This window comes from Aestuariibaculum sp. M13 (assembly GCF_024723255.1).
GTDB classification, from domain to species: Bacteria; Bacteroidota; Bacteroidia; order Flavobacteriales; family Flavobacteriaceae; genus Aestuariibaculum; species Aestuariibaculum lutulentum.
Genome location: NZ_JANIAC010000002.1, coordinates 749,730 through 807,400 on the forward strand (window position 1 = coordinate 749,730; position 57,671 = coordinate 807,400).

Consider the following 57,671-nt stretch of genomic DNA (forward strand, 5'->3'; position numbering starts at 1 on the left):
TAAACAGTCAAAATAGCCATACGCTCTTCTTTGGTTTGATACCGGTTAGCATTGGCATAGATTGGAGATTGACGTCTTAAGGTATTCGTCTTGGGATCTCGATATGAAAAATAGACATACCAACGCTGCTTTAAATTACCACTGGCTGTGTAGATTTTGGGCTTGGAAAATTGTTTTTGCACAGATAAATCGTATTCGTTTCCGTATTCACTTTCGTATTCACCTTGCAATATATCAGAAATATTGGACATAAAAAAAACGGTTTGGTGACACCAAACCGTTGATTTTACTAGCATTCTGCTTTGTAGCGAGAGCGGGGCACGATCCCGCGACCTCCGGGTTATGAATCCGACGCTCTAACCAACTGAGCTACCTCGCCGTTTTGTGGGTGCAAATATAGAAACATTATTCATACACGCAAACACAAAATGAAAAAAAATATTATTAAAATTTATTGTCACAGGTCTTAATTAATGTATATATTGGGCTAAATAATTTTTTAATAGTACTTTATGGACGATAAAATTAAATTTGAAATAGAATTCTCAATACACGCTTCTCCTCAATTATTATATCAATACATCTCAACCCCGTCTGGTTTGTCTGAATGGTTCTCCGATAATGTTAATTCTCGTGGCGAATTATTTACCTTTATCTGGGACGATAGTGAAGAAAAAGCGAAGCTGCTAAGCAAAAAAAGTGGCGAACGCGTAAAGTTTAGATGGTTAAATGATGAGGAAGACAATACTTCATATTTCGAAATTAAAATTCAGGTTGATGAAATTACAAAAGACGTTTCTTTAATTATCACCGATTTTGCTGAAGAAGATGAAGTAGATGAAGCAAAGATGCTTTGGGATAATCAAATTTCTAGTTTAAAGCAGGTATTAGGTTCTGCATAATTACTAAATAATATATTTCAATTATATTTGTGCCCTGTTCTCCAAAAAGAGGACAGGACATTTTTTTTATGACAAATTACAACGGAAATATTTTAGCAGAAACCAATATTCTTTCAATTCAAAATAGAGGTTACGCATACGGCGATGCCCTTTTTGAAACCATTAAAGCTTCACACGGAAAATTACTGTTTTGGGAAGATCATTATTTCAGATTAATGGCATCTATGCGTATTATGCGTATGGAAATTCCAATGAATTTTACCATGGAATTTCTTGAAGAGCAAATTCAAAACACGTTAAAGGCAAATAGTTTAACAGAAGCTTCAGCTCGTGTAAAATTAACGGTACATAGAAATGAAGGTGGATTATACCTGCCTCAAACAAATGCAGTAGGATTTAATATTTCTGTAAAACCATTAGAAGATGACTTTTATGTGCTAAATGATGGAACTTACGAGGTGGATTTGTTTAAAGATTATTATGTTTCTCCAAGTTTACTTTCTACATTAAAAACCAACAATAAAGCCCTACATGTAGTGGGAAGCATTTATGCCAAGGAAAATAATTTAAACAACTGCTTAATTTTAAACACCAATAAACAAGTTGTAGAAGCTCTTAATGGTAATGTGTTTTTAGCAAAAGGAAATATCATTAAAACACCACCACTAACCGACGGATGTTTAAAAGGTGTGATGCGTAAACAAATTATTGATGTTTTAAAAACTTTGGAAGGCTATCAATTGATTGAAGAGTCTATTTCTCCGTTCGAACTTCAGAAATCTGATGAAATTTTTATTACTAACGTAATTTCTGGAATTACACCAGTATCTAAATACCGTAAAAAGTCATTTAACAGTGAAGTAGCTAAAACAATACTACAGAAATTAAACGTAAAAATTAGGTTAAGTTAATTGTAGTTGGGGTTTTCTGGAGCGTTAGACCAAATGCTGTATTCATCACCGAACTCCAGCATTTTCTCTTTCCAGAACGATTCGTAATCCTTACCTATAATTTCATTTTTGTAGATATTTTCGGTAACTACCCAGGAATTCGATTTTAATTCATCGTCTAACTGTTGGGCAGCCCAACCAGAATAGCCTAAAAAGAATCTTATTTCATCTTCTTTAATGCTGTTTGTTGAAATTAATTCGGCTACTTTGGAAAAATCACCTCCCCAATAAATACCAAGTGAAATTTCAACACTATCTGGTATTAAATCAGGTATTCTATGAATAAAATACAGGTTATCCTGTTCTACAGGTCCGCCATTGTAGACTCTAAAGTTAGCTTCTACTTCAGGCACCAGGTCATTGATATTGTAGTCTAAAGGTTTATTTAAGATAAAACCTACAGACCCTTCATGAGAGTGTTCTGCTAATAACACAATAGATCGATTGAAGGAAACATCGCCAATTATAGCAGGTTCAGCGATTAACAGACTTCCTTTTTTTGGTTGGATTGTAATCATACTATCGATGAATTAGTAATCTAAATCTAACATTTATTTATTAAAAAAGCAACACTTTAAAAGCATATATAAAAAAAGCCTTCAAAATTTGAAGGCTTTTTCAATATTAATGTTGTAATCTTATTAGTTTACTGCGTTTGATAAATCTGCACCAGCTTTAAACTTTACAATGTTTTTAGCTTTGATTTTAATAGTATCTCCAGTTTGTGGGTTTCTACCTTCTCTAGCTGCTCTTTTCGAAACTGACCAAGAACCGAATCCTACTAAAGAAACTCTGTTACCTTTTTGTAAAGCTCCTTCAATCTCAATTAGTGCACATTCTAAAGCCTTTTTAGCTGCAGCTTTAGTAATTCCAGCGTGTTCTGCCATCGCATCGATTAAATCTGTTTTGTTCATAATGTAAAATTTAATTATTAATAAATTGGTTAAACGTTTGTGTTAAATCCTACTACAAATTTATACGGATATCTCAATAATGCAAGTAATAGCAAGGGAAATGCCAAGTTTTGTTGATAACTTCCGGCTTTTGTTAATAACGAAAGTGCTTTTCGTCGATGTTTTAAAAATATCAGTAATAATAGGGCTTTACAGCATTTTTGCATTTACATTAAACTCGTATCCGTTTAAAAGCGACTTAATGTCCATAGCGCGTTTTCCCGGAAGTTTAATTTCCTGTATATTAATGTAACCATTTAATACAGCAACTTTTAGCTCTTTTTTAGAAGCTATAACAGATCCAATGGTGTAATCATGTTCGGCAGGTTCTTTACTTGAAGCGTAAATTTTCACATCTAAATGTTCTTCTCCATTAACTAAAGTACACCAGGCTCCTGGATAAGGACTCAATCCGCGAATTAAATTATAAATATCGTTTATTGGGGCTTCCCAGTTAATTTTACAGTTATCTCGATTTAATTTGTAAGCTGTTTTAATATCAGCTGTATCTTGTTGAGGAGTAGTTGTTTCACTATCACTTTCAATTTGCTTTACTGTTTTTAAAACCAAAGCACTACCAATAGTCATTAACTTATCATGAAGACTTCCTACATTTTCTTCAGGGTCTATAGCTATAGACTCCTGCAGAATCATATCTCCGGTATCAATATCTTCATTAATAAAGAAGGTAGAAACTCCTGTTGTTGCTTCACCATTAATAATAGCCCAGTTTATTGGTGCAGCTCCACGATAGTTAGGAAGTAAAGATGCGTGCAAGTTGAAAGTACCATATTCCGGCATTTGCCAAACCACTTTAGGTAACATTCTAAAAGCAACCACAATTTGTAAATTGGCTTCTAAAGCTTTTAATTCATTTAAAAAATCTTCACTTTTTAAGTTAGTTGGTTGTAATACATTCAGGTTTTGTGAAACTGCGTATTGTTTTACCGCACTTTCATGAAGTTTTCTGCCACGACCAGCAGGTTTATCTGGTGCTGTAATAACGCCTACTACATTATAATTGTTCTCAACTAAAGTTTTTAAGGTATCTACCGCAAAATCTGGTGTACCCATAAATACAATTCTTAAATCTTTCATTGTATACTATTTATTATTTTAAGTCATAAAAATAGAATCGTTGCTATTATAGGTGACTCAATTTATATGTGTTTGTTTTTGTAATATTTATAATTTGGTGCTCTAATAATAAGAGGAGCACGTCTTTTAAATCGGTTTCGTTACAGTTTAAATGAGACATTAATTCACGTGACGATTGTTCATTTTCCTGTAAAAGCTCGATAACCTTATTTTTTAACGAACCGATATTTTCAGATTTTTGAGGCTTCTTTTTGTTTGTAATACAAACCGAACAGATACCACAAGGTTCAATCTCATTTTCTCCAAAATAGGAAAGTAACTGCATGCTTTTACAAACAGAATCGTTATTAATATAATCAAGCATGGCATTAACCTGATCTTCTTTTAGTGTGTTTTGTTGCTTTATAATCGAAGCCACTCGATTAATAGTTTTATCGTCTTCACGGGGTTCAATAAAAGTTACCTGCGCATCGGTTCTTGCTAAGTTTAACGTAATAACTTCATCGGCTTCAAGCTGTAGTAATACTTCCGTGATTTGTTTTTCTGAAACGGAAGCTTTTTCAGCTATCTTCCCTAGATTTATCTTTGTATCATGATCAAAAATACCTCCGTACATACGTAAAATAGACTTTACAATAATGTCGTAATTCTTCCGTGTTTCTAAATATTTAAAAAGTGCCGGACTCGAAATAATGAACTGAGCAGAAACCTTATTTTTAAACTGTTTTGAAAGTGCAATTATACTATTTCTATCTAACAACAACAGGGCATTATAGGCTAAAATAGCGTTAAAATTATAAGTTTTACAGAAGGTATTGTAATCGAAGTCGAATGTCATGTATTCTCCTTCTCCATAAGACACTTGAAAATAATTGCACAACTTTCGGTATACTTGTTTTACAAAATCTACAGTTGGTAATATTTTTAAAAACTGATTTTTAACCAGTTCTTCGTCGCTTTTGTTTTTTAAAATAACAGCAAAGGCCTTTTCACCATTTCTACCTGCCCGACCAGCTTCTTGAAAGTAACTTTCAATACTTTCTGGTAAATTTAAATGAACCACTGTTTTAACATTGGGTTTATCGATTCCCATACCAAAAGCATTGGTGGCCACCATAACCTGTTTCTGGTCACTTAACCACAAGTTCATGTGTTTGTCTTTATCATCGGTAGGCAAACCTCCATGGTAGTAGGTAGCCGAAATGTTTTTAGACTCTAAAAACGAACTGACTTCCAGTGTCATTTTTCGATTGCGCACATAAATAATTGAAGGCTCTTTATATTTTTTTAAAATGGTTTGAAGTCGGTAGTATTTATCTTCTTCATGAAAAACCATATAGCCCAAATTATCTCTAAAAAACGATTGTTTAAAGATTTTAGGACTTATGAAATCTAATTCCTTAACAATATCGTCAATCACTTCTGGTTTAGCTGATGCTGTTAATGCAATAACATTAACCGTTGGATGCAACTGACGTAAAATAGCAATGTTTTTGTACGCCGGCCTGAAATCGCTTCCCCATTGAGAAATACAGTGCGCTTCATCAACAGCAATTAAATTCACATGCATTTGGCGAATACGCTCCTGAACCAACTCCTGTTGTAGGCGTTCTGGCGACAGATATAGAAATTTATAATTTCCGTAGATACAATTATCAAGCATGGTATCCAATTGCGTGTAACTTATTCCACTGGTTACAGCCATTGCTTTAATGCCTTTGTCGTTTAACTGCTTAACCTGATCTTTCATTAAAGCAATCAAAGGGGAAACCACAATGCAAATACCTTTTTTAACTAATGCCGGAATTTGAAAGCACATCGATTTACCGCCTCCAGTTGGCAGTAAAGCAAAGGTGTCTTCACCTTCTAAAACCGCATTAATAATATCTTCTTGCTGCGGTCTAAAAGATGTATAATTCCAGTAACGTTCTAGTATGTTTACGGGATGTTCCATTTACATTTGTAGTGCCTTTAAAATATAGTCTGCACGGTTTTCAATTGTATCAAAAGGAATATCAATTAGATTATAATTATAACGGCTATAAGTATTTAGTAAATGGTCATGTATTTGAAGGGCTTGCTCAAAACTTTCATAGCGCTCATTATCTGAAGTGTAAATGGCTTCCCAAGGTTTTAAAATAAATACTGAATCGTAAACCAAATTTTCACAAGCATCAATAAAATGTTGTGGGTAAGTGTCACCAATAAAATCCATATAAGCAATTACGTCGTGAACCCCTCTGTCGAAAAAAATAGTTTCTGCGGTATGAATGTTTGCATCTTCAAACTGTTGTTGCCTTCCTTTTAAAAGAAGCTCACTAAATAACAACGGGTTTGATAAAAACAGTTGATCGATTCCCTCTTTTTGAGCATCAAGTATAACCTGACGGGATATTTCCTCAAGACAAGTATGCCCGCGTTTTACTAATTCATTTATTAATGAAGATTTTCCGGTTCCGGGACCACCTGTAATCACAATTTTTTTAGAATTCAAACCTGTTCTATTTTAGCTGTAAAATTCGGAATTTAACTGTTATAAAAAAAATGCGCAAGCCAGAGTTTACTTAAGCTTTACTTTTGTTCCTTAAAAAAAGGCTATAAATTTTTATAAGCTTATATTTGCAGTATATAAAAAAGATTATGAGCACACCTTCAAATTCAGAAGAATTCTATAAAAAATTAAAAGAACAATTATTAGAAACCACTAACTGGCCATCGGAATATTTGTATAAATTTATTGTATTAACAGAAGCCAGTAAAATTTCAGATTTAGAAAATATTTTTGATAATATGGGCGCTGTAATTAATACAACGGCTTCAAAAAATGGTAAGTATACCAGTGTTTCCATTAACCTATGCATGTCCGATCCAGATGCGGTAATTGCCAAGTATAAAGAAGTTGCAGAAAAAATAGAGGGCGTTATTAGTCTTTAGTTTTTTTTTGTATTTTGCACTAGCAGAATTACTACCTGCTAAAATTTTTAACTTCACATATTTTATTTTGACAATAGATAATTTAGAATACAATACCGAGCGTGAGTACTTAATTATTCCGGAATATGGTCGCCATATTCAAAAAATGATTAGTTATGCCAAGACTCGAGAAACAAAGGAAGAACGCAACAAAGTAGCTAAAGCTATTATTGCGGTAATGGGAAACATGCAACCACATTTACGTGATGTTCCCGACTTTCAGCATAAACTTTGGGATCAGTTATTTATGATGTCTAATTTTGAATTAGACGCAGATTCACCTTACGAAAAACCTACAAAAGAACTTTTTGAAAGTCGCCCGGAGCCTTTAAAATATCCGCAAAATTTTCCTAAATACCGCTTTTACGGAAACAATATAAAAACCATGATTGATGTGGCTAACACTTGGGAAAGTGGTGACCTAAAAGAAGCACTGACTTACACCATCGCCAATCACATGAAAAAATGTTTTTTAAACTGGAATAAAGATACCGTTGAAGATGATGTAATTTATGGTCACTTATATGAGCTTTCAGGAGGAAAAATAAATTTAAAAAATTCGGAAGAAGATCTTTCTGATGCCACAAGCTTAATGCGCAACAAGACCAAGTTTACCAACAAAAAAGGTGGACATCACAAGAAAAATTCATCAAACCGTCAAAGAAAACGCTTCTAAATATTTATGGGAACATTTAAAATTGAAGGAGGTCACCAGTTAAAAGGAAGCATACAGCCTCAAGGAGCCAAAAACGAAGCCTTACAGATTTTATGTGCTGTTTTATTAACCCCTGAAGTTGTTACAATTAATAACATTCCGGATATCGTTGATGTCAACAAGCTTATAAAACTATTAGGGAACCTTGGTGTAAAAATTGAAAAAATAGGGAAAGGCTCGTACACCTTTCAAGCCGACGAAGTTGATTTAGAATACCTTGAATCTGATGCGTTTAAAGTTGACGGCCGTGGTTTACGAGGATCGATTATGATTGTCGGGCCACTATTAGCGCGTTTTGGTAAAGGTTATATCCCAAAGCCAGGTGGTGATAAAATTGGTCGTCGTCGTTTAGATACACATTTCGAAGGACTTATTAATTTAGGCGCTAAATTCCGTTACAGCAAAGAAGAACAGTTTTACGGTGTTGAAGCCGACAGACTTCAAGGAACGTACATGCTCCTTGAAGAAGCTTCGGTAACGGGTACTGCTAATATTGTTATGGCTGCTGTTTTAGCGGAAGGCCAAACCACTATTTACAACGCTGCCTGTGAGCCTTACTTACAACAATTATGTAAGATGCTTAACCGCATGGGTGCCAAAATTAGTGGTGTTGGTTCTAACATGTTAATTATTGACGGTGTTGAAAGCCTTGGCGGAACCGATCACACCATGTTACCAGATATGATTGAAATTGGTAGCTGGATTGGTTTAGCTGCCATGACTAAAAGTGAACTAACTATTAAAAATGTATCTTGGAACGATTTAGGAATCATTCCGAGTGTTTTTAGAAAGTTAGGAATCACAGTTGAAAAACAAGGTGATGACATTCATATACCAGCGCATACCAATGGTTACGAAATACAAAGTTTTATTGACGGATCGATTTTAACCATTTCTGATGCGCCCTGGCCAGGATTCACACCAGATTTATTAAGTATTGTTTTAGTTGTTGCGACACAAGCAAGAGGAAGCGTTCTCATTCATCAAAAAATGTTTGAAAGCCGTTTATTCTTTGTCGATAAATTAATCGATATGGGGGCTAAAATCATTCTTTGTGATCCACATAGAGCAACCGTTATCGGTCATGATTTTAAATCGACTTTAAAAGCAATGACTATGACCTCCCCAGATATTCGTGCTGGTGTATCTCTTTTAATTGCTGCACTTTCAGCAAAAGGAACTTCAACCATTCAGAATATTGAACAAATTGACAGAGGTTACGAAAATATAGATGAACGTTTACGTGCCATCGGTGCTAAAATTGAACGTATAGAATAGTTTTCAAAATATAAAAACATAAAAAAGGAGCTAAATAGCTCCTTTTTTATGTTTTTATATGGGGCTACGCTTCTTAATTCTCATTAATCTCCCGCATCACCTCAGCAAACTTTTCAACCGAATATAATCGATCGTTAATATCGTAAACATTCGTAGAAATGATTAATTCATCTGCTTGAGTGTGTTGCAAAAAGGCTTTTACTTTTTCTTTCACAGTTTGTTTACTTCCAACAAAACTGTATTTTATCATATTCTGAATTTGTGGATGCTGAATAATCTCCTTTAAATCTGAAGTCATATCGGTTGGCGGATTTAAATAATCACGCTTTCCGGTAAACATACCAATAATCATTCGCAAAGACGAGGTAAATAAACGTTCGGCTTCGGCATCGGTGTCAGCAATAATGACATTAACCCCAGCAATTACATAAGGAGATTCTAAATCTACTGACGGCTTAAATTGGCTTCTGTAAATCGACAGAGCTTCCTCTAAATACGAGGTCGCAAAATGACTCGCAAAAGCATAAGGCAAACCTTTTTTTGAAGCCAGATGAGCACTATCTGTACTTGAGCCCAAAATATAAACTGGTACCTCTACCCCTTCTGCAACAACCGCCCTGACTTTAGCCGTATCGTTTTGTTTAGAAAACAACAGTTGAATTTGCTCGACATCATTTGGAAACGAATGTGAAGCCTGTAAAAAATCAGATTTTATAGCTAATGCGGTATCTCTGTCGGTTCCGGGAGCTCGTCCCAAGCCTAAATCAATTCTATTTGGGTATAAATTCCCTAAAGTTCCAAATTGCTCGGCCACTACTAAAGGCGAATGATTAGGCAACATAACACCTCCTGATCCTACACGAATCGTGGATGTTTTTTCTGCAATATGACCTATTAAAATGGTTGGCGCATTACTTCCTACCGCCAGCATATTATGATGTTCGGCAAACCAAATGCGTGTATAACCTTCAAATTCGGCTTTCTGAGCTAAAGAAACAGCATTTGCATAAGTTTGTTGAACGGATTGGCCTTTAGAAATGAGAGCCAATTCTAATATTGAATAAGCTGTTTGTTTAGATTTCATATAATGTATTGTGTTCTATTTATTCGGATGATTATCCGAGGCAAAGTTCCTAAAAAATTAAACCAATTAAGGCATAAAGCTCAGGTTTAACGGGTTACTTTTGTGTAACCAACTCGTATTCTTTGCGAGACACTTTAATATCATTAATATGATTTTCAGACCAGCTTACTAGACTATGAATATGTGGTAATAACGTTTGTGCACGCACTGTTAATTCGTATTCAACTTTTGGTGGAACCTGTGGGTAAATGGTACGTTTCACTAGCCCATCTGCTTCCAGACTCTTTAACGTAACACTCAACATTTTTTGGGATATCGTTACTATATAATTGTGTAATTCGTTAAAACGTAACACCTTTTCTTCTTCCAAAACCAACAAAACCAACAAGGTCCATTTATTCCCAATACGATCTAATACATTTCTCACCGGACAAGCTTCAACGTTACTATATTTTTTTAAAATTTCTTGATTCATAAATCCTTGATTATTATTAAAACTAACCTAAAAGTAAGTATCACACACAAACGTAACCTATTGCATATTAATATTTTACTTTTTAACTTTGACTAACTAAAAGTAAGTTAATTACTCATATTAATCAAATATACAACAGAATTTTAAATACACAAAAATTATGAAAATAGGAATAACAGGAGCTACTGGTCAACTTGGAACACTGGTAGTTGAACAATTAAAAAAACTAGGGTATAACGATAATCTTGTAGCCTTAGTACGCTCGACAGATAAAGCTAAATCTTTAGGCATTGAAGCCCGAGAATTCGATTACGATAACCCTGAAATTTTAGAAAAAGCACTTAACGGAATTGATCGATTGGTTTTTATTTCGGCTAACGAAATAGGTCAACGCGCCAGACAACATAAAAATGTTATTGATGCAGCAAAAAAACTAAATGTGAAGTGGATAATTTACACCAGCCTTTTAAGAGCTGATACTTCAACATTAAACTTAGCTGGCGAACATTTAAATACTGAACAGGAACTAAAAAATTCCGGATTAAATTTCACCATTTTACGCCATGGTTGGTATACCGAAAATTATACAGCTTCAATACCAAGTGCTATTCAAAACGGTGGATTCATAGGTAGTGCTGGCTCTGGAAAAATTTCATCTGCAGCCCGATTAGATTATGCCGAAGCTTTAGCAATAGTAATTACAAACGAAGAACATAAAGGAAAAGTTTTTGAACTTGCAGGTGATGAAAGTTATACGTTAACCGATTTGGCAATCGAACTATCAAAACAAACCGGAAAAACCATTCCGTATAACAATCTTCCTGAAGAGGCTTACGCTGGTATTTTATTGCAAGTTGGACTACCAGAAGGTTTAGCAAAAGGACTGGCGAGCTGGGATGTTTCGGCATCAAAAGGTGATTTATTCGATAATAATCATCAGCTTTCTAAATTGTTAGGAAGACCTACAACCCCTTTAGCTAAATCTATAAGAGAGGTTCTATAAACAATAACCAAACGTTAAAACAAAAATGGGATTCCTAAAAAGAATCCTTTTTTTGTATATTTCTGTATCAGAAAACAAACAAATACTTTTATGAATCAACTGTTTCAAATCTTTAAGGTAGATGCTTTAGAAGCCGCTAAAATTGCTGCACAACCTGACGAACCTCATAACCATGATTTTGAAGAATTACTTATTGGTGTCGAGGGCGAATTAGAGCATTTCATAGATTTCGATTCGGTGACCATTAAAGCTCCATTTATTACGTTTATTACCAAAGGAAAAATGCATCGCGTCATCCCTAAACCTGTAAATGGCATTTGCGACATTTGGGCCATTCGATTTAAAAGCGAATTTATTCCCGAGACCACGTTTCAGCTATATTCATTATATCATAATCAGGCTAACCTAAAACTTGAAGACAATTACTGCTTTAAACGCTTGATTACCTTGAGCAATATGATTTTTGATGAAACACAACAGAAAAATCCTAATTACGGTATTATCAGGCAATTGTTAAGCGTTATTTTTACGATGATTGAAGTAGAACGCAAAAAAGAAACATCGGAAAACAACACGCTTAATAAAACTGAAAACACCACGTTTAAAAATTTCCTGAGCATACTTGAAGAAAACTATCATCGTCCGTTGGGTGTTGAATTTTATGCCGAAAAGCTTTTTATGTCCTCGAGAAACCTGAATATTATTTGCCAGAATATTATGGAGCAAAGTGTTTCGGAAATTATTGAAACCCGAAAACTTATTGAGGCGAAGAATTTACTATTATCAACAAACAAAACCGTTTCTGAAATAGCTTTCGAATTAGGCTATAACGAAGGATCGTATTTTTCAAAAGTATTCAAGAAAAAATCTGGCCAATCACCTGGAGACTTCCGTGAAGAGATTCAAAACGCACTCATTTCCTAAAATTACCCAAGCACTTCCGAATAGTATAAAAAATGAAGCTTTCATAGATTTTAAATTTGTAGGACAATCATTAACCATTTAAAAACAAATATTATGTCTACAACAAAATGGGTTATCGACCCATCACACAGCGAAATAGGTTTTAAAGTAAAACATTTAATGATCTCTAATGTAAAAGGCGCTTTTACAAACTATGAAGCAACCATAGAAGGCAAAGATATTTTTTCTTCTCCTGTCACTGTAAAAATTGAAACTGCTTCCATTTCAACAAATAATGCAGACAGAGATACACACTTAAAAAGTGCCGATTTTTTCGATGTTGAAAACCATGAGTCTATGACTTTTAAAAGTAAATCGTTAGCTAAAGTTGACGACGATGAATATAAATTAACAGGTATTTTGACTATCAAAGGCATTAGTAAAGACGTGGTTTTAGATGTTGAATATGGTGGAACAAATACAGATCCATGGGGCAACGAAAAGTTAGCGCTTGAAATTACAGGGAAAATTAATCGTAAAGACTGGGGGTTAAACTGGAATGCCGCTTTAGAAACGGGAGGTGTATTAGTTGCCGACGAAGTAAAAATCGCTGCTGAAGTACAGTTTACAAAACAAGTTTCATAAAGTTTATTCTTATGAAATGGATAGAAAAAAGTTTTTAAAATCATTGGCATTACTGCCATTAATAGGTTCGAGTATGACTTTGAAAGATTTAGATAAAATGACCTCTACCATGAATAATACAGGCAAAATGCCTGTATTATTCCTTGGTCATGGTAGCCCTATGAATGCTATTGAAGAAAATGAGTTTGTTAGGACTTTTAGAAAACTTGGGCAAGAACTTACAAGACCAAATGCCATTTTATGTATTTCTGCGCATTGGGAAACGCGAGGAACTTATGTAACTGCCATGCAAAACCCACCAACTATACACGATTTTGGTGGTTTTTCGCAAGCCTTGTTTGATGTGCAGTACCCGGCTCCCGGCAGTCCTGAATTAGCAAAGGAAACCCAAAAGCTAATTTCACAAACAGACGTTGGTTTAGATGAAAAATGGGGACTTGACCACGGTGCATGGAGTGTTATAAAACACCTCTACCCTAATGCTGATATTCCAGTGATACAAATGAGCATTGATTATACCCAGCCGCCAAAATACCATTACGAACTTGCCAAACAAATCAATAAATTACGACATAAAGGCGTATTAATTGTTGGAAGCGGAAATATGGTGCACAATTTGCGTATGGTGGCATGGAATAAACTCAACGAAGAATATGCCTACGATTGGGCAACAGAAGCTAACGAAAAAATGAAAAGCTTTATTTTAAATAACGACCATAACAGTTTAATTAATTTTAGGTCGCAAGGTAAAGCCTTTGATTTGGCCATTCCTACGCCCGAACATTACCTTCCTCTACTCTATGCATTGGCTCTAAAAGAAGAGGATGAAAAAGTGACCTTGTTTAACGATAAACCTGTAGCCGGGTCATTAACCATGACCTCATTAAAGATTGATGCACTATAAACAATAGAACTTCTTAATTTTAAGTTTCATAAATTGGTGTTATGAAACCGACTAAAAGTATACTCCCCGTAATTGTTTTTTGCCAGTTCTTCTGCACATCCCTTTGGTTTGCCGGTAATGCCGTATTAAATGATTTGATTGAAAGTTATGATTTAAAAACTTCAGTTATCGGAGATTTAACTTCGGCTGTTCAATTCGGGTTTATAATTGGAACGCTTGCATTTGCCATCCTTACTATTTCCGATAGGTTTTCTCCTTCTAAAGTTTTTTTGGTCTGTGCCATTTTAGGAGCCAGTTTTAATTTAGGAATAACAATAGAACATAATCAGTTATGGAGCATTTTAACATTTAGATTTTTAACAGGGTTTTGTCTGGCTGGTATTTACCCCGTTGGTATGAAAATAGCAGCCGATTATTACGAAAAAGGACTTGGCAAATCCCTGGGATATTTAGTAGGAGCTTTAGTCTTAGGAACAGCACTGCCTCACTTACTAAAAGACCTAAGTTCTGTTTACCTCTGGAAGTCGGTTATAATTTCAACATCGGTATTAGCATCTATTGGAGGTATATTAATGTTTTCTCTAGTTCCTGACGGTCCTTTTAGAAAAGCAAGTCAGCACTTAAATTTATCAGCCTTTTTTAGTGTGTTTAAAAATCAATCCTTCCGCTCAGCGGCTTTTGGTTATTTTGGACATATGTGGGAACTTTATGCGTTTTGGACATTTGTTCCCTTTATTTTAAAAACCTACAATGATATTCACACACATTTCAATACTAACATTCCGCTGGTTTCATTTTTCATAATTGCTGCCGGAGGCCTGTCCTGTATTTTAGGAGGTTATATATCAAAAAAAATAGGATCTAAAAAAGTAGCTTTCCTTTCGCTTTTGTTATCCTGTATATGCTGTCTTTTATCTCCCTTTTTGTTTAGTTTAAATCATCATCTATTTCTTCTTGTTATTTTATTCTGGGGTATGGTTGTTGTCTCTGATTCACCCCAATTTTCAACGTTGGTAGCTACGAATGTAGCAACAGAAATAAAAGGAACAGCCTTAACAATTGTGAACTGTATTGGTTTTGCTATTACCATCTTCAGCATTCAATTAATTACTAATCTACAAAACGAAATAAACCCCAAACATTTGTATATAGTCCTTTCTATTGGTCCTATTTTAGGCTTAATAGCTTTAACAAGGAATAAAGAAAAATAACCTAATTGAATTTATTTCATAAACCGCATGTAATCGTGAAACAAAAAAGCGGCTTGAAATTCAAGCCGCCTTTTTATCTATATATATCTTTAAGAATATTACTTCATAAGCTATTACTATCACTCTGCCATAATACTAATAGCATAGCCTCCACCTTCCACACTCTTTAATGATAATTTAGATGTATTAGTTACTTTCATCTTTTTAATAGTGTATGCCTGTGGATTTGTTTTATAATTCGCATCCTTTGCATCGGCGTAAATGGTTGCGATATATTTTTTCCCTTTATCTAAGAAGTCTAAAGAGATATTCGACTCGCGACTCACTTTTCCATTGACATTACCTACGAACCAGTTGTTTGTGCCCTTAGCCTTTCTTGCAATCGTAATATAGTTGCCAGGCTCGGCTTCTAAATACACACTTTTATCCCAGTCTACAGCTACATCTTTTATAAATTGAAAGGCGTCTAAAAACTTATTGTAATTTTCGGGTAAATCGGCTGCCATTTGCAACGGACTATACATGGTTACATAAAGTGCCAGCTGATTAGCTATGGTACTATTAACATGTGAATTATTATTCGGATTTAATTTACTAATATCCATTTCAAAAATACCAGGCGTATAATCCATAGGGCCTCCTATTAAGCGCGTAAATGGCAATACCGTAACATGATTAGGTTTCGAACCACCAAATGCCTGATATTCGGTACCACGCGCCGATTCGTTTCCTATTAAATTAGGATAGGTTCTGGCAATTCCGGTTGGTCTAACAGCTTCATGAGCATTTACCATAATCTCATAATCGGCAGCTTTTTCGATTGCATATTGGTAATGATTAATCATCCACTGGCTGTAATGATTTTCACCTCTCGGTAAAATATCACCCACATAACCACTTTTAACGGCATTATAGCCATGGTCTTTCATAAATTGATAAGCTTTATCCAAATGTCTTTCATAATTTCTTACTGAAGATGACGTTTCGTGATGCATAATCATTTCAACTCCTTTAGCATTCGCATATTCTTGAATCTCATCAACATCAAAATCTGGGTATGGAGTTACAAAGTCGAACACATAATCTTTAGAATGCCCGTACCAATCTTCCCAACCTACATTCCAGCCTTCAACTAAAACACCATCAAAACCATGCAATGCGGCAAAATCGATAAGTTCCTTTACACGCTTATTATTAGCTGCATGCGTTCCATTAGGTGCTGCTTTACTATAATCGGTAACTCCTAATTTTACGGCTTTAAAATCGTTCGTATATGCCCAGGAACTTTTTCCGGTAATCATTTCCCACCACACGCCAACATATTTCACCGGTTTAATCCACGACGTATCTTCAAGAGCACAAGGTTCATTTAAATTATAAGTCATTCGTGATGCTAAAATATCTCGGGCATCATCACTAATCATAACGGTACGCCAAGGAGTATTTGCAGGCGCAATCATATAAGGTTTCGTACCTTGTGCATCAGGGGTTAACCAGGCATTAAACACCATAGTTTCGTCATCTAATTCGAGGTGTAATACTGAAAAGTCAATTAATGCGGCTTCGTGAATATTGATATACAGACCTTCATCGGTTTTCATCATTAATGACGTCTGAACTCCTGTTGAAGAAAATGATTTTTGAGACAAGTTTTCGGTAATTGATTTATCCATCAATCCGCGAATTTCAGACAAGCGAGATTCGGTATAATCGTATTCCTGGGTATCATAATCTCCGGGAATCCAGAATGCCGTATGATCTCCCATCATGGCAAACTGTGTTTTTTCATCTTCAACAATAAAATGCCCTAAATTAGGTTGCTCGGGAAACTCATAACGAAAGCCAATACCTTCATTAAACGCTCGAAATCGAATATTCATTAACCGCTGCGTTGATTCCTGTTTTAATCTTACTAAAAGTTCATTATAATGGTTTCTTCTTACACTTTCCTCTCCCCAAACCGGTTTCCACGTTTCATCAAATGTTGATGCTTGTGTATCTAAAACTGAAAATCCACTATCCATACTTTCAGTTTCCTTAAGTGTAAATCCAAGTTTACTTGATTTTACAGCTGCTTTATTTTTGAAAGCTATTTGATAAACCGGTGCTCCATCTGAGTTTAAGGAAAACTCCATGACAACATCTCCATCTGGCGATGAAAGTTGTTGTGCTGTTACTCCGAAACAGGTTAATAGAGTAAACAGCAGTATATACATATTCTGCCTCTTCATGCTTATTTTATTTAGTTAGTTTATTCTGCTATTTGCTAATTAGAATTTTGTATTCCCAAGGTTCTAATCTTAACTTGTCGTCTTGACTAAATTCTATAGGCGTATTGGTTTTAAAGTTGATAAAATGCCCTGAGACAGGTAAATTCACCTCTTGTTCAACTTTTGAAAAATTACCAATAAAAACAAGTTTGTTTTTTTCTTTATATCGCTGCAAAATCAAAACATCTGGATTTTCAACATCTAAAACCTTTAATTCTGCTGAAGTTTTCCCGCCATTTAAAGCTGGATTGGTATTTTTCAGTTGACCTAATTCCTCTAATAGATTCCATGTTGCACCTTTTATTTTTGGGATAGAATCTTTTTCAAAAAACTTCAATCGGTAATCTAAACCATATTCCTGTCCTGAGTAGATTAATGGCATGCCCGGCATCACATAAGTCAGAGCTGTCATTAAATTAGAAGCTTCACCTAAACGCTCTTTTACGGTACCATTCCATGAATTTTCATCGTGATTGGTTACGAAATTCATTAAAATATCATCCGATTCGTATTCCGTTTTGCTTTTCTCAATATAAGTTTTTATATCGTTTACATTCATTTTTTCCTGAGCAACTTCATTTAATATATGATGGAATTCCCAACCATAGCCCATATCAAATAAATTCGCTTTCATCAACTCCGGCTGACCAGCTTCGGCCAACATAAAAATATCCTTTTGCGCTCTTAACTGAGGAATGGCCTGCGCCCAGAAATCGGTTGGAACATTGCTTGCTACATCACATCGAAACCCATCAACACCTTCTTCGGTAATCCAGTAACTCATGTCGGCAATCATTTCTTTACGCATTTCAGGATTGTCATAGTTTAAATCGGCTACGTCTCCCCAACCCCACGATTCTCCGGTATCGGGATTAATTGGATCTATAATCTCTCCTTTATCGTTTTGGGTGTAATAATCTGGGTGATTTTTTATCCATTCGTGATCCCAACCTGTGTGATTTGGCACCCAATCTAAGATGACATAAATGCCATTATCATGAGCTGTTTTAACAAGATTTCTGAAATCTTCAATAGTTCCAAATTCCGGATTTATTTTAGTATAATCGGAAACTGCGTAATAGCTTCCTAACATTTTAGCACGCTCGGTTTCATCTTCAATTTTATAGGCAAAATCACCTCCAGTAGCTTTTCTATTGGTTTCTGAAATTGGAAACACCGGCATCAACCAAATAATTTTCAACCCTAATTGTTTTAACTGCGGAATATCTTGCGTAAAGGCCTTAAACGAACCTTCGTTAGAATACTGACGAATATTGGCTTCGTAAATAACTGCAGATTCTAAAACAGCATTATTAATAGGCTCAATTACTTTTATTTCCTGAGATATTTCAGATTCCTGCACAACCTGTTTCTTTTCGTTTTTACACGAAATGAAGATGATTAAAGCAGGTATTAATAACATTAGTTTTTTCATTATTATGTCTTATTTTTTAGTTTTAATTTTTAGTTGAAAATAAAGTGACTCCATTAGGTTTGATTGTAATAGAATCTTCCCAAACACTTATATCACCACTAATTATATTTTTAATGTTCTTTCCTTTTAAACCAAGCTCTTCAAACCTTGAGGTTGACAAACTTGTTTCAGATGTTTTATTCAAAATAACAATAACAACCTCATCATTTAAAACGCGAAACAAGACATACATACCATTTTCCGGAGCAAAATGAATGGTCTTCCCCTCATGAATGGCCTTACTTCCCTTTCGGTAGTTCACTATTTTTTTAACGAACTGCTGCATGTCTAATTGTTTTTTTGACAATCCTTTTCCGGTAAACGCGTTGACTGCATCACCTTCCCAACCACCAGGAAAATCAGTTCGAATTAATCCGTGGTCGCCAGGTTTAGCCGTGTCGTTCATTAAAATCTCAGTCCCGTAATACAACTGAGGGATTCTTGGCAAAAGAAACATATAACCTAAAGCCATTTTTACCTTTTCGACATCATCATAGACTTGTGTACTAATACGACTCATATCGTGGTTATCGCCAAAAATGAGAATATCCTTTGGTGAAGCGTAGTGAAAATCGTTGGCTAGTCCCTCATACATTTTAATAAGTCCGGTATCCCAACCTTCCTCTTCATTCAAAGCATTTACAATCTGGCGTTGCATGGCAAAATCCATAGGTGATTTTAAATTGGAATCGTAACCATCTCTATTATTCGCACCTTCCTGCCAATAACCAATTATTAAAGGGTTAATACTCCACTCCTCTCCAACAATGGAAAAATTAGAATATTCATTCATAATAGCTCCCGCCCAACGACTCATAAACTCTTTATCGGAATACGGATAAGTGTCCTGACGAATACCACCTAATCCTGCAGTTTCTATCCACCAAATACTATTCTGAATAATGTACTTGGCCATAAACGGATTTTTCTGATTCAAGTCCGGCATAGAAGGTACAAACCAGCCATCACTCATGTCCTGCTTATCTTTCGCAGATGCATAAGGATCCTGATTACTTGTACGTCTGTGATTGGAATTTGTTAGATGCTCTTTATTTTCAAAGGTTTTCTGCTGATTTACCCAATTTGAAAACGGCAAATCTTTCATCCACCAATGCTCCGATCCACAATGATTCGCCACCTGATCCATGATAAGTTTGATTCCTTTTTCTCGTGCTTTTTCGGATAATTCCAGATAATCCTCTAAAGTTCCAAAACGTGGGTCGATTTCATAAAAATCGGTCATAGCATAGCCATGATATGAACTTTCAGGCATATCGTTAGTAAGTAACGGACAAGGCCAAATCGCGGTAAATCCTAAATCTTCAATATAATCCAAGTGATTGGTAATTCCTTTTATATCACCACCATGACGCGCATAATCATTAGTTCTGTCAATCGTTTTTTCTAACAGATTTTCATTAATATCGTTAGAAGGGTTTCCATTTGAAAAGCGATCGGGTGTTATCAAATAAATCGCATCCGAACTATTAAAACCAACATAATTGTCCGCCGACTTGATTCTTGGTTTTAATTCATAAGTTTGTGTTTTTACCTCGCCATTTTCAAACCTAAATTCAATATTAAATTTCCCCGGTTTCGTTTGATTATCAATAAGCAAATCGATAAACAAATAATTTGGACTTTCGCCTTTATTTACAGATGTAATGGTTACTCCCGAGTAATTAATTTCCGGTTGCGCCTTGGAAATACCAGGACTTTTAACCAACAATTGTAACTCCTGATTTTTAAATCCTACCCACCAATTTAAAGGTTCTATGCGTTCCAAATCCTTGTATTCTGAAATTTTAACATCGGCATAAGATACTACTTCTTTTGCCTCTGTATCATTTTTACAGGCACTATTTAAGGCTATTGTAAAAAGAACAAAACCTAATTTTAAAATGCCATGTATTTTTAGATTAGCCAGAGACATTTTCATAATTATTAGGAGTAATTACCTGTAATTCGTTATTTAACAAAATCTTCAATTCCTTTTCACTTTCAAGTTCAAATATCGTTTCCTGCTGAGTAACATGAACCTTCAATATTTGATTTCTGAAATTGATTTTAAAGGAATACCCGCTCCATTGTTTTGGTATTTTAGGTGTAAACGACAACATATTATCTTTTACTCGCATCCCTCCGAAACCTTCAACAATACTCATCCAGGTACCTGCCATTGAAGTGATATGTAAACCTTCATGAACTTCTTTATTATAATCGTCTAAATCTAAACGAGACGTTCGTAAATAGAAGGTATACGCCTGCTCCATACGGTCTAATTTAGCTGCCTGAATGCTATGTACACAAGGAGATAAAGAACTTTCGTGAACTGTAAACGGTTCGTAAAAATCGAAATGACGCTCTAAATCGTCCTGACTAAACTGGTCTTCAAAAAAGTAAAATCCTTGTAAAACATCGGCTTGTTTAATGTATGGAGAACGTAAAATACGATCCCAGCTCCACTTCTGATTTATTGGACGCTGCGATTTATCTAAATCTGCAACTGTTACCAAATCTTTATCCAAAAATCCGTCTTGCTGTAAATACACCTGATGTTTTTCAGAATATGGGAAATACATATGTTCTGCAACTTGCTGCCACTCGTCTATTTCAGATGTAGACAGTTTTGTTTTATTCATAATTCGGATATAATCTGAATTATATTCCGTCTCAACTTTCTTTATATTTTCAATAGCATAACGAATACACCATTGCGCTAAATAGTTTGTGTACCAGTTGTTATTCACATTATTTTCGTACTCGTTTGGTCCGGTGACACCAAGAATAACATACTTGTTTTTGTCGGTTGAAAAAGTGGCGCGTTGCTGCCAAAAGCGAGCGATTCCAATTAAAACTTCCAAGCCTTTTTCAGGAATGTAGCTGTAATCGTTGGTGTAACGATAGTAGTTATAAATAGCAAAGGCTATAGCTCCGTTACGGTGAATTTCTTCAAAGGTAATTTCCCATTCGTTATGGCATTCTTCTCCGTTCATAGTCACCATTGGGTATAATGCAGCACCATTTGTAAACCCAAGTTTTCCTGCGTTTTCAATAGCACGCTCTAAATGATTGTAACGGTATTCCAACAGACTTCGCGCAACACTTTGGTTTTTGGTCGCCATGTAAAACGGAATGCAATAGGCTTCGGTATCCCAATACGTGCTTCCGCCATATTTCTCACCAGTAAATCCTTTCGGACCAATATTTAGTCTTGAATCTTTCCCAAGATAAGTTTGATTTAACTGGAAGATATTGAAACGAATACCTTGCTGTGCTTTAACATCGCCTTCAATGGTAATATCGGCCATATCCCAGATGTTCGCCCAGGCCTGCATTTGCCTTTCCAACAAACCTAAAAAGCCTAAATCTTTTGCTTTAGCCAATACATTTTGAGAAGCAGATATTAATGCAGATTTTTCATGATTACTATCAACCGTATAACCTCCGAATTTTTCAATTTTAAAGGTTTCACCTGCTCTAATGTCTTTTGAATAGCTGAATGAAATACTATTTGAAGTAGTCTCAATTTGTGGATTTAAGTCAACGAAAACATCATTTACAAACACCTGCGATTCCATAAATGTACAGGTGTGGAATTCGGTTTTCATGGTTTTCGCTTCAATAAACCCCTGAGAACCTTCATGAGTGACCTTTAAAACATCCCAGAATTTATCATCCCAATTGGTGTCTTCGTTGGTAATTCCGGCGTCTAAATACGAGGAAAATGTAATTGAAGCATCGGTATTTAACGGGGTAATTTCGTATCGAATAGCTCCAAGTTCATCTAAATCTAAACTTAAAAAACGTTTGGTTTTAACAGCAACCTGAACATTATTTTGAAGTGTTGCCTTAAAACTTCTGGATAACCAGCCTTCCTTCATGTTCAATTCTCGAGAAAAATCTTCAACACTTTTGCATTTGTAAAGGTCTAAAGATTCACCATTCACCTTAACGTTAATACCAATCCAATTTGGCGCATTTAACACTTTCGCAAAATATTCAGGGTAACCATTTTTCCACCAGCCCACACGGGTTTTGTCTGGATAATATACGCCGGCAATATAGCTCCCTTGAAATGTAGCTCCTGAATACTGTTCTTCAAAATTGGCCCGTTGCCCCATAGCACCATTACCTATACTGAACAGACTTTCCGAGGATTTTACACGACTCGCATCAAAGCCTTCTTCTATGATAGACCATTGATCTGCTTTTATATAATCTTGATTCATTTGTATTTTGTACTGTATTTAATTGATTTTTTTCAGCTAAAGACAGTTTATTTTTTAGGGTTAATTAGTTTGTCTAAGAAGTCTAAAGACATCTCTGTAAAATCTTTGAACACATAATCTGCCTCATGTAAAACATCGACATCTCCAATACCAATACTTACCATGTTTGCAGCATTTGCTGCCTGTATTCCGGCCACAGCATCTTCAAAAACAATACAATCTTCTGGTTGCACAAGCATTTGTTTTGCTGCATTTAAAAACACCTCCGGATCTGGCTTGGCATGAGTTACCTGATTACCGTCTACAATAGCATCAAAAAACTGAGTTAAATTGACTTTTTCTAGAATGCCAACTGCATTTTTACTGGCTGAGCCTAATGCTATTTTTTGATTTTTTGAAGATAAATAGTTCAAAACCTTTGAAACATCTGGCAAGATTTCATCTTCCTGCATCGTTTCAATAAAGCTCAAATAGTGATCATTTTTTTCAGTCATTAAAGCTGTAAATTCATCATCAGAAATAGTTTTTTGTCCCCAATGAAGGATCTTTTTTAAAGACTCTACTCTACTCACTCCTTTAAGTTGTTCGTTTTTCTCCAACGAAAACTCTATTCCAATTTTGTTAGCTAATTGCTTCCAAGCCTGGTAATGATACTTTGCAGTATCTACAATGACCCCATCGAGGTCAAAAATAAAACCGTTCATTACGATGATTTTTTAAGATTGGATAACGTCGTCGACGTCTTTTACTTTAAATACTAGCGTAGCAGCAATTAAGAAACTAAACCCACTAACCATTAAAGCGATAATCGCTTGGTCCCCATAAACATACTTCACTAACGGACCACCAATTAAGGCATTGATAATTTGCGGAATAACGATGAAAAAGTTAAAGATCCCCATATACACACCCATTTTTTTAGGTGAAATAGACCCCGCCAAAATAGCATAAGGCATGGCCAGAATACTGGCCCAGGCAATACCAACACCAATCATAGAAAGAATAAGCCAGTCTTTATCAGGCATGATGTAAACCGAAAGCAGTCCTATACCTCCAATAATTAAGGACAAGGCATGCGTACGTTTTCTACCTAATTTCTTTGCGATTAACGGTAAGGCAAATGCATATAAAGCTGAAATAAGATTGTAAACGCCGAAAAGAATACCTACCCAGTCACCAGCATCTTGATAAGTTGCACTGCTACTATCGTTTACAGGCAAACCATAAATGTGCTGTGCTATGGCAGGAACAGCAAATACCCACATACCAAATAACCCAAACCATGAGAAAAACTGAACCCAGCTTAACTGACGCATGGTAGTTGGCATGTTTTTAAAATCTTCGAAAATGGTTTTTAAGCCTGCTTTTTCTGAAGTGTCTTCATCTTCTGAATTTGAAGCTTGATCATCCTGAAATTGTGCTAATTCCTCTGGTGAATACTCTTTAGTTGTGAATACGGTAACCAGAATAGAAAGCACCAAAATAATGGCTCCAATAATAAAAGATAAAATTAAGTTTAACGGAACTTCACCTGCAACCGTAGCGTTCGATACGCCAAACCAATTGGTTAACGTGTACGGCAACCAGGAGCCAATAACTGCGCCAAAACCAATTAAAGCGGTTTGCACACTGAATCCTAAGGTACGCTGATCTGTTCTTAAATTATCACCTACTAAAGCTCTAAACGGCTCCATAGCAATATTAAAAGAGGCATCCATAACCATCAGGAATCCTGCACCTACCCAAATAGCAGGTAAAAAGGCTGTAAAAATATCGGCTTGTGGCATTAACACCAATCCTATAGAAGCTAAAATAGCTCCAACTAAGAAGAACGGTTTTCTTCTACCAAATCTACCCCAGGTATTATCGCTATAATACCCAACTATTGGTTGAACAATTAAGCCCATTAAAGGTGCAATAATCCAAAACCAGGACAGCTGATGTACATCGGCTCCAAAAATTTGAAGTATTCTGCTTGCATTGGCATTTTGCAGGGCGAAACCCATTTGAATTCCCATAAATCCGAAACTCATATTCCAGATTTGAAGAAAACTTAACTTACGCTTTTCCATCGAAATAGTATTTTAATTGATACTATTGATAAGCATAAAACTTATCAAAACTTACATGTGAGAAGTGAATATATAAGTCTTGATTCTGCGTCAAAGATATAGAAAAGAATTTTAAAATTCCTAAAAAAAATTATTTAGTCGATTCTCTTTCAATAATTTCGGTCTCTATCACATAGGTTTCAAATGCCTGTTCTCTAGTGTTTTCGTTAACATTTGTATCGTTATCCTCGTCCTCCATTTCTAAACGATCGATTAATAAATCGGCTGCTTTCTCTCCTATTTTTTGTCCGTGTTGACTTACAATAGTTAGACTTGGCGAAGCGTGTTTAGATAAAACACCATCGGTAAATCCGATGACTTGTAAATCATCAGGAATAGCCAATCCTAATTTCTTAGCCACTTTCATGGCCGTTACAGCATATAACTCATTCACAGCAAACACACCATCAATTTTCGGATTCTTTTTAAATAACTGTTCTATTTCATTTTCAAGAATATCGAGATTTTCTTCTAACGACACCATATCGTCCAATTTTAGAATTAAATCAGGCTCAGCATATACCTGACTTTCTTCTAATGCTCGCAAGTAACCTTGAGTTCGCAGTCTACCTACACTTACGTAATCCATGGTGGTGATTAAACCAATATGTTTACAACCATTAGCTACCAGTTTTTTTACAGCCTTAACAGATCCTTTAAAATCATCAACAATTACTTTATCACATTCTACCTCATTAACCACTCGGTCGAACATGACTATGGGGATGCCCTGACTTATGGTTTCATTAAAGTGATGATAATCCTGTTTAAGTAAAGTTTCTTTTGAAATAGATAAGACAAAACCGTCTATACTTCCATTAGCCAGCATTTCCATATTTAACACCTCCTTGCTAAACGATTCGTTAGACAACCCCACAATAACATTATAACCACGCTCGTTAGCGACAATTTCAATACCACGAATAACCGTTGAAAAAAAATGATGCACAATTTCAGGTATTAAAACGCCTATGGTTTTCGTTTTTTTATTTTTTAAGCTGAGTGCAATATTATTGGGTTTATAATTCAGAAATTTAGCAAATGCCTGAATACGACGTCTGGTATTCTCCCCAATTTCCTTACTGTCTGCCAAGGCTCGGGAAACCGTTGAAACTGATACATCGAGTTCTCTTGCTATTTGCTTTAATGTAACTTTTTTCTTCATTATTTGTTTTAAATATAGCTAAATTTAGGACGTGTTACTAAAAAACACGACTAACCCAGTAATGCTAATTTAGTTTGTTTCATCTAAAAATCCTAAGCTTCAAAAAAATATCGTTACGGAAACGTTTGCGTTAAAAATTTCGTAAAACTTATTAACACGGAAACGTTTGCGTTACGAATTTGATAATTCACCAATAGGCTTAATTATTACATTAGCAATAATTCATGGTGAGAAGTGAAGATATAATAAACTAAACAAAGACATTAACAAAAGAACTGTATGAAGACAATTATTAATGGCGTACTGTTTTTTCTCTTGTTTGTTCCCGCAACCATTTTGGCACAAACAAGTATAAAAGGAACAGTAACTGAACAATCTACATCTTTACCACTTCCCGGAGTAAATATTCTCGTTAAGGGTACTACCAATGGTACTGCCTCTGATTTTGACGGCGAATACCAACTTCAGGTGAATCAAGGAGATGTAATCACGTTTACATTTATCGGATATCAGACTCAGGAAATCACCTATACCGGGCAAACGGTTTTAAATGTGATTTTAGTTGAGGACACAGCAAGTTTAGACGAAGTTGTTGTTATTGGATACGGTAGTGTAAAAAAAGAAGACTTAACCGGATCTGTTGAAGTGATTTCTTCAGATGACTTTAACCAGGGCGCTGTGGTATCTCCCGACCAATTACTTCAAGGTAAAGCTGCTGGTGTTAGAATTACCAGTGCCGGCGGACAGCCCGATGCAGCCCCGAACATTAGAATCCGAGGTGGTTCATCCCTTTCTGGAAATAATGCTCCCTTAATAGTAATTGATGGCGTACCATTAGATAACGGTGGCGTTGCTGGTGTAGGCAACCCTTTAAGTTTAATAAACCCAAATGACATTGAAAGCTTTAGTGTGCTTAAAGATGCTTCTGCAACAGCAATCTATGGGTCGAGAGCTTCTAACGGGGTTATCATTATTACGACAAAAAAGGGAACCTCTGGAGATGCTAAATTTAATTTTTCAGCAAGAACATCCATTAGCAACATTTCTAAAAATCAGCAAATTAATATCATGGATGGAAATACTTTTGTAAAGTTTGTACAAATGTACTACCCGGATGATCTTGGAATTTTAGGTGTACCTGTAGGATCGGTTTCTACATCACAGCCAGTATCTCAAGTTATTAGCACCCCGGAAGGTGATCGCGCCATTTACAATTCCGATTGGCAAGATGCTATCTATAGAACTGCCGTTACTAAAGATTATAATTTTGGAGTTCGTGCCAACTTATTTCAAGCCGTACCATTTAGAGCATCTATCGGATATAACAATACAGAAGGTGTTGTTAAAACAAACGACTACGAAAGAATTACCGCTTCAATTCGATTAACTCCAAAGTTTTTTGATGAGCATTTAAAAGTAGATATTAATGCCAAAGGAACTTCGGTAGATAAAAACTCAGTAGACGACGGCGGTGCCATTGGTGGCGCCATTTCTATGGATCCTACAAAACCTATTTACGACAGCAACTCTATTTTCAATGGTTATTACCAACAATTACGAGCTTCAGACGACGCTAATAATCCAAATGCAAAAGCCGGAGCAAGCAACCCTTTAGCTGTTTTAGAACAAAGAAGTCGACCTGAGAAAGTACAACGTATTTTAGGTAATGTTGAACTTGATTATAAGTTTCATTTCTTACCAGAATTAAGAGCAGTAGTTAATTTAGGACTTGAAGCCGCAAAAGCAGACATCGAAGAACGCTTTGCCGAAAACGCCGTAAACTCATATACTTTAGTTCCAGACCCAAGTGTTCCAAAAGGCACCTATATTTTTAATCCAGGAATAAGTTTTGCAGAAAGACAAACCATTACAAATACAACAATGGAATCGTATCTGGCTTATAAAAAAGAGTTTGAAGATACATTCATCAATAATTTCGATGTACAGGGAGGATACTCCTACCAAAACTTTAAAAACGATGGAAATAAAGATGAATATAGAAACGACGAAATAACAGGAGAACGCGTTCCTAATATAGACTCATTAAATCTAAATAACAGATATTTCAACGAATTAAACCTTCAATCGTTTTTTGGAAGAGCCAACGTTAATCTAGCTAATAAATATTTACTGACAGCTTCATTTAGAGCGGATGCCTCTTCATTCTTTACCAAAGAAAACCGCTGGGGATATTTTCCATCAGCAGCATTAGCCTGGAAAGTTAAAGAAGAAAACTTCTTAAAGAATGTCAACTTTATTAACGATTTTAAATTCCGTATTGGTTGGGGTGAAACCGGACAACAGGATATTTCAGGACAGGTAGGGTTCTATCCTTCCATTCCACTTTTCGAAATAGGTTCTCCCCAAAGTCAGTATTTATCGGGTGTAAACTTATATAACGCTAAGGAATACAACCCAGATTTAACCTGGGAAAAAACAACCACTTATAATGCCGGTGTAGATTTCGATTTCTTTAGAAACAGTTTTTTATCAGGATCTTTTGATATCTACAAAAAAGAAACAACCGATTTATTAGTATTAACCAACGTACCTCCGGGACAAGCTTTAAGCGATCAGGTAATTCAAAATGTTGGTACCACTGAAAGTAAAGGTTTTGAATTGAATTTAAATATGAATCCTGTTCAAACAGAAACCTTCAATCTGTCATTAAATGGAAATTTATCTTATAACTACACCGAAGTAACCGACTTAAAAGGAGCGCAGCAAATTAATGCCAAAGATGGTGGTTTATCGTTTGGTACCGGTAACATTCTGTTACGCCATGCTGTTGGACAACAAGCGGGTTCTGCCTGGGTACTTAAACAGGTTTACGATACCGATGGTAACCCAATACTTGGTTCGTTTGTCGATTTAAACGATGATGGAAGAATTACTGAAGACGACAGATACTACAGAGCTATTCAACCTAACTGGACCTTTGGTTTCGGAATTAACATGGACTATAAAAACTGGAATTTAACTGCTAGTTTCAGAGGACAATTAGATGGAGAAATTTACAATTCAAGACGATTAACTCATGGTGAAATCCAAAACGTAAAATCGCTAGATGGCACTTTCTTTAATAATGCCTTAAACTTCTTTGATGGAACTGCAAATCCGGTATTCACAGATATTTTAGATCCCGTTCAATATTCAGATTATTTTATTGAAGGTGCATCATTCCTAAGATGTGAAAACATTGTATTGGCACATACTTTAAATAATGTTATAAAAAATGCGACCCTTAAAATCTACGGTGCTGTAAATAATCCATTCCTAATCACAAATTATTCTGGACAAGATCCGGAGAACTTTTTAGGAATAGATAATAACTTTTACCCTAGAGCAACAGTTTACAACTTAGGTGTGAATATTGACTTTTAAACTATGAAAAAAATGAAAAATAATATATTTAAAATACTACTTGGTTTGGTCTTTATTAGTACTCTAAATATTGGTTGTACCAGCGATTTAGATACCGAACCACTAATTGAGTTGTCTTTGGAAGAACTCTTATCTCAAGATCCAAAAGCTGTTGAAGGTATTTTATCTCGTCTTTATGGTTCGTTTGCCCTTTCGGGTGCAGATGGTCCTGAGAGTTCAGATATTAGTGATAATGCCGGAGAATCTCCCTTTTTAAGGGGAATTGTTAACCTTCAGGATTTCGCTGCCGATGGCATGAAAAACCGTTGGGGTGATAATGGTTTAGACCAATTAACTACAACTAGTGACTGGACTCCGGAAAATAAATTCTTCAGATATTTATACAACAGAATTTTCTTCACAGTTCCACAGTGTAACAACCTGTTAGCCATTTTACCTAATGTGGATGTAGAAAACAAAGAAGTGATAACTTCAGAAGTTCGATTTATCAGAGCTTTAGCATACTACTATTTAATAGATGTATTTGGTAAAGGAGTTTTAGCTACTGAAGAAAATTACGGACAAACCGATCCGTTACCGGAAGCTTCAAGACAAGAATTATTTGATTATGTTGAAGCGGAATTATTAGCTGTCGAACCACTTTTATCATCTGAAAACACTTATGGTCGTGCGACTAAAGGTGCTGCCCAAATGTTATTAGCTAAATTGTATTTAAATGCGGAAGTTTATACTGGAACTGCAAAATATGCTGAAGCTGCAACTTATGCTAATAAAGTAATTACAGAAGGTAATTACACACTTGCAAATAATTATGTGAGCCTGTTTTCTGCAGACAACAATACTTCATCAGAAATCATTTTCCCTTTAATTGCAGACTCTCAGGTGAGTCAGAGTTACGGTAATACCACTTATATTGTGAATGGTAACTTAAGCTCAGACACTATGCCACTTGCAGAATTTGGCGCAACCGATGGTTGGGCAGGTCACAGAGCAACAAAAGCCTGGTACGGTCTTTACGGAGATTTAGCAACCTCAACCGACGACAGAGCCAAATTATTCTGGACGGAAGGTCATAACTACGAAATGGACGATTATAAAGAATGGACAGATGGTTATCCTTCTGTTAAATTCAGAAATACTAATGTCTCAGGAAGTTCGTTAGCTTCAAGCTTTTCAAGTACAGACTTTCCGTTATTCAGACTGGCTGATGCTTATTTAATGTATGCAGAATGTGCTATAAGAGATGCTTCCGGAACCGATAAGGGCACCGCGCTTGGATATGTAAACGATGTAAGAACACGTTCTCATGCCAGCACTGTTTCTTCTGGTGATTTAACGCTGGACTTTATAATTGATGAAAGAGGAAGAGAACTAAATTTAGAAGGACACAGACGTACCGACTTAATCCGCTTTGGAATGTTTACAGGCAGTTCTTATATATGGCCTTGGAAAGGTGGTGTAAAAAATGGTGCTTCTATTCCATCAACTTATAATGTATACCCTATTCCATCTTCTGCATTACAAGCCAATCCTAACTTAAGCCAAAATCCAGGTTATTAAAAACTAAACTAATTATTATGAAATATATAAAATTTTTATCGCTTTTAATTTTAGCCGCTATTGGCTTTACTTCTTGTGATCAGGAAGACGATTTAGTGTTTGTTGCTAAAGTACCTGAAGAAGGTATAAGCTTTTCAAATATGTTTTTAGAAGAATATACGCTAACTACAGCTACTTCTAAAAATATTGGTGAACGTTTTACTTGGGAGGACGCCTATTTCGGAGTTCCTACCAACATTGAATATGAATTACAAAACTCCCTTTCAGGAGATTTTACAGATGCCACAGTTGTTGCTACTACAGATGGTAATGAGCTTTCTATCACTATTGGAAATATGCTAACTTATGCCACTGCTGCAGGTCTTGACAACGATCCGAATACAGATAACCCAAATTCAGGAGAACTTTACTTTAGACTTATGGCTTCTCCTGGTACCGATGGCGGATTACCTGTTTACACCGAAACTCAAACCTTAAATGTTGTATTACCTGAGGCTGTTACTGGCGGAAGCGCTTACGAAGTTTCTACATGGGGTGTTGTTGGTTCGGGCTACAATAACTGGGGAGCCTTTGCCGATGGAAAATTCTATACCACAGCAACACCGGGTGTTATTGTTTCTTATGTGAACCTAGTTGATGGAGAAATTAAATTCCGTGAAAACAATACTTGGTCGGGTGACTTAGGTGATGCTAATATGGATGGTATTTTAGATGCTGATTCCGATAATAATATTGCGGTTACTGCAGGAGATTATAAAATTACCATTAACACAAACGACAACTCATATACTATAGAAGAATTCTCTTGGGGAATTGTAGGTAGTGGTTTTAATAACTGGGGAAATACTCCTGGGGTTTCAGATGCTAAATTATATTATGATTACACCACAGATACTTTTAAAGCCAGTGTAAAATTATTTGATGGAGAAATTAAGTTTAGAATGAATAATGCCTGGTCTGTAAACTTTGGCGATGCTAACTTAGATGGTATTTTGGATTCGGATAGCGACAACAACATTGCCGTTACTGAAGGGCATTACTTAATAACCTTAGATTTAAAAGACAACTCGTATACTATTCAGGAGTCAAATACTTGGGGTGTTGTAGGATCAGGATACAACAACTGGGGTGGCGACAAATGGGACCATGACGGAGATACAGCAACAGCTGAAGAATTTATATCTGATGCAGCCCTAACGGAAATTCAACCAGGAGTTTGGTTTGCAGAAAACATAACTCTAATTGATGGGTTAATTAAATTCAGACCTGATAATGCATGGAATGGAGATTATGGCGACGCCAATGTAGATAACATTCTAGATCAGGATCCGGACAATAATATTGTCGTGACCGCAGGGAACTATGTTATTAGTATTGATTTCAATGATGCTGAAGGTCCTAAATATTATTTAGGAAAACGATAAAATATGGTGACTAATTCATATTTATAAGTAATGATAAAAGGGTTGTGTTATTGTATAATGATGCAACCCTTTTTGTTTAAACTTTAAACAAAATGAAAAAACTAATACTATTAACACTACTCTTATCTTTTTTTGTTGGTCAGGCTCAAAAACAAAATGTAGATTATAACCTATCGCCAAATCCCTTTAATGAAGACGATAGCATTACCATTACTTTTGATGGTGCTACAATCGACGAATCTGCCTGGGGGGTTACCGATAATGCTTTGTATTTATGGGCATGGTCTTTTGATACAAACTTGTCAAACCAACAAGATTGTCCAACTAACGGAAGTTGGGATAATTCCAATGAATCCAACCGCTTAACATATAACTCCACTGCCGATGAATATACAATTACATTTATCCCTACCACATTTTATAACCGCACAGGTATTGGGCAAATAGGCTTTCTTATTAAAGCTAAAGATGGAACAGTTCAAAAACAATCTCAGGATGTAACCATTAATGTCGGAACATTTCTTGTTTCATTAACCGCTCCAACCTCCAGCACATCCATACTAAACAGTGGAGATAATTTATCTATTGCAGCCAGTAATACGGGAGGAAACGCCGATTATGTTCTAAAAGCCAACAATGTTACTATCGATACTCAAAATGGTTTTTCTTCTTATACTTTTACCCATACAAATATTACTGAAAACACAAATTATTCGTTGGAAGTTACCTTTTCCGGAGAAACCAAAACCAAATCATTTACAGCCATTTTAGACCCTGTTACCGTTTCAGAAATTATGCCTGAAACCTACCAGGACGGCATTACTTACGACGAAAGCGATAATACCAAAGTAACCCTAGTACTTTATGCTCCAGGAAAAGATTTTGTATATGTTGCCGGAAGCTTTAATAACTGGCAACCCGATGCTACATATGCTATGAAACGCGATCCTTCGCGCAACAGTAAATTCTGGATTACTTTATCAGGCTTAACACCCCAACAGATTGAAACCTACCAATACTGGGCAGTTGATAAGACACCCTTAGCAAATTCGCCAGTATTGGTAAAAACTGCAGACCCATATTCTACATTGGTTTTATCTCCTTTTGATGATCCTTATATCCCGGCAAGTTCCTACCCGAATTTACCGGAGTATCCACAAGGACAGGAACGTGAAGTTACGGTTTTACAGACCGGACAAACCGATTACAACTGGCAGGTCAGCAATTTTTCGAAACCTAAAAAAGAAGATTTAATTATTTATGAAGTTCTGGTTCGTGATTTTGATGCAAACAGATCTTTTCAGGATATTATTGATCGCATCGATTATTTCAAAAACCTGAATATTAATGCCATTGAACTTATGCCGGTCATGGAATTTGAAGGCAACGAAAGTTGGGGTTATAACACCGCGTTTCATATGGCTTTAGATAAATTTTACGGTACAGAAGAAAAGTTTAAAGAACTTATAGACACCTGTCATCAAAACGGTATTGCTGTTATTTTAGATCTTGCCTTAAATCATGCTTTTGGAAGAAACCCTATGGTTCGATTATGGATGCAGGATGCCGATGGTGATGGCTGGGGAGATCCGAGTTCTGAAAACCCATATTTTAATCAAACGGCCAAACACTCTTATAATGTAGGTTCCGATTTTAATCATGCTAACGGTTTTACAAAAACATATGCCAAACGCGTGGTAAAACATTGGATTGAAGATTTTAAAATAGACGGTATCCGCTGGGATTTAACCAAAGGATTTACCCAAAATTGTGAAAATAATGAAGGATGTACTAACGATTATAACGCAGACAGAGTAGCAGTTTTAAAAGAATATGCTGACTATAGCTGGAGTTTAGACTCTGATCATTATGTTATTTTTGAACATTTGGGTGCCGACTGGGATGCCAACAGCGATGGAAAAACATCAAGAGATGAAGAAACCGAATGGGCCAACTACAGAATTGATGAAGGTAAAGGTATCATGCTATGGGGTAATTTAAATCACCAGTATAACGAATTGACCATGGGATATACCGGAGACATTACAGAAGTGGGGCACACTTCAAGAGGATATACAAGCCCAAGATTAGTAGGTTATGCCGAAAGCCACGATGAAGAACGTTTAATGTATAAAAACCTTCAATACGGCAATAGTAATGCTGAATACGATGTGACAAATTTGGAAACCGCATTATCAAGAATGTCGGCATTAGGAGCCATCTCGTTAACCATTCCAGGACCAAAAATGATCTGGCACTTTGGCGAATTAGGCATGGAAAACTCCATTTATACCTGTAACAACGGGTCGGTTAATACTGCCGATGATGCTACTGATGGCGATTGTAAACTAGACACCAAACCTCAACCACAATGGACGAACAACTGGCTAGGTAATGCTACTCGAAACAAAATTTATAATGATTGGGCACGAATTAACCATTTGAAAACTAACGAACCTGTTTTTGAAGGAAGCTATACTATTAGTTCAGGAAATCTAACCCCCAGAATTAGCATTTACACAGGTGATGAAAACACCAATGGTGTTGAACTAAAAAACGTAATTGTTATTGCGAATTTTGATGTTACAACACAAGCTATTAATCCAAATTTCCCATATGCAGGTACATGGTACGATTTAATGGATAACAGTGTAATAAATGCTGCAACAACGAGTATTCAGTTAAATCCGGGTGAATTTAAAATTTACGGAAACCAAAGCAGTACATTATCAGTTTCAAATATTGAAAATGCTACGAATTTCAGATTATTTCCAAACCCTGCTACAAACGCATTTAAGGTAAACCAAAACGTTCAACAACTGGAAATATACGATATTACAGGTAAGCTTATTAAACAATATAATGGTAATATAGATTCAGGAACTGAGATTGACATTTCCTATTTATCCAAAAACATTTACCTGATTAAAATAAAAAATGATTCCGGCGATACAGGCTTCGCTAAATTAGTTAAGTTGTAAAACCTGCAATTCACGTCAAAAAAAGAGGATTCTAATTTAAGAATCCTTTTTTTTATGATATCATTCACACTTCATTTCAGGACATCCCGTTTAACAAACAGACTGTATTTCAATCAATTTAACAATTTTCATGTTGAAAATTTGAGAAATTAGAATTATCTTAATAAGATGAATGACATTTGTCATAATTTAAAAAAATATCATTCTCTAACTTTACTACATATTTAAAACTAATTACTCATGAAAAATATACTATTACCCACAGACTTTTCAGACAATGCTTGGAACGCAGTTGTTTACGCTCTTAAGTTGTATGCCGATGAGCCTAGTACATTTTATATTTTAAATACGGTTACCATTCAAACAGCTTCTTATGGTAGTCTTTCCAGTAAATTAAAAGATACTATGAAAAGTAATAGTAAAAAAGAAATGGAAGACCTAAAAAGACTTGTTGAAACTTGCGACCATAATGCCAATCATGAATTTCACTTTCTTCAGGGAACAGAAGATATAGTTACCTGTATGCGTAAAATTGTTCAGCAAAAAGACATAGATCTTATTATTATGGGAACGAGAGGGGCATCTGGTGCTAAAGAGTTTTTCTTTGGTAGCAATACCATTCAAGTAGTAAATCACATTCATGATTGCCCAGTTTTAATTATACCTGAAGATTACGATTTTAATGTGCCAAAACAAGTTGCTTTCCCTACCGATTTTAATCGAGCTTATAGTGAAACGGAATTGGCGCCAATAAAACATTTAGCCGATTTATTTAACTCTAAAATTAGAGTGGTGCACATTAACGTAAAAGAGAAATTAACAGCAAATCAGGAAAAAAATTTAGAACACTTAAAAACACTTTTAGCCGATTACGAGCATAGCTTCCACTGGATGCCAGACTATGCCAATAAAGCTTCAGAAATTAATGATTTTATTGAAGAGCTTAGTATAGATGCTTTAACCATGGTAAATTATAAACACAGTTTTATTGAAGACATTATTAAAGAACCAGTAATCAAACGTATTGGGTTTCATCCTACCGTTCCTTTTCTGGTAATTCCTAAATAAATTCAATTAATAGCAATAGTACATATTTTTCGAGGTCACTCTTGAACAGCATAAAGCAAACTGTCAACCCCTATTTATGTTTGCTTTATGCTTTTTTTTTTATTTGAATATCTTTCAATTTTATCAATAGCCATCTTCATTTTAAACTAAACTATTTCGTACATTTATAATAGTAAGTTTTTGGAAACTATCTCACTAACTATAATTTAGGTTTTATAATGAAAAAGCATTACACATCGATTGTGGTTTGTCTCTTAGGTTTTTTCTTTTTAAATGCTCAAGATACCATTCCTTCTATTTCAACAAACCACAAAAGCGAGTTACCTAATTGGTATACTCATAAATTTGAAATGCATCTTGGTGCTTTTTTCCCTTTAAACAACACTCAGGTTCGTGTTGGAAGTACATCCAGCGGAAAAGGTACCTTATTAGACCTTGAGGATAATTTAGGTTTCTCGAAATATACCACCTCCTTTTTTGGAACATTTTCATGGCAGGCTTCGAAACGTTCGCGTTTTGACTTAAACTATTTTTACCTGAGTCGCTCAACACGTTACATCATAGATAAAGACATTGTTTTTGGTGAAAACACCTATCATGCCGATGCCGAATTAGAGGCGTTTTTTGATACTCAGATTTTACGGTTTTCATATGGTTATGCCATAATAAATAAACCTAAATACCAAATTGGAGCTTTAATCGGGACACATCTTTTATTTGGAAATATTGGACTGAAAGCTGAAACAAATGTTGGCTCAGCTGAAATAAAAGACAACTTAGATTTTACCGCTCCTTTACCTGATTTAGGTATTTGGAATAAATTCCTAATCAGCAGAAAACTGGCCATTTATAGTAACTTTAATTATTTATCTCTTAAAATAAACAATATTAAAGGTCGTATTTTAAGCTACAATGCTTCCCTTTCTTATAATGTAATCCCTAATCTGAATTTAAATTTAGGTTATACCGGACTTAACTTTAGGGTAGATATAGAAAAAGAAAAGCTAAACGGATTTTTAAAATGGGGGTATAATGGTCCAACCATTACCGCTATGTATGCCTTTAAATAAGAATTTTTAATTTTACAGCTCCCAACCAAAAGTGGCCTGAAATACATAATCGTCTTTCGACGCATCTTGTACCGGCTGATTATCGAAGTTATAGGTTACACCAAATTTTATAAAGAAATCTAACGGTAAATCATATTTTAAATCCAAAGTATAATCTACCCTTAAACGATTTTTCTCTGTAATACTTGGATAGGCAATAATATTGGTTAACAAATTGAAATCTTTAACATCAAATAAATTGAGTTCTAAAGAGCCAAATGCCTCCAAACTGTTTCGATTTGTACCAACATCATCGGAGAATCGCTCATTATTTAAAGCCAAACCAGCTGCGGCCCCGAAATACAAATAATTGGTATGAATAAAATAGTTACCAAAACCTACACGATTAGTAAAACGATAATCTATTTTTTGTTCGTCGTTTGCTAAATATTCAGAATTAAAAATAGCCAACATATCATTTTTCAAAAAGTAAGTAAACTTAATATTGGCATCAGTTCTATGAATTTCACTACTGCCATCCTGCTTACTTCTAACAGAATTATAATTCCCTAAAAGCTGCCAGTAATCAGCCGCATACCCCACTGAGCTCCTTACATTCAACTGTCTTAAATTATTGCTTTTCGTTAAATTAAAACCAACTGAAATAGAGGCGTCCAATCGCGATAAAAAACTGGATTTTACCGATTTTATAAAGACTATATCCTGAATACTAACCACTCTTCCATCTCCTACATTGGTTAACTTAACCTTTCCTGTTCCTGAAGCCAAACTAAGTGCTGTATTGTAACGTTCTCCATTTTTCAAGGTTACTAAAAACAACTGTTTCCCGCTAACTTGAGCAACTTCTACCCATGTAATTTTAAAATCGGAATCACTATAATCGGTTTCAACTGCCAAAACTCCATTTTGCATACTCTTTATTTCTCCTACTATGCGATTATTATTTTTAAGGACTAAAGTATCATTCTGAGCCAGAACACTATATCCGAATAATAGAATAACAACTATAATAATTTTACTCAAACCATTAAATACAATTGAACCTTTAGTACGTTTTAAATTAAACTTATACAGACTATTGTCTCCCATAATCTTACTTTTATTAATTTATATTTTTATTATTCCTTTAAATCTTTTCCCTTTCGTCCTAACGGAATATTGGCATAAACCGCCCATTGTTGATGATGCTGCTTTCCTGGTCCATCCATGACATCGCTGAATCCACCATAATAACGAACACCCACCGATGTAGTTTTTAATGGCGCTATATAATAACCAACACCTACAATCCATCCAAAATCCCAAAGGTTTACTACATCCTTAATGTTCCGTTTTAACTCCAAACTACCCTCCGGTGTATCAGCTTCAAAAACATCATTAGCTTTAATTCGCATAGACACATGCGGACCAGCTTCGGCATACACTCCAATAGCTGTTAAATACTGAATGGCCATTGGGATACTTAAATACTTTATTTCTCTGGATACTTTTCCATCGGCGTACAAGGCATCCAAATGTTCATCTCCCAAGGAATACACAGGAATATCTCCAGCGCCACGAGTGTATTTTGCCAACATTTCGGTTTGTGCCCTAAACTTATCACTTATCTTATAATTAAAATTTAAGCCAAGGTTAAATGCATTTAAACTTCCCGATTCCGGGAGATTTGAAATATCATTCCATGAATAATTTAAATGGATTCCGAAAATTAATTTTTCAGAGTTTAAATCGTCTCCAAAAATTAGGCCCAGTAAAATTTGAGCAGGCGCCTTATAGCTTACCAAAAGCGCAAACACAATTAAAACCGAAGTGAAATATTTTTTCATCATTTTTTATTAAATAAACTTTCAAATCTGTAATTCACCATAATTAAAAACGAGGTACGCTTTCCAAAAGTTCCTAACTCAGTTCGAAGTTGCCAGTGTTTGTTATGTTGATACTGTGCTCCAAAAATCAAATTCCAGGGCTTCGCTAATTCCTTATCCAAAGCATATGTTATTTGGGCATCTCCAACATCTACCCCACTTAAATGATCATCTATTTTATCGATTATTTGATTGGCAACTAATTTTTGTCCGGGAGGCAACCCATCCGCCCACTCATGTAAACGATCAATAAAGCCATCCTGAAGCCCTTCGGTTCCGTTAGGAAATAAGTCTTTAATTGTTATGCTTCCGTTGGTATCCCCGTTTATGTTTTGGCGAAAAGCACCAAACCAAACAGCTAAGCCCCGATCTGCTCGACGTGGATTTACAAAATTATGCCCTAAACGAATGTCTAAATTATGAGCTGGTACCGGCTCTACCAATGCCTCTACATTTCCAAAATTAAAATTATTATCAACCACAAAAAACAAAGGGCCAAATCCTCCTGCTACCGTAAAACCAAAACCCGCACTGGTTACACTAAAATGTTGGGTTGTAGAGAAATCAACCGGTCGTACTAAAGGAACAGCTGTACTGGTCGACCCAACTCCAAAAATACCATAGATATTCAAAAATGGTAATACCCACATATCTGGCCTAACTGTATATGCCTCTGTTCTTGCTTCTACCGTTCCGAACTTTATAAAATCACTTAAATCTACAGGCTCTAGATCGTTTAAACCTATCAAGGTTCTTTTAATATTTACATCTTGAACTTGTGTATAATAGGCTGTACTCAATCCATACGTAAATGGCACATCGAATCCTTTTTTATAAGCTTGTTTGGCTAAAATTGGAAATCTATAGGGGTACTCTCGGCTTTGTAAACTATCGTGATAAGCCTTATGGTATGGGTTTAATTCCTTCGATGTATACTGAGCGAAACTATTGTTAGAAATTATTAAAAAGAGACCTGTTAAAGCAATCTTCTTAAAAAACTTAAAAATTGAATTATAACTGAAGCATAATTTACAAGGCATAAGCAATCCATTTTTTCATCTTAAATCTAAGAAAAAAAAGACAATACTTAACACTAAAAACAAGATAACTTGAGATTAATCAAGAATTTACATTTTTAATTCACTAATATGAATTCAACAAAAAAACGTCACCTAATCATTACTCAGATTCAAAAGAAAAGATTATTAAATTCTTAATAAGCCTTTTGTTTAAGACTATTTTTTAAAGTGAAAAAGAATTCTTTTTAAAAAAAATTGAAAAGCACTTTATAATAGTCTATTATTTCATTTCAATAACTAAATTTGCTCCTTTAAACGCAATTTTAAAGCATTTTAGTTTTATGAGAAAACTTAACGAGTTTATTTGGGAAACACACGGTATTCATGCTGGTACAGAACAAGACCACGTAAAGCATGGTATTGATAAATTAGAGGATATTATTGATAAAGCTATTGAAGCCGGTCACCCGAGTATTACCTTTATTATTCACTCCCCTCGCTTAACAAGTTTTCGATATACTGCCGAGCGCGAAACCAATGTAAAATTCATTCGTGGTAACCGTTCGTATTTAAACTACCCAAAACGTATTGCCAACCTTCGTGAAAAATACGAAGGACAAATTAATATTAAATACGGAGTAGAATTAGAATGGATGGGACCTGAATTAGGTTTACAATGGAGCCGTTCTAAAATTTTCCAGGCCGAAGATGCCGATTACGTTATTGGTTCAGTACACTTTGCTCCGGAAGGCTTACCTTACGATGGCTCGAAGGAAGAAGCCTTGGAATTATTAAAACTTCGTGGAAGTCTGGAAGCTTACTGGGATGGTTATTTTAATGAAATGATCCAGATGATTGAATCTTTCGGAGATATGATTCAAATTATTGGTCACATCGATTTACCAAAGCTTAATGTCGATATGCCTGAAGCTTTAATTAATTTTGAAACCAGCTCGCATCCATTAGCAAACAAATTCAGAACCCTTTTAGAGTTAATTGCAGACCGTAACCTAGCGCTTGACGTTAATATGGCTGGTAAGTTTAAAGGTGTTGGCGTTTACCCGGTTCAAAGCATTTTAAGACGCGCTAAAGAATTACAAATTCCGGTTTGTGTAGGTACCGATACGCATCATGTGCGTTACTACGGACTTAACTTTAAAGAAAGTTTAGAATACATTCAGGAGGCTGGTTACGAGAGCTACGTGAGTTACTCGAAATTAATTCCTGAAAACCGTACCATTTACGACGATCACGAACTAAAAGTAAAATACACCGTTTTAAATAAAGGTATTGAGTTATTAAACCAACGTTTAGATACCGAGCAAAGACGTATTATTCCAGATTTTTCATTCGGTGGGTCTTTTTCTGAATTCGTTGATCTTTATAAAGGTTCAACCAGTATGGGCGAATACAATGCCATTAGAATTCGTAAAACCGGGAAATCTATCACGGTAACAAACGAAATTCCTGAAAAACCAACCAAAAAGGTTAACGGACTATTCTCTAAACACTTAGATAAACCAGGGGTTATTTCATCATTATTCAACACTTTAGCTTCTGAAGGTATTAACGTAGAAACGGCGCGTTTAAAATCGAACGACGACGGAACTGCCGAAGCTTTTTTATCTATTAATGGTGATAATGAAAATATAAAAAGCGCTATCGATTTCATTAACGGAACCGATGCCGGAACCTTTACAAATTTAACATATAAAGAAAACGCCGAACTACCAAACTACCACCGCGATGGTGTGTATTTATTGGAAATGGATGGAGTAAATCTAAACTTGGCTTTAAGCGAAAAAGTTATAGTTACGAAACACCATAATGCTCCTGGTGTGTTATTAATCTTATTATCAGCTTTAGCTTCTAAAAATATCAATATTATTGATTTACGATTAGGAAAACTAAACAACGTTGGTTATTCGGCTTTAGCTGTTGACGGTGATAGTAACACCATCAATAACTTATTAAGTAAATTAGGAGATCAATACTACGAAGCGAATCTTATTGAGTTTCACAGTATGTAATTCTGAATCAACTGATATAAAAAACACCTTAGCAATTTATGTTAAGGTGTTTTTTTATGTGGTTAGTTAACTAAAAACAAAAAGCACGCTTAAAAAGACGTGCCCAATGCCTCCCTATGGTAAAAGGATTAATAGCATGACAAACATAAGTCTTTAATGTGGTTCTATTTTATGGAAAACCGTAACCTGATCTCTTTTTATATAAGACCTAAATCTTTAAGAATCGCAACTAAATGAATGGTGTTATTTGCCTTGAAAACATCTTTTAACTTATTGATACGTTTTTCAATAGAACTTAAACTACTTGGAACCATTTTCTTTGATTTGAATAACTGACTTATTTCTCCCTGAGAAAACCCCATAGACAATTGTTTAATCAGTTCTATATCGTAATCGTCAATTTCGAGTTCGTTATTTTGGTTTAGGGCATTTTCAACCTGCGGGGAAAGAAATATGTTCTGATTAGCAACTTGTTTAATGGCCTGCGATAACTCTAAAGCTCCTTTTCGACTTTTACAAACATAGCCATTAACCCCATGAGTGTTAATTAAAGTACGGACCTTTTGCAAACGATCTTCCATAGAATACACGATAATCGGTAACTCCGGAAATTCATCTTTTAAGACCGCTGCCAAATCTTCACCAGACTCTAAAGTAGTATTCTGATAATCTTGTTTAAAAGATAAATCGGTAATTAATAAATCGAAAGGCTCTGCATCTAAAACAGCACGTTTTACTTTTAAATGTGCCTCGTCGCAATATTGTGCCTGAACCACATTGGTTATATCATTTTGATTAAGTATTGAAAGTACGCCCTCGCTTACTACATCGTGATCATCAACTATTAAAACCTTTTTAAACATAATTATACTGAGATTTTTGATTTGAACCCTCTACCCGATTCAGATTCAAAAATAATCGTTCCGTTTATAGATTTTATACGGTTTTCCATATTCTGAATTCCGGTACCCTTCAATAACTGACAACCTTGACCGTTATCACTATATCCAATTTGAATTTTATTGTTCTCATATTTAAAACTCATAACCACATTAGAAGCCTGGCTGTGCTTCTTCATATTTACCATTAATTCCTGAAGCACACGATACAGTGTTATTTTTTTTATGTTATCAATCTGCTCCCATGGCACCTGACTGATTCCTTTTGTGATGATATTTACCGAATTATTACGGTACCCTTGCAATAGGTCTTTTAAAATACTCAGGTAATTTTCATTCAGATCAATTGTACTGTTTTCTTTAGAAATATCTCGGGTTTTAGAATATATGGCTTCCAAATCATCTAGAATATTATCATTGACTTGTGGAGTTGTTTGAAGCTTTGACATGACCTGATACACATCGTTCGCTACCTCGTCATGTACTTTTTTAGAAATTCGCGCTTCTGTTAAATATACCTGTTGTACTTTATCTTTACGGTACTTTACCCTAAGAATCATCATCACAAATCCTGAAATAATCAAAACTAACACCCCTATAGATAAATAAAGCAATTTAAAATTCCTTTCTTTCTGCTTTTCTAATTCGGCAATGGTTAATTCCTGTTCTTTCTCTAATAACTGTTTCTCCTTTTCTGCAACATTGTATCGTATGGCTGCAAACTTATTTTCTCTCAAAAAATGTTCGTTTTCAACCTGTTCTTTCAAATTTACATAGGCACTAAAATCATGATTATGTTCTAAACTCAACTTTAATTTTAAAGCTTCTAACTGATAACTCGGAGTTCCGATTTTATTTCCAATGTTTTGTAACGAATCTATGTATGATTTAGCTTTTACTTTATTTCCTGCATCTAAACAAAACAAAGACAAATGTCTATAACTGGAAAAAAGACCTGATAAAAGCTCACTTTTCTTCCTCATGGCCAAAGCGGCTTTCATAAGCTCTACACCTGAGTTATCTCCTGCTTTTGTTTTATAATAGCCAAGATTGTCAATAAAAACAACTTTTATGCTAATATCTTGTATGGTTAGTGCTTGATTGTAAAGTGGATTTAAAATCTCAACAGCCTTTAAATAATCACCCTGATCGGCAAAATTATTAGCGATGTTTGTAGTAATGGCGATAATATTTTCAGGGTCTTGATTAAGTTCTAATGCCTTATCGAAATATCGATTGGAATTTTCATAATCTTTAAGATTTCTGTAAATAGTCCCTAATTGATTAAATAAACGCTCTCGTGCAGCTTGAGTTTTTGATTGCTCTTCAACCTTATCCAATAGTTTTAAAGATTCAATGATAAGTTGCTCACTTTGGTCGTAAAATCCCATTGTATATTGCCCATAAGCGATTAACTCCAGATTATAAGCTGCTTTTTCAGGTTTATTATCATTTAATGCTTTAGTTGCTTTCTTCTTAAAATAATCGAATGCTTTTGTAGATAGATTAACGTCCTTAAACTCGGTTATCGCTTTATAATAAATTTTGGTACTATCCTGTATTTGTTGTGCCGAAATTTTAAGACAAAATATGCCTAGTAACCCAATGAAAAACAGAAGTAAAAACACTTTTTTATTCATAACTCAAAAATAATGAGTATTCTCTGACTTTACTAACTTTTATTCTCAAAATTCAGTCTTAAAAAGTATTTCTTCACTACAATAAATATTCTTTATTTTCATAAATAAAACACTAATAAACAACGACTTAAACATAACCTTCCTGCTGTATTTTATTTTTGGCACGCTGTTTGTAATTCAATAAGCGTAACATAAAAAACGAGCAATTATGAAAAAGTTTATATTCTTATTAGCAGGTTTAGTCCTTACAGGCTTCACTACTCATGCAGCCACAACCACCAATACAGAACATGCAGAAACAACCATTTATAACAGAGGTTATGGTAATTCTTTCATATTTGTTGAAAACGGTATTGAGTTTTCAGTATTTAGAGATGGACAGTTCGACTTTAACATACTTGGAAACAATTCGCAACTAAACGTATCGGTTGGATCACCAAATTTCAACATCAGTTTTAATTCTGGTTACGATTATAACGCTTATGTGCAATACGATGAATTTGGAGCTATTATTCAAATTGAAAACACACCAATTTATTACGATTACTTTGGTCGCGTATCACAAGTAGGTCATGTAAATATAAATTACAATAACTACGGATTTGTAACCCGTGTTGGTGGACTATATGTTCATTACAACAGATACAACGTGTTTTCGCACTGTACCGGATACATTAATGTATATAACAGACATTATGTATACAGACCTTGGCACAGATACTACAGTATTCCTGCCCGTGATTACTGTGTAGTGTATAACAGACCTTACAGACAGTACTATAAACCTGTACGTTACAAATACCACAGACCGTATTATAACAATTATAGACCAAGAACTTCGGTTGCCAACAGAAATGGTAATACCATTAAAAGAAATAGTGGTTATGCTACTGTTAACAGAAGTCCTAAAAACATAAATTCAAACCGTTATACAGCAGATAACAATAGAAATTATAACAATAAAACGGTTAACAGAAGTTCTAATAGAACCTATCAACCAGACGTTAATCGCAATAATTCTGGAAAGAATAACGTTTATAGAGATAACAAAGCGGTTAGAAATAACAATTCAAGAAATTACGAACAAAATCGAGTAACACAAAAACCAAACAGTAATAATACTCGTATATATAATAACAATAGTAGAGACACAAGAAAGTCCTCTCAAATAGCTCAAAGATCAAATGATAAATCAAGAGCAACACAACAAAGAAGTTCAAATGTTTACCAAGGTTCAAAAAGTAAACCAATGGCATCTAACACGAGAGGTAATAATAGTAAAGAAAATAACAGATCGGCAAATTCACATAACAGACGATCTTAAAATTTTGGTTGGTTAGTTTAGAAATCCCTTCGATATGTTCGCCCTAAAGCAACTTCGAGGGGGTTTCTTTTTTATATTATTTAAGTTTGATAAATCTATCGAGAAGTGAAGAAATATTATCCGATAATTTAAACTTATGAATAACATAAACATAAATCAGCCCAACTAAAGCTGACTTTAAACTAATATTCAAAATCGGGTGAAACGGAAAATCCCAGAAAAAGAATAGAATAACTGCCAAAACTATAACACCACCAGTTTTTAAAGTATTAGCTGTAAATGGTAAAATTTTAAATTTCCTGTAAACAAAAATCAGCTTAATCGTATTGTATAAAAACATTGCTAAAAACGTTGCTAATGCCGCGCCATTTATTCCTAATAACGGGATAAAAATAACATTTAGTAACACCATTAATACCACAAGAATAACCCCAAGTAATAATACCATCCTGTAATAATTGCTGTTGAATAAAATAGCATTATTACTTCCTAAAAGCGCATCGTATAATTTAGCCACACTAATAATAATGACTACAAACAGTGCATCACTAAACTCTTCCGGTATGATGTGATACAACTGCTTTATGTTTAAAACGATTAATAAAAAAATTAATCCGCTAACCACAAATAAGGTAAGTGAACTACGCTTTGATAAATCTTCAAGTGATTTAATATCTTTTTCATTGATATATTTTGCCGATAGTGGCAGCAAAATTTGATGCATTGACCTTTGTGGCACCGCTATAACCGCTGCAATAAAAATTGCCACATTATAATAGGCTATTTCTTCAATAGGAATATAATGACCTAACATTACCTTATCGACATCCAACAATACCGTGGCAATAGAACCTGCAATAATGATTAAAAATGAATACTTTAAAATACTGCTCAGGTTATTCACCTTTTTAAAGGTCAACACCGGCCATTTAATACTGAATGCGTAAAGTTTCATAATTAACATTCGAATAATATAAACCAAAACCAGTCCTTGCATAAACTGTTCAATACCTATAACTTCAAAATGCAACATAAACAAAAGTATCATAGCACCTACTCTATGAAAAACCTCTTTCATAAAATTCCCAAACACGGTTTGCATCTGTACTTTTGCCCAGGCAAAAAACACTTCAAAATACGCTAAGGCTATCGCTATAATAAAGGTATGCCATAAGTAATTTTTAATGATTACATTCTCCTTTGACAGAAATCCGGCAATGGTATCATAACTAAAAATTCCTAAAACAGTTAATGGAATAGTAACTATGATCGGTAGAAAAAGCATCAATGTTAAAAAGCTGTTAAGCGATACTCTTGTTTTAAAAGATGAATAAAACTTGACAATAGTATTATGCACCCCAAAAGCCATTACTGGCATTATAACATAAGCTAACGACAACATATAACCCACCATTCCATAATACTCATCACTCATAAATTTGGTATAGAGGAACAAGGTATTAATAGCTCCAATAAAAAAACCTAAGTAAGTAGAAATGATATTTTTTACAGATTGTGAAGCAACAATACCCATTTAAATCAAATTTGATAGCGATTTGGTTAATGCCTTGCGACTGTATTTTTGCAGACCAATGGCGTGCACTTGTAATTCGTTATTTTTAAATGCCTTATAATGTTCTAAAATAACAGATTTTAATGAACTGTAACTGTTATAGTAAAAGTAGTTACCTGTGTTGGTTTCTTTAATAATGGTCTCGACATCTGAATCTTTAGGACCTAAGGCTATAATTGGTCGATTAGACACCATATACTCAAAAAGCTTTCCTGGAATAATGCATTTGGTTTCGTCTGAATCAATTTCAATAAGCAGCAATAATTGCGATTGCTTTTGATGCTTTATCGCCTTTTGATGTGATACATAGCCTATATTTTTAATACAATTATCTAAACCATATCTATTCATAGATCTTAACACATCTTCACTTACTGCTCCTATTAAATTCAACTGAAAGTCTTTGGCAAAGCCATCACTTTCATTCCTTAAATCGCGTAACACACGCCACAAAACTTCCGGATTACGCTTTGATAATAATGACCCTATATGCGCCAAAGAAAACTTAGAATCCATTGTAAATTCCTCCAAAGGCTCATAATCATAACCATTGGTAATAACATGAACAGGTTTGTTTGTGATTGCTTCAAATTCAGATTTTGTAGTAAAACTGGTTACAATAATTTCATCAGCTGAATTTAAAACTTCCTTTTCTAAAGCCTTATGTTTTTTAGCTGAAGAGGACGTCAATTTTAACTGCTTATGGTATCCAATCGTTGTCCACGGATCTCTAAAATCGGCCAGCCATTTCACGCCTAATTTAGTTTTTAAATGTAAACCAATTAAGTGCATACTATGTGGTGGCCCGGTGGTTATAATAGTTTCAATATGTTCTTTTGAAATATATTCTGAAAGGAACTTAACCGAAGGTTTTACCCATCCTTTACGCGCATCAGGAATAAAAAAGTTTCCACGTACAAACAGCAAAAGTTTTTCAGTTAAACTCTGCTTTTTTTGTTCCGGAATAATCCCCTTACTAATGGCTTTCGACGACTTTTTTGAAAATAACCTCGCCAGTTTATATGGCTCTTTAATCGACTGTTTGATGATTGTTACATCGTTAGAAACTTCTTCTAACAAACTCTCATCAAGAAGTGGATAATTAGGATTTTCAGGAATATAAACTATCGGCTCAACATTAAAATCTGGTAAGTATTTTACAAACTTTAACCAACGTTGAACTCCGGGACCTCCAGCAGGAGGCCAGTAATAGCTTATTATGAGGACTTTTTTAGGCAATAGTTTCCTTTTTCTTTTTAAACTCGTAAAATAATCCACCAACCAATAGCAAAGCAAAAAGTAATGAGCCCGCTAAAGTTATTGTACTTCCGGTTTTCACCACATCCGGGTCGAACTTAAACTCAATTGTATGTTTACCCTCTGGAATTTCCATACCGCGTAACGTATAATCTACACGAATATGCGAAGCCTCTTTACCGTCGATAATCGTTTTCCAACCATTTCCATAATACACTTCTGAAAATACAGCAAAACCATCATTTTTGTTATCCGACTGATATTTTAAATAATTAGGTTGTTGTTCAACCAAAGTTATGGTTGCGGTTGAATCTACTGTGTAGTTTGGAATTTCAGATTTGAAGGTATTTCCAAAATCAACGGTATTCAAAACCGCCTGTTTTTTATTGTCCAACTTATCTAAAGCTAAGATTTCATGGTTAGGATTATCAACGGTTTTAAAACTTTCAATAAACCAGGCATTACCATTAGCTTCATCATTTACATAAGGGAACATCTGTCCTTCTTTATCTTGAGCAATAATATATTTGGTGTTTAATAAATTTAGTACATTCATGTTGTTTTTAGCAACATAAAATTCGAACACATCATTATAGCGGCGTAATTCAGCAGCATTATAACCCGTTAAAGAATTATGGAAATACGAAGGTTTTGATGGCCCCGAAACTAAATCGTAAACTCTAAAATGACTGTCATCCTTTAAAATTTCCTTATCAATCGCATTAGCTGTAAATGGCTTATCGACTTCTCTCGCCGAGACAAAATCGTCATTGTTTACGTAGCGTCTGTCGACACCTACCAAATCAAATAAAATCAAGGCTGCAAAAACAAAAATAACGGTTTGTTGTTTAAACTTCTCTTTTAAGAACATGTAAACCGCTCCGGCTGATAACAGCACCAAAACCAAAGTTCTTATCGTATCGTTAGTAAATAATGTTTTTCTATCGGCCTTTAAAGCTTCAACAAAATCTGGCCCATAATTCTGACGGTAGAATCCATCGTTTACACCAACAAAATCGAATAAGGAAGTCTTAAATAACAAGAATAAAACAGCTATTCCTCCAGTTATACCAACAGTATATTTTAAAGCTTTTAACTTTTCTTCTTTAGTATTTTCGTCTTTAAATAACTTTACCAGTCCGGAAACAGCTAACACCGGAACACACAATTCCAGTAACACCTGAATAGATGTTACTGCTCTAAACTTATTGTAAAGTGGTACATAATCAATAAAGAAATCGGTTAGTAAACTAAAATTCTTTCCGTAAGATAATAGTAATGAAAATACAGTTCCGCCAACCAACCACCATTTTAAACGGCCTTTCACTAAAAACAAAGCCAGTACAAATAAAAATAGTACAACTGCTCCAATATATGCAGGAGCCTCAACTATTGGTTGCTCTCCCCAATACATCGGTGCACGTTTAGCTTCCTGAGCTGCTTGTGTAGTGGTTGCTCCTAACTTTCTAAAAGCATCGTAAGTTGCAGAATCTTTACCAACATCTTCTCCGTTTCCGCCTCCCATAAATCTTGGGATATACAGATTAAATGTTTCGGCTATTCCGTAACTAAATTGTGTAATATAGTCTTTATCTAAACCTGTAGTTGCAACCTTAGGTGAACCATCAGGATTAATAGTTAATTCGCTTTTTCCTCGTTTGCTTTCCTTTACATATTCTTGGGTAGCTAAAATATTCGTAGCATTTAAAGCTATCGATAAAACAACCGCCCCAACTAATACAGCAATAGCTTTAAAATAGTCTGGTAAGGTTTTCCTTTTGTATGCATCAACCAAATAAGCGATTCCTAAAATAATGACCAAAAACATTAAATAGTAAGTCATTTGGAAATGGTTTGCAACCAACTCCAGCCCCATCGCAACAGTTGTCAGTAAAAATCCTCCTAAATATTTTCGCTGAAAAGTTAAAATAATACCACTTAGTACCAATGGCATATAGGCTATAGCATGTGCTTTACTATTATGCCCAACCCCAAGAATAATAATTAAATACGTTGAAAAACCAAAGGCCAAAGCCCCTAAAGCGGCGAGTTTAAAATCGACTTTTAGCACCAAAAGTAAGATGTAAAAGCCTAAAAAATATAGAAATAAATAATCAGCCGGACGCGGAATAAAACGTAAAGCTAAATCTAATTGTTTAATATAATTATGCGGATATTTTGCCCCTAACTGATAAGTAGGCATCCCGGCAAAAGCACTGTCCGTCCAATAGGTTTCGGTACCTGTTGCTTCTCTAAAATCATTTTGTTGCTTACTCATGCCTATATATTGCATGATATCGCTCTGAAAAATTTTCTTTCCTTTTAAAATCGGGTTAAAATATGCTAGCGCAACAATAACAAACCCTAAAATAACTAATAAATGTGGGAGTCCTTTTTTTAATGAAAATTGCATGAAAATGGTTTAAATCAATGAGTGCGAAAATTAGTCAATTTCTTCGTAATCCACGTATTCACCAACCTCTTTATTTGAAGATTTTCTATTTGGCATTTTATCGATAGTTACCTCTCCTTCCTTTTTTGAAGGCTCCTGTTGGCGTTGTTGCTGAAAATTACCAAATTGCCCACCGAATCTTTGTTCTGCTTTTTTAGAAACATATTTTATAAGGAACGGCGTTAATAGCCTTGAAATGATTTTTATTCCGTAATACACAAGAATAATTATCAAAATCATTCGTATCAATCCGTTCACCGATGCTTGCTGTATCATAAAATTCTTTTTAACAAAAATACAATTCTATATGCTTAAAAAACGTTCAAAAATGATAAAAAAACTATAAAATCTCTATATTTGAAATGCCTAAAGCGGTATAAATACTGTATTCGTTTTATCTTTTTGATAATGCGAAAATTAAACTCAACATTATGAAGCTAATCAAATCTACTCTGTTTATTTCACTTAGTTTAATAGCCGCCAAAGGCTTTGCCCAATACACCGACGTTATAAATTCTAACCGACCAGGTGCTTCCAGAAGTGCTTTTTCTGTAGGAACAAATGTCTTGCAATTTGAAGCTGGGCCTTATTTTATAAACGAAAAAAGAACACCTGCACCTAGCTATGAAGTGGAAGGTTTTGGTGTCGATTTTGCTGCGCGTTATGGTTTGTTATGGGAGCAACTGGAGTTATATGTAGAAGGCACTTTTCAAAGTGACACCAAAACATATACTTCGACTATAGACGCTGAAGACAAACGAGCGAACTTCAAATTTTTAACCGTGGGCGCCAAATATTTAGTTTTCGACCCTTATAAAAATGCAGAAGAGGACAAACCTAATTTATACAGTTGGAAAGCTAACCACAAATTTAAATGGAAACATTTAATTCCTGCGGTTTCAGTTTATGCCGGGGTAAATTACGACACCGATAAAAACCCATATACAGCGGTGGGTATTGAAGGTTTTAGCCCTAAAGTCATGATTGCAACTCAAAACAATTTTGCAGGCGGTTTTGTGTTCATTACAAACTTTATTAAAGACCGTATTGGTACAGATCAATCCGACTTTCAATATATTTTAACCTTAACCCACTCCTTTAGTCCAAAATGGGTTATTTTTGCAGAAACACAAGGGATAAAAAGCGATTTCTATGCCGACAATCTGTTTAGATTTGGTGGAGCCTATTTGTTAAGTGAAAACTTTCAGCTAGACACAGCCATGACTTTAAACACAAAAGATACCCCATCTGTATTTGGTGTCAATTTTGGAATGTCGTACCGTTTAGATTTTCACCAGGACCCATATAAGGAAATTGATAACGGGACATCGGCTGAAGATGAAGGCCAACGCAGATCTCGCCGAAATAAAAACAAGAAAGGAGATTCCGACTTGATTAATTCAAAACAAAAACGCGAAACCGTAGACTTTAATTAATCCTGCGGCTTTAAAAGCACTTTATGATTACAATAAAAGAAGTTAAAACTAAAAAAGATTTAAAAGACTTTGTTAAGTTTCCATTTAAGCTTTACAAAGACTCAAAATATTGGGTACCACCCATCATTTCAGAAGAAGCCAAAACGTTCGATGTTAACGAAAATCCTGTTTTTAACGATGCAGAAGCCACATTGTTTTTAGCTTATAAGAATAATGAAATTGTAGGGCGAGTTTCTGCCATGATAAACTGGCTTGAGGTTAATGGCCAAAACGTAAAAAAAATGCGCTTTGGCTGGTTCGATTTTATCGACGATTTAGAGGTCTCTAAAGCCTTGTTAAATAAAGTTGAAGAAATAGGCCGCTCTCATGGTTTAGAATATGCTGAAGGTCCAGTTGGTTTTTCAAATTTAGACAAAGTTGGTGTTATGTATGACGGATTTGAAAACAGAGCTACCATGGTTACCTGGTACAACCATCCTTATTATATAAAGCACTATGAAGCCTTAGGTTACAATATTGAAAAATCGTATTCTGAAAGTAGCTTTTCTTTTGATGTTGTAGATCCTAAAGTATTTTTAAAACTCAACGATATTGTTACCAGGAGGTATCAGCTAAAAGCGTTAAACTTCACTAAAACTTCTGAAGTGATGCCTTATGTAGATCGTATGTTCGATTTGTTTAACGACACCTATGCTAAACTATCGTCTTTCGTTGCCGTTACCGATATTCAAAAAGAATATTTTAAAAAGAAATTCATCGGATTTGTCAATCCAGAATACATCAAATTTGTAGTAGATAAAGACGATAACTTAATAGCCTTCGCTGTTGTACTTCCGTCATTCGCTGAAGCTTTACAAAAAGCGAAGGGTAAATTATTTCCTTTTGGATTCGCCCATATTTTACGTGCTAAGAAAAATAGCAAAAGTGCGATTTTCTATTTAATCGGTGTGCATCCCGATTATCAACACAAAGGTGTTCATGCACTAATCTTTAATGAATTTTACGAAACATTCAAGGAAAAAGGTGTTGAAACCTGTGTAAGAACTCCTGAATTAGACGACAATATAGCCATAAGGCAGATTTGGAAACATTTCGATTCTAAAGTTTATGCGCGCAGACGAACGTATAAAAAGAACTTATAACAACAAAAAAACGCCGCTAAAATTAAGCGGCGTTTTTTTTATCTATTAAAACGGAATAATTACTCACCCATTGCTGCCATTACAGCTGCAGATAAACGCTTGTAAGTTCCGTTTTCTAATCTTTCTCTAATGCCATCGAAAGCATCTAAAGTAATTCTCACATCTTCTAAAGTATGCGTAGCGGTAGGAATTAATCTTAATAAAATTAATCCTTTAGGAATTACAGGATACACCACGATAGAACAGAAAATTCCGTAATTTTCACGCAAATCCTTAACTAAAGCCATCGCTTCAGGGATACTTCCTTTTAAATAAACTGGAGTAACACAACTTTGAGTTGTTCCGATATCGAAACCTCTTTCTTTTAAACCAGATTGTAATGCATTAACGTTTTCCCAAAGTTTATCTTTTAACTCTGGCATAGTTTTAAGCATTTCTAAACGTTTTCTAGCACCTACAACTAATTGCATTTGTAGAGACTTTGCAAACATTTGAGAACGTAAGTTGTATTTTAAATAATCTATGATTTCCTGATCTGCTGCAATAAATGCACCTGTACCAGCCATAGATTTAGCGAAAGTTGCGAAGTACACATCGATGTCGTCTTGTACACCTTGCTCCTCACCTGCTCCAGCACCAGTTTTACCTAAAGTACCAAAACCATGAGCATCATCAACTAAGAATCTGAAGTTATATTTCTTTTTAAGCGCTGCAATTTCTTTTAATTTACCTTGCTCACCACGCATACCAAATACACCTTCTGAAATCACTAAAATTCCACCTCCGGTTTGCTCAGCCATTTTAGTTGCACGCTCTAAGTTTTTCTCTAAACTTTCAACGTCATTGTGTTTGTAAGTAAAACGTTTACCCATGTGTAAACGAACACCATCAATAATACAAGCGTGTGCATCAACATCGTAAACAATGATATCATCTTTAGAAACCAATGCATCGATAGTCGACACCATACCTTGGTAACCAAAGTTTAATAAATACGCAGCTTCCTTGTTTACAAATTCTGCTAACTCTTTTTGAAGTAATTCATGAAGATCTGTATGACCAGACATCATTCTTGCTCCCATTGGATAAGCCGATCCATAAGCTGCACCAGCTTCTGCATCTACTTTACGAATTTCAGGGTGGTTAGCTAAACCTAAGTAATCATTAATACTCCAGGTAATAACATCCTTCCCTTGAAACTTCATTCGGTTTGAAATCTGACCTTCTAATTTTGGAAAAACAAAATAGCCTTCAGCTTGAGATGCCCATTTTCCTAATGGACCTTTGTCTTTATAAATTTTTTCAAATAAATCCTTCATTTATTATAAATCTTATTGCTATTAAAATTAAGCTTAAACTATTAACTTGAAGTGGCTTTTACTAGGTAACACGGGGCTTCTCCCTTGTTTTAGCCTGTTAAAAGAAAGCTTTATAGTTCTTAGTTAGCTGCTGCAAAATTAAATATTTAAATTCTTTGTACATAATTTTTAGGGTTCAATTATTTACAAAAAAAATAAAGAGATGATTTATTGTTTTTTAAACAATTATCATCTCTTTATATATATTGTTTTTGCACTTATTTTATGTACTGAATATTTTCTGCAGTAACCTCATTTTGAGAATCAAAAAAGCCTTGATCCTGCATCCATTTATCGCTATAAACTTTACTCATGTAACGCGATCCGTGGTCTGGGAAAATAACAACTATCTGGTCGCCATCTTTAAATTCCCCACTTTCATCAAGTTGTTTTATGGCTTGCATAGCAGCTCCTGAAGTGTATCCTGAAAACAATCCTTCTGTTCTCGCCAATTCTCTTGCTGCATGCGCACTTTCTTCGTCTGTTACTTTAACAAAAGTGTCTATAACGTCAAAATCTGTAGCTCCCGGAATCAGGTTTTTACCTAAACCTTCAATTCTATACGGGTAGATTTCCTTTTCATCAAACTCTCTTGTTTCGTGGTATTTTTTAATTACAGAACCAAACGCATCAACTCCTATAACTTTAATATTAGGGTTTTGCTCCTTTAAGTATCTCGCTGTTCCTGAAATTGTTCCTCCAGTACCACTACAAGCTACTAAATGCGTGATTTTACCTTCGGTTTGATTCCATATTTCCGGCCCTGTAGAATCGTAATGCGCATCAATATTCAATTCATTAAAATACTGATTAATGTAGATTGATCCAGGTGTTTCTTCATGGATACGCTTTGCAACTTCGTAATACGATCTTGGGTCATCGGCAGGAACATGAGCAGGGCAAACATATACTTTTGCTCCCATGGTTTTTAGCATGTCTATTTTATCTGGTGAAGATTTAGAACTTACTGCTAAAATACACTCATAGCCTTTAATGATACTTACCATGGCTATACTGAAACCAGTATTTCCCGATGTTGTTTCAATAATGGTATCGCCTGGTTTTAAAATACCTTTCTTTTCTGCTTGCTCAATAATGTAAAGTGCTGTTCTGTCTTTAGAAGAGTGCCCAGGATTAAAAGCTTCTACTTTTGCGTAGAAATTTCCTTTAAAATTTGAGACCATTCTATTAAGCTTGATTAGCGGTGTGTTACCCACTAAATCTAATACATTATCGAAAACCTGTTTTTTGTTTTTCATAAATGCTTTTTATAAGCTACGGTAATATTACTGAAAATATTTGCAACCTAAAACCTGACAAAAATAAGTTTTTTTTTTTTACTGACCATAACTTGCTTCTAAATCTAATAAAAAGGCGTATTCTAACGCAACTTCTTTTAGACTTTCAAAGCGCCCTGAAGCTCCACCGTGCCCCGAATCCATATCGGTTTGCAATAACAATTTATTAGAATCGGTTTTTAACTCGCGTAACTTCGCTACCCATTTAGCCGGTTCCCAATATTGCACTTGAGAATCATGTAGACCTGTTGTTACTAAAGTATTCGGGTACGCTTTAGCTTCTACATTATCGTATGGTGAATAAGATTTCATATAGTGATAATATTCCTCTTCATTCGGATTCCCCCACTCGTCATACTCTCCTGTTGTTAATGGAATTGTATCATCCAACATTGTGGTAACAACATCTACAAAAGGTACGGCAGCTATGATTCCGTGATACAACTCCGGATTCATATTCATTATAGCCCCCATTAATAAGCCTCCGGCAGAACCTCCATAAGCATACAAATGGTCTGCAGATGTATAATTTTGTTCAATTAAAT

General features: G+C 35.0%; 47 protein-coding genes and 1 tRNA gene (2 of these 48 cut by a window edge). 20 read left to right on the forward strand and 28 right to left on the reverse strand.

Annotated elements, in window-relative coordinates:
* Nucleotides 1–251: the start of a tyrosine-type recombinase/integrase gene (locus tag NO995_RS10305; protein ID WP_258227444.1), read on the reverse strand. 1,081 nt of this gene lie to the left of the window's left edge; 251 of the gene's 1,332 nt are visible here — the first part of the coding sequence; its start codon is at nucleotides 249–251; the stop codon falls past the left edge of the window.
* A 54-nt stretch (nucleotides 252–305) separates the two neighbouring features.
* Nucleotides 306–379 (reverse strand) — tRNA-Met (locus tag NO995_RS10310).
* Nucleotides 380–512: 133 nt separating this feature from the next.
* Here NO995_RS10310 and NO995_RS10315 point away from each other — a divergent pair.
* Both NO995_RS10315 and NO995_RS10320 read left to right on the forward strand, forming a co-directional pair.
* Nucleotides 513–902, forward strand: coding sequence for an START-like domain-containing protein (locus NO995_RS10315; RefSeq protein WP_240574623.1), 390 nt, complete (start codon nucleotides 513–515; stop codon nucleotides 900–902).
* 68 nt (nucleotides 903–970) lie between these two features.
* Nucleotides 971–1,813: an aminotransferase class IV gene (locus NO995_RS10320; RefSeq protein WP_258227445.1), complete on the forward strand. Its 843-nt coding sequence runs from the start codon at nucleotides 971–973 to the stop codon at nucleotides 1,811–1,813.
* Here NO995_RS10320 and NO995_RS10325 read toward each other — a convergent pair.
* The 5 genes from NO995_RS10325 to NO995_RS10345 all read right to left on the reverse strand — a co-directional run bounded on the left by NO995_RS10325 (nucleotide 1,810) and on the right by NO995_RS10345 (nucleotide 6,397).
* Entirely contained in the window at nucleotides 1,810–2,370 is a 561-nt protein-coding gene (locus tag NO995_RS10325) for a YqgE/AlgH family protein (protein WP_258227446.1), read from the reverse strand. The two genes, NO995_RS10320 and NO995_RS10325, sit on opposite strands and share 4 nt — an antisense overlap.
* Nucleotides 2,371–2,493: 123 nt before the next feature.
* Nucleotides 2,494–2,766, reverse strand: coding sequence for an HU family DNA-binding protein (locus NO995_RS10330; RefSeq protein WP_188215699.1), 273 nt, complete (start codon nucleotides 2,764–2,766; stop codon nucleotides 2,494–2,496).
* A gap of 189 nt (nucleotides 2,767–2,955) precedes the next feature.
* On the reverse strand, nucleotides 2,956–3,903 hold the full coding sequence (gene fmt, locus NO995_RS10335; protein ID WP_258227447.1) for a methionyl-tRNA formyltransferase: 948 nt from the start codon (nucleotides 3,901–3,903) through the stop codon (nucleotides 2,956–2,958).
* Between the two features lie 46 nt (nucleotides 3,904–3,949).
* A complete protein-coding gene (locus NO995_RS10340) occupies nucleotides 3,950–5,857 on the reverse strand; it encodes an ATP-dependent DNA helicase RecQ (protein WP_258227448.1) in 1,908 nt (635 codons plus the stop codon).
* A complete protein-coding gene (locus tag NO995_RS10345) occupies nucleotides 5,858–6,397 on the reverse strand; it encodes an ATP-binding protein (RefSeq protein WP_258227449.1) in 540 nt (179 codons plus the stop codon).
* Nucleotides 6,398–6,543: 146 nt separating this feature from the next.
* Between NO995_RS10345 and NO995_RS10350 the strand changes: the two genes are divergently transcribed.
* From NO995_RS10350 to murA, 3 genes are all read left to right on the forward strand, one after another.
* Complete coding sequence (locus tag NO995_RS10350; protein WP_240574617.1) at nucleotides 6,544–6,837, forward strand: DUF493 family protein; 294 nt, start codon at nucleotides 6,544–6,546, stop codon at nucleotides 6,835–6,837.
* Nucleotides 6,838–6,904: 67 nt separating this feature from the next.
* Nucleotides 6,905–7,552, forward strand: coding sequence for a DUF4290 domain-containing protein (locus tag NO995_RS10355; protein WP_240574616.1), 648 nt, complete (start codon nucleotides 6,905–6,907; stop codon nucleotides 7,550–7,552).
* 6 nt (nucleotides 7,553–7,558) lie between these two features.
* Nucleotides 7,559–8,869, forward strand: coding sequence for a UDP-N-acetylglucosamine 1-carboxyvinyltransferase (gene murA, locus NO995_RS10360; RefSeq protein WP_258227450.1), 1,311 nt, complete (start codon nucleotides 7,559–7,561; stop codon nucleotides 8,867–8,869).
* A 73-nt stretch (nucleotides 8,870–8,942) separates the two neighbouring features.
* On the opposite strand, the gene NO995_RS10365 is transcribed toward murA, so the two are convergent.
* On the reverse strand, nucleotides 8,943–9,953 hold the full coding sequence (locus NO995_RS10365) for an LLM class flavin-dependent oxidoreductase (RefSeq protein ID WP_258227451.1): 1,011 nt from the start codon (nucleotides 9,951–9,953) through the stop codon (nucleotides 8,943–8,945).
* A gap of 94 nt (nucleotides 9,954–10,047) precedes the next feature.
* The gene (locus tag NO995_RS10370; protein ID WP_258227452.1) at nucleotides 10,048–10,428 is read right to left on the reverse strand and encodes a helix-turn-helix domain-containing protein; all 381 of its coding nucleotides are present in this window, start codon (nucleotides 10,426–10,428) and stop codon (nucleotides 10,048–10,050) included.
* Between the two features lie 160 nt (nucleotides 10,429–10,588).
* On the opposite strand from NO995_RS10370, the gene NO995_RS10375 reads away from it, so the two are divergent.
* The 5 genes from NO995_RS10375 to NO995_RS10395 all read left to right on the forward strand — a co-directional run bounded on the left by NO995_RS10375 (nucleotide 10,589) and on the right by NO995_RS10395 (nucleotide 15,094).
* Complete coding sequence (locus tag NO995_RS10375; RefSeq protein ID WP_258227453.1) at nucleotides 10,589–11,431, forward strand: SDR family oxidoreductase; 843 nt, start codon at nucleotides 10,589–10,591, stop codon at nucleotides 11,429–11,431.
* Between the two features lie 90 nt (nucleotides 11,432–11,521).
* The gene (locus NO995_RS10380) at nucleotides 11,522–12,355 is read left to right on the forward strand and encodes an AraC family transcriptional regulator (protein WP_240573003.1); all 834 of its coding nucleotides are present in this window, start codon (nucleotides 11,522–11,524) and stop codon (nucleotides 12,353–12,355) included.
* Nucleotides 12,356–12,448: 93 nt separating this feature from the next.
* On the forward strand, nucleotides 12,449–12,979 hold the full coding sequence (locus tag NO995_RS10385; RefSeq protein WP_258227454.1) for a YceI family protein: 531 nt from the start codon (nucleotides 12,449–12,451) through the stop codon (nucleotides 12,977–12,979).
* Nucleotides 12,980–12,995: 16 nt separating this feature from the next.
* Nucleotides 12,996–13,883, forward strand: a complete 888-nt coding sequence (gene ygiD / locus NO995_RS10390) for a 4,5-DOPA dioxygenase extradiol (protein WP_258227455.1) — start codon at nucleotides 12,996–12,998, stop codon at nucleotides 13,881–13,883.
* Between the two features lie 41 nt (nucleotides 13,884–13,924).
* Nucleotides 13,925–15,094 (forward strand): MFS transporter, encoded by a 1,170-nt coding sequence (locus tag NO995_RS10395; RefSeq protein ID WP_258227456.1) that lies wholly within the window; start codon nucleotides 13,925–13,927, stop codon nucleotides 15,092–15,094.
* Nucleotides 15,095–15,213: 119 nt separating this feature from the next.
* Here the strand turns inward: NO995_RS10395 and NO995_RS10400 are convergent, their stop codons facing one another.
* The 7 genes from NO995_RS10400 to NO995_RS10430 form a co-directional block, all read right to left on the reverse strand.
* Nucleotides 15,214–17,325 (reverse strand): glycoside hydrolase family 97 protein, encoded by a 2,112-nt coding sequence (locus NO995_RS10400; protein ID WP_258227457.1) that lies wholly within the window; start codon nucleotides 17,323–17,325, stop codon nucleotides 15,214–15,216.
* A 28-nt stretch (nucleotides 17,326–17,353) separates the two neighbouring features.
* Nucleotides 17,354–18,799: an alpha-amylase family glycosyl hydrolase gene (locus NO995_RS10405; protein WP_258227458.1), complete on the reverse strand. Its 1,446-nt coding sequence runs from the start codon at nucleotides 18,797–18,799 to the stop codon at nucleotides 17,354–17,356.
* 22 nt (nucleotides 18,800–18,821) lie between these two features.
* Nucleotides 18,822–20,777: a glycoside hydrolase family 13 protein gene (locus tag NO995_RS10410; protein WP_258227459.1), complete on the reverse strand. Its 1,956-nt coding sequence runs from the start codon at nucleotides 20,775–20,777 to the stop codon at nucleotides 18,822–18,824.
* A complete protein-coding gene (locus NO995_RS10415; protein ID WP_258227460.1) occupies nucleotides 20,758–23,070 on the reverse strand; it encodes a glycoside hydrolase family 65 protein in 2,313 nt (770 codons plus the stop codon). Before NO995_RS10415 ends, NO995_RS10410 begins: the two co-directional genes overlap by 20 nt.
* Before the next feature lie 47 nt (nucleotides 23,071–23,117).
* Nucleotides 23,118–23,774, reverse strand: a complete 657-nt coding sequence (gene pgmB, locus NO995_RS10420) for a beta-phosphoglucomutase (protein WP_258227461.1) — start codon at nucleotides 23,772–23,774, stop codon at nucleotides 23,118–23,120.
* Nucleotides 23,775–23,786: 12 nt separating this feature from the next.
* Complete coding sequence (locus NO995_RS10425) at nucleotides 23,787–25,142, reverse strand: MFS transporter (RefSeq protein WP_258227462.1); 1,356 nt, start codon at nucleotides 25,140–25,142, stop codon at nucleotides 23,787–23,789.
* Between the two features lie 130 nt (nucleotides 25,143–25,272).
* On the reverse strand, nucleotides 25,273–26,346 hold the full coding sequence (locus NO995_RS10430) for a LacI family DNA-binding transcriptional regulator (protein WP_240572992.1): 1,074 nt from the start codon (nucleotides 26,344–26,346) through the stop codon (nucleotides 25,273–25,275).
* A gap of 279 nt (nucleotides 26,347–26,625) precedes the next feature.
* On the opposite strand from NO995_RS10430, the gene NO995_RS10435 reads away from it, so the two are divergent.
* The 6 genes from NO995_RS10435 (at nucleotide 26,626) to NO995_RS10460 (ending at nucleotide 37,833) form a co-directional block, all read left to right on the forward strand.
* Complete coding sequence (locus tag NO995_RS10435; protein WP_258227463.1) at nucleotides 26,626–29,730, forward strand: TonB-dependent receptor; 3,105 nt, start codon at nucleotides 26,626–26,628, stop codon at nucleotides 29,728–29,730.
* 3 nt (nucleotides 29,731–29,733) lie between these two features.
* A complete protein-coding gene (locus tag NO995_RS10440) occupies nucleotides 29,734–31,290 on the forward strand; it encodes a RagB/SusD family nutrient uptake outer membrane protein (protein WP_375141550.1) in 1,557 nt (518 codons plus the stop codon).
* A gap of 17 nt (nucleotides 31,291–31,307) precedes the next feature.
* Entirely contained in the window at nucleotides 31,308–32,714 is a 1,407-nt protein-coding gene (locus tag NO995_RS10445; RefSeq protein WP_240572989.1) for a SusE domain-containing protein, read from the forward strand.
* Nucleotides 32,715–32,806: 92 nt separating this feature from the next.
* Entirely contained in the window at nucleotides 32,807–35,695 is a 2,889-nt protein-coding gene (locus NO995_RS10450; protein ID WP_258227465.1) for an alpha-amylase family glycosyl hydrolase, read from the forward strand.
* 240 nt (nucleotides 35,696–35,935) lie between these two features.
* Entirely contained in the window at nucleotides 35,936–36,763 is an 828-nt protein-coding gene (locus NO995_RS10455; protein WP_258227466.1) for a universal stress protein, read from the forward strand.
* Nucleotides 36,764–36,981: 218 nt separating this feature from the next.
* Complete coding sequence (locus NO995_RS10460; protein WP_258227467.1) at nucleotides 36,982–37,833, forward strand: hypothetical protein; 852 nt, start codon at nucleotides 36,982–36,984, stop codon at nucleotides 37,831–37,833.
* Nucleotides 37,834–37,845: 12 nt separating this feature from the next.
* On the opposite strand, the gene NO995_RS10465 is transcribed toward NO995_RS10460, so the two are convergent.
* The 3 genes from NO995_RS10465 to NO995_RS10475 are packed head-to-tail and all read right to left on the reverse strand — an operon-like array spanning nucleotide 37,846 to nucleotide 40,738.
* Nucleotides 37,846–38,922 (reverse strand): DUF481 domain-containing protein, encoded by a 1,077-nt coding sequence (locus NO995_RS10465; RefSeq protein WP_258227468.1) that lies wholly within the window; start codon nucleotides 38,920–38,922, stop codon nucleotides 37,846–37,848.
* Nucleotides 38,923–38,951: 29 nt separating this feature from the next.
* On the reverse strand, nucleotides 38,952–39,662 hold the full coding sequence (locus NO995_RS10470) for a PorT family protein (protein ID WP_258227469.1): 711 nt from the start codon (nucleotides 39,660–39,662) through the stop codon (nucleotides 38,952–38,954).
* Nucleotides 39,659–40,738, reverse strand: a complete 1,080-nt coding sequence (locus NO995_RS10475) for a hypothetical protein (RefSeq protein ID WP_258227470.1) — start codon at nucleotides 40,736–40,738, stop codon at nucleotides 39,659–39,661. The genes NO995_RS10470 and NO995_RS10475 overlap by 4 nt, the downstream gene beginning before the upstream one ends.
* 320 nt (nucleotides 40,739–41,058) lie before the next feature.
* Between NO995_RS10475 and NO995_RS10480 the strand changes: the two genes are divergently transcribed.
* On the forward strand, nucleotides 41,059–42,747 hold the full coding sequence (locus NO995_RS10480) for a histidinol-phosphatase HisJ family protein (protein ID WP_258227471.1): 1,689 nt from the start codon (nucleotides 41,059–41,061) through the stop codon (nucleotides 42,745–42,747).
* Nucleotides 42,748–42,944: 197 nt separating this feature from the next.
* Here NO995_RS10480 and NO995_RS10485 read toward each other — a convergent pair whose 3' ends face one another.
* Both NO995_RS10485 and NO995_RS10490 read right to left on the reverse strand, forming a co-directional pair.
* Complete coding sequence (locus NO995_RS10485; RefSeq protein ID WP_240572981.1) at nucleotides 42,945–43,610, reverse strand: response regulator transcription factor; 666 nt, start codon at nucleotides 43,608–43,610, stop codon at nucleotides 42,945–42,947.
* A 2-nt stretch (nucleotides 43,611–43,612) separates the two neighbouring features.
* Entirely contained in the window at nucleotides 43,613–45,286 is a 1,674-nt protein-coding gene (locus NO995_RS10490) for a hypothetical protein (protein WP_258227472.1), read from the reverse strand.
* A 208-nt stretch (nucleotides 45,287–45,494) separates the two neighbouring features.
* Here NO995_RS10490 and NO995_RS10495 point away from each other — a divergent pair, with 208 nt between their 5' ends.
* Entirely contained in the window at nucleotides 45,495–46,610 is a 1,116-nt protein-coding gene (locus NO995_RS10495) for a hypothetical protein (RefSeq protein ID WP_258227473.1), read from the forward strand.
* A gap of 76 nt (nucleotides 46,611–46,686) precedes the next feature.
* Here NO995_RS10495 and NO995_RS10500 read toward each other — a convergent pair whose 3' ends face one another.
* The 4 genes from NO995_RS10500 to NO995_RS10515 are packed head-to-tail and all read right to left on the reverse strand — an operon-like array spanning nucleotide 46,687 to nucleotide 52,168.
* Nucleotides 46,687–48,144 carry a lipopolysaccharide biosynthesis protein gene (locus tag NO995_RS10500; protein ID WP_258227474.1) on the reverse strand — a complete coding sequence of 486 codons (1,458 nt, stop codon included), beginning with the start codon at nucleotides 48,142–48,144 and terminating at the stop codon, nucleotides 46,687–46,689.
* Nucleotides 48,145–49,422, reverse strand: coding sequence for a glycosyltransferase family 4 protein (locus tag NO995_RS10505; protein WP_258227475.1), 1,278 nt, complete (start codon nucleotides 49,420–49,422; stop codon nucleotides 48,145–48,147). It lies immediately after the preceding gene.
* Nucleotides 49,415–51,853 carry a YfhO family protein gene (locus NO995_RS10510; RefSeq protein ID WP_258227476.1) on the reverse strand — a complete coding sequence of 813 codons (2,439 nt, stop codon included), beginning with the start codon at nucleotides 51,851–51,853 and terminating at the stop codon, nucleotides 49,415–49,417. The genes NO995_RS10505 and NO995_RS10510 overlap by 8 nt, the downstream gene beginning before the upstream one ends.
* A gap of 30 nt (nucleotides 51,854–51,883) precedes the next feature.
* A complete protein-coding gene (locus NO995_RS10515; protein WP_258227477.1) occupies nucleotides 51,884–52,168 on the reverse strand; it encodes a DUF4834 family protein in 285 nt (94 codons plus the stop codon).
* A gap of 155 nt (nucleotides 52,169–52,323) precedes the next feature.
* Here NO995_RS10515 and NO995_RS10520 point away from each other — a divergent pair, with 155 nt between their 5' ends.
* On the forward strand, nucleotides 52,324–53,328 hold the full coding sequence (locus NO995_RS10520; RefSeq protein ID WP_258227478.1) for a transporter: 1,005 nt from the start codon (nucleotides 52,324–52,326) through the stop codon (nucleotides 53,326–53,328).
* Nucleotides 53,329–53,351: 23 nt separating this feature from the next.
* Complete coding sequence (locus tag NO995_RS10525; RefSeq protein WP_258227479.1) at nucleotides 53,352–54,470, forward strand: GNAT family N-acetyltransferase; 1,119 nt, start codon at nucleotides 53,352–53,354, stop codon at nucleotides 54,468–54,470.
* Between the two features lie 59 nt (nucleotides 54,471–54,529).
* Here NO995_RS10525 and NO995_RS10530 read toward each other — a convergent pair whose 3' ends face one another.
* The 3 genes from NO995_RS10530 to NO995_RS10540 form a co-directional block, all read right to left on the reverse strand.
* Nucleotides 54,530–55,789: an aminotransferase class I/II-fold pyridoxal phosphate-dependent enzyme gene (locus NO995_RS10530; RefSeq protein ID WP_188215769.1), complete on the reverse strand. Its 1,260-nt coding sequence runs from the start codon at nucleotides 55,787–55,789 to the stop codon at nucleotides 54,530–54,532.
* A 257-nt stretch (nucleotides 55,790–56,046) separates the two neighbouring features.
* Nucleotides 56,047–57,087 carry a PLP-dependent cysteine synthase family protein gene (locus tag NO995_RS10535; RefSeq protein WP_258227480.1) on the reverse strand — a complete coding sequence of 347 codons (1,041 nt, stop codon included), beginning with the start codon at nucleotides 57,085–57,087 and terminating at the stop codon, nucleotides 56,047–56,049.
* Nucleotides 57,088–57,165: 78 nt separating this feature from the next.
* A protein-coding gene (locus NO995_RS10540) for a S9 family peptidase (RefSeq protein WP_258227481.1) crosses the window boundary here: on the reverse strand, nucleotides 57,166–57,671 show its 3' portion. The gene runs 1,567 nt beyond the window's last position; the window shows 506 of its 2,073 coding nt (coding positions 1,568–2,073); its start codon lies off the right edge, out of view; its stop codon occupies nucleotides 57,166–57,168.

Coding starts and splice junctions, on each gene's coding strand:
- NO995_RS10315 (WP_240574623.1), top strand. CDS start 513: ATGGACGATAAAATTAAATTTGAAATAGAATTCTCAATACACGCTTCT.
- NO995_RS10320 (WP_258227445.1), top strand. CDS start 971: ATGACAAATTACAACGGAAATATTTTAGCAGAAACCAATATTCTTTCA.
- NO995_RS10325 (WP_258227446.1), bottom strand. CDS start 2,370: ATGATTACAATCCAACCAAAAAAAGGAAGTCTGTTAATCGCTGAACCT.
- NO995_RS10330 (WP_188215699.1), bottom strand. CDS start 2,766: ATGAACAAAACAGATTTAATCGATGCGATGGCAGAACACGCTGGAATT.
- fmt (WP_258227447.1), bottom strand. CDS start 3,903: ATGAAAGATTTAAGAATTGTATTTATGGGTACACCAGATTTTGCGGTA.
- NO995_RS10340 (WP_258227448.1), bottom strand. CDS start 5,857: ATGGAACATCCCGTAAACATACTAGAACGTTACTGGAATTATACATCT.
- NO995_RS10350 (WP_240574617.1), top strand. CDS start 6,544: ATGAGCACACCTTCAAATTCAGAAGAATTCTATAAAAAATTAAAAGAA.
- murA (WP_258227450.1), top strand. CDS start 7,559: ATGGGAACATTTAAAATTGAAGGAGGTCACCAGTTAAAAGGAAGCATA.
- NO995_RS10365 (WP_258227451.1), bottom strand. CDS start 9,953: ATGAAATCTAAACAAACAGCTTATTCAATATTAGAATTGGCTCTCATT.
- NO995_RS10370 (WP_258227452.1), bottom strand. CDS start 10,428: ATGAATCAAGAAATTTTAAAAAAATATAGTAACGTTGAAGCTTGTCCG.
- NO995_RS10375 (WP_258227453.1), top strand. CDS start 10,589: ATGAAAATAGGAATAACAGGAGCTACTGGTCAACTTGGAACACTGGTA.
- NO995_RS10380 (WP_240573003.1), top strand. CDS start 11,522: ATGAATCAACTGTTTCAAATCTTTAAGGTAGATGCTTTAGAAGCCGCT.
- NO995_RS10385 (WP_258227454.1), top strand. CDS start 12,449: ATGTCTACAACAAAATGGGTTATCGACCCATCACACAGCGAAATAGGT.
- ygiD (WP_258227455.1), top strand. CDS start 12,996: ATGGATAGAAAAAAGTTTTTAAAATCATTGGCATTACTGCCATTAATA.
- NO995_RS10395 (WP_258227456.1), top strand. CDS start 13,925: ATGAAACCGACTAAAAGTATACTCCCCGTAATTGTTTTTTGCCAGTTC.
- NO995_RS10400 (WP_258227457.1), bottom strand. CDS start 17,325: ATGAAGAGGCAGAATATGTATATACTGCTGTTTACTCTATTAACCTGT.
- NO995_RS10405 (WP_258227458.1), bottom strand. CDS start 18,799: ATGAAAAAACTAATGTTATTAATACCTGCTTTAATCATCTTCATTTCG.
- NO995_RS10410 (WP_258227459.1), bottom strand. CDS start 20,777: ATGAAAATGTCTCTGGCTAATCTAAAAATACATGGCATTTTAAAATTA.
- NO995_RS10415 (WP_258227460.1), bottom strand. CDS start 23,070: ATGAATCAAGATTATATAAAAGCAGATCAATGGTCTATCATAGAAGAA.
- pgmB (WP_258227461.1), bottom strand. CDS start 23,774: ATGAACGGTTTTATTTTTGACCTCGATGGGGTCATTGTAGATACTGCA.
- NO995_RS10425 (WP_258227462.1), bottom strand. CDS start 25,142: ATGGAAAAGCGTAAGTTAAGTTTTCTTCAAATCTGGAATATGAGTTTC.
- NO995_RS10430 (WP_240572992.1), bottom strand. CDS start 26,346: ATGAAGAAAAAAGTTACATTAAAGCAAATAGCAAGAGAACTCGATGTA.
- NO995_RS10435 (WP_258227463.1), top strand. CDS start 26,626: ATGAAGACAATTATTAATGGCGTACTGTTTTTTCTCTTGTTTGTTCCC.
- NO995_RS10440 (WP_375141550.1), top strand. CDS start 29,734: ATGAAAAAAATGAAAAATAATATATTTAAAATACTACTTGGTTTGGTC.
- NO995_RS10445 (WP_240572989.1), top strand. CDS start 31,308: ATGAAATATATAAAATTTTTATCGCTTTTAATTTTAGCCGCTATTGGC.
- NO995_RS10450 (WP_258227465.1), top strand. CDS start 32,807: ATGAAAAAACTAATACTATTAACACTACTCTTATCTTTTTTTGTTGGT.
- NO995_RS10455 (WP_258227466.1), top strand. CDS start 35,936: ATGAAAAATATACTATTACCCACAGACTTTTCAGACAATGCTTGGAAC.
- NO995_RS10460 (WP_258227467.1), top strand. CDS start 36,982: ATGAAAAAGCATTACACATCGATTGTGGTTTGTCTCTTAGGTTTTTTC.
- NO995_RS10465 (WP_258227468.1), bottom strand. CDS start 38,922: ATGGGAGACAATAGTCTGTATAAGTTTAATTTAAAACGTACTAAAGGT.
- NO995_RS10470 (WP_258227469.1), bottom strand. CDS start 39,662: ATGATGAAAAAATATTTCACTTCGGTTTTAATTGTGTTTGCGCTTTTG.
- NO995_RS10475 (WP_258227470.1), bottom strand. CDS start 40,738: ATGCCTTGTAAATTATGCTTCAGTTATAATTCAATTTTTAAGTTTTTT.
- NO995_RS10480 (WP_258227471.1), top strand. CDS start 41,059: ATGAGAAAACTTAACGAGTTTATTTGGGAAACACACGGTATTCATGCT.
- NO995_RS10485 (WP_240572981.1), bottom strand. CDS start 43,610: ATGTTTAAAAAGGTTTTAATAGTTGATGATCACGATGTAGTAAGCGAG.
- NO995_RS10490 (WP_258227472.1), bottom strand. CDS start 45,286: ATGAATAAAAAAGTGTTTTTACTTCTGTTTTTCATTGGGTTACTAGGC.
- NO995_RS10495 (WP_258227473.1), top strand. CDS start 45,495: ATGAAAAAGTTTATATTCTTATTAGCAGGTTTAGTCCTTACAGGCTTC.
- NO995_RS10500 (WP_258227474.1), bottom strand. CDS start 48,144: ATGGGTATTGTTGCTTCACAATCTGTAAAAAATATCATTTCTACTTAC.
- NO995_RS10510 (WP_258227476.1), bottom strand. CDS start 51,853: ATGCAATTTTCATTAAAAAAAGGACTCCCACATTTATTAGTTATTTTA.
- NO995_RS10515 (WP_258227477.1), bottom strand. CDS start 52,168: ATGATACAGCAAGCATCGGTGAACGGATTGATACGAATGATTTTGATA.
- NO995_RS10520 (WP_258227478.1), top strand. CDS start 52,324: ATGAAGCTAATCAAATCTACTCTGTTTATTTCACTTAGTTTAATAGCC.
- NO995_RS10525 (WP_258227479.1), top strand. CDS start 53,352: ATGATTACAATAAAAGAAGTTAAAACTAAAAAAGATTTAAAAGACTTT.
- NO995_RS10530 (WP_188215769.1), bottom strand. CDS start 55,789: ATGAAGGATTTATTTGAAAAAATTTATAAAGACAAAGGTCCATTAGGA.
- NO995_RS10535 (WP_258227480.1), bottom strand. CDS start 57,087: ATGAAAAACAAAAAACAGGTTTTCGATAATGTATTAGATTTAGTGGGT.